The organism is Burkholderia sp. SRS-25 (assembly GCF_004343765.1).
GTDB lineage: Bacteria > Pseudomonadota > Gammaproteobacteria > Burkholderiales > Burkholderiaceae > Burkholderia > Burkholderia contaminans.
Genome location: NZ_PTXM01000018.1, coordinates 1 through 56,386, shown reverse-complemented (window position 1 = coordinate 56,386; position 56,386 = coordinate 1). Strand labels below are relative to the sequence as shown.

Below are 56,386 nucleotides of genomic sequence, written 5' to 3'. Positions count from 1 at the left end.
GCGCCGGAAATCGCCGGCCACATCGAGATCATCGGCGAGATGGCCGCGCGCGGCGTGCGCGTGCAGCTCGGCCATTCGCTCGCGACCTACGACGATGCGGTGGCCGCGCTCAAGCACGGCGCGTGCGGTTTCACCCACCTGTTCAACGCGATGTCGCCGCTGCACCACCGCAACCCGGGCCTGGTAGGTGCGGCGCTTGCCCACGCCGAATACGCGGAAATCATCCCCGACCTGCTGCACGTCCACCCGGGCGCGATTCGTGCTGCGCTGCGCGCGATCCCGCGCCTGTACGTCGTGACCGACAGCACGTCCGCAACCGGCATGCCCGACGGCGAATACCGGCTCGGCAGCCAGCACGTGACGAAGTGCCTCGGAGGCGTGCGCCTCGCCGACGGCACGCTCGCCGGCAGCACGCTGACGATGGACCAGGCGCTGCGCAACCTCGTGTCGCTCGGCCTGCCGATCGCCGACGTGTCGAACCGGATGTCGCGCTACGCGGCCGACTACCTCGGCGTCGCCGATCGCGGCCGCCTCGAGCGCGGCGCATGGGCCGACCTCGCGGTGTTCGACCGCGACCTGAACCTCACCGCGACCTACGTCGAAGGAGAATCGATTGTCGAATATGCTTAAGGAAGCGCGCGAGTCCGCCCAGGTCGTCGCTGCGCAGCTCGCCGACACCACGCGCGTCGAAGCGCTCGCCGGCCAATTGCTCGACCACCCGCCGGCCGTCGCGCTGACGGTCGCACGCGGCAGCTCGGATCACGCCGCGAGCTATTTCGCGAGCCTGACGATGAGCCGCCTCGGCGTGCCGGTCGCATCGCTGCCGATGTCGGTCGCGACGCTGCAGCAGGCGCCGCTGAAGGTGCAGGACCAGCTCGCGATCGCCTTCTCCCAGTCGGGCAAGAGCCCCGATCTCGTCAATACGATGGCCGCGCTGCGCGAAGCCGGCGCGCGCACCGTCGCCGCGGTGAACGTGCTGCCGTCGCCGCTCGCCGACGCGTGCGAGCACCAGTTGCCGCTGCTCGCCGGCCCCGAACTGTCGGTCGCCGCGACGAAGAGCTATATCGCGATGCTGTCGCTGTCCGCGCAGATCGTCGCGTACTGGCAGCGCGACGCCGCGCTGATCACCGCACTGCGCGGCCTGCCCGACGTGCTCACCCAGGCCGGCCGGCTCGACTGGTCGCAGGCGGTGGCCGCGCTCGCGGGTGTCGAACGGATGATCGTGATCGGCCGCGGCCTGGGCCTCGCGATCGCGCAGGAAGCCGCGCTGAAGCTGAAGGAAACGTCCGGCATCCAGGCCGAGGCGTTCTCGAGCGCCGAAGTCCGTCACGGCCCGATGGAGCTGATCGACCGCGACTATCCGCTGCTCGTGTTCGCTCCGCCGGGGCCCGAGCAGGCCGGCCTGCTGCAGCTTGCCGCAGACATGCGCGCCCGCGGCGCCGCCGTGCTGCTCGCGGCGCCCGCCGGCATACCCGGCGCGACGCTGCCGCTTGCGCAGTCCGCCCACTCGGCGCTCGACCCGATCGCCGCCATTCTTTCGTTCTACGTGATGGCGGCGGATCTCGCCGTTGCGCGCGGCCGCAATCCCGACACGCCGCGCCACCTGAACAAAGTCACCGAAACGCACTGATAGCCGAGACCGCCGATGAGACGCGCCGAGGAGTCCCAGTTGAAGAGCCCCACCCACGATCAGATCGTCCTGCTTTCCCCGTTGACGGGGCCGATCGTCGCGCTGGCCGACGTGCCCGATCCGGTGTTCTCCGGCGGGATGTTCGGCGACGGCATCGGTATCGACCCGCTCGCGGGCCAGCTCGTCGCACCGTGCGCGGGCGTCGTGTCGCATCTCGCGCGCACGGGCCACGCGGTGACGATCACGACGCCGCAGGGCGCGGAAGTGCTGCTGCACATCGGCATCGACACCGTCGAGCTGAACGGGCAGGGTTTCATCGCGCACGTCGAGGCGGGCGCGCGTGTCGAGGCGGGAACGCTGCTGATCGAGTTCGACCAGGACGCGGTGGCGCGCAGCGCGCATTCGCTCGTGTCGGTGATCGCGATCGCCAACTCGGATGCGTTCGAGGTCATCGATCGTGCCAGCGGCTTCGCGACGGCCGGCAAGACGCCGCTGCTCGTGCTGCGCGGCAAGGGCGAAGCGGCCGTGCAGGCGGCGCAAACCGGCGCCGCGGCGCACAACGAAGTGCGCCGTGAAATCGTGCTGGCGCAACCGGGCGGCCTGCATGCGCGGCCGGCCGCGCGGGCGCGCGAAGCCGTGCGCGGGTTCGACGCGACCGTCGATGTGCTGTTCGACGGCCGCAAGGCGTCGATCGCGAGCGTCGTCGGCTTGCTCGGCCTCGGCGCCGGCGAAGGCGCGACGGTCGAACTCGTTGGTCGCGGCGCGCATGCACAGCAGGCCGTCGATGCGGTCGAGCAAGAGCTGCTGCGCGAAGCGCACGGCGAAGTCGAGGAGCAACCGGCACGGCTGAAGTCGCCCGCGCCGCAGATGGTCGCACGCAACGCCGGTGCCGCGCGCGACGGTGCACCGCGCGATGGCGCGCCCATCGACCCGAACACGCTCGCAGGCGTGTGCGCGGCGCCCGGCATCGCGGTCGGCACGCTGGTGCGTCTCGACGATGCGGAAATCGTGCCGCCCGAGCAGGCCGCCGGCACGCCGGCCACGGAAAGCCGCCAGCTCGACCAGGCGCTGAAGGCGGTCGACGCCGAACTCGACGAAACCGTGCGCAACGCATCGGCGCGCGGCGCGGTCGGCGAAGCGGGCATCTTCGCGGTGCACCGTGTGCTGCTCGAGGACCCGACATTGATCGACGCGGCGCGCGACCTGATCAGCCTCGGCAAGAGCGCAGGCTTCGCATGGCGCACGACGATCCGCACGCAGATCGATACGCTGTCGAAGCTCGACGATGCACTGCTCGCCGAACGCGCGGCCGACCTGCGCGACATCGGGAAGCGCGTGCTGCGTGCGCTCGGCCATACGAGCGGCGCCGCGCGTGTGCTGCCCGACGAAGCGGTGCTCGCGGCCGAGGAATTCACGCCGTCCGACCTGTCGTCGCTCGATCGCCAGCGCGTGACCGCGCTCGTGATGGCGCGCGGCGGTGCGACATCGCACGCGGCGATCATCGCGCGGCAGCTCGGCATCCCGGCGCTGGTTGCGGTCGGCGATGCGCTGTACGCGATTCCGGACGGCACGCAGGTCGTCGTCGATGCGAGCGCGGGCCGGCTCGAACACGCACCGACCGCGCTCGACGTCGAGCGCGCGCGGCACGAACGCCAGCGTCTGGACGGCGTGCGCGAGGCGAACCGGCAACTGGCCGGTGCTGCAGCAGAGACGGTCGACGGCCGCGCGATCGAGGTCGCCGCGAATATCGCGACGCTCGACGACGCGAACACCGCGGTCGACAACGGCGCCGATGCAGTCGGCCTGCTGCGTACCGAACTGATGTTCATCCATCGCCAGGCCGCACCGACGGTCGTCGAACACCAGCAGAGCTACCAGTCGATCGTCGACGCGCTGCAGGGCCGCACGGCGATCATCCGCACGCTCGACGTCGGCGCCGACAAGGAAGTCGACTACCTGACGCTGCCGCCCGAACCGAACCCGGCGCTCGGCCTGCGCGGCATCCGTCTCGCGCAGGTGCGCCCCGATCTGCTCGACGATCAGTTGCAGGGCCTGCTCGCGGTGAAGCCGCTCGGCGCGGTGCGCATCCTGCTGCCGATGGTGACCGACGCGGGCGAGATCGTGCGGCTGCGCAAGCGCATCGACGAATTCGCGCGCGCGCAGGGCCGCACCGAGCCGATCGAGGTCGGCGTGATGATCGAGGTGCCGTCGGCCGCGCTGCTGGCCGACCAGCTCGCGCAGCACGCGGATTTCCTGTCGATCGGCACCAACGACCTGACGCAGTACACGCTCGCGATGGACCGCTGCCAGGCCGATCTCGCTTCGCAATCCGACGGCCTGCATCCGGCGGTGCTGCGCCTGATCGACATCGCGGTGCGCGGCGCCGCGAAGCACGGCAAGTGGGTGGGCGTGTGCGGCGCGCTCGGCGGCGATCCGCTCGCGGTGCCGATCCTGGTGGGCCTCGGCGTGACCGAACTGTCGGTCGACCCCGTATCGGTGCCGGGCATCAAGGCGCGTGTGCGCCGTCTCGATTACCAGTTGTGCCGTCAGCGCGCGCAGGATCTGCTCGCGCTCGATTCGGCACAGGCGGTAAGGGCAGCAAGCCGCGAGGTCTGGCCGCTCGACTGAGCGTCGACGGCAGGTTCGCGACCGGTTTCAAGACGAAAGCAATTAGGTCAACGACGATTAACGACGAGACAAGGATTGGAGGACTGAATGAACGGGAATCCGTTTCTGAAAATACAGGGCCTGGGCCGGGCGCTGATGCTGCCGATCGCGGTGCTGCCGGTTGCCGGCATCCTGCTGCGGCTCGGCCAGCCGGACGTGTTCAACATCAAGATGATCGCCGACGCCGGCGGTGCGATCTTCGACAACCTGCCGCTGCTGTTCGCGATCGGCGTGGCGGTCGGTTTCGCGAAGGACAACAACGGCGTGGCGGCGCTCGCGGGCGCGATCGGTTACCTGATCGAAACCGCGATCATGAAGGACATCGATCCCAAGCTGAACATGGGCGTGCTGTCCGGGATCATCGCGGGTGTGGTCGCGGGCCTGCTGTACAACCGCTACAAGGACATCAAGCTGCCGGACTACCTTGCGTTCTTCGGCGGCAAACGGTTCGTGCCGATCATCACGGGGCTGGTCTGCGTGATACTCGGCATCGCGTTCGGGTACGTCTGGCAGCCGATCCAGCATGCGATCGACGCGGCCGGCCAGTGGCTGACGACGGCGGGCGCGATCGGTGCGTTCGTGTTCGGCTTCCTGAACCGCCTGCTGCTCGTCACCGGCCTGCACCACATCATTAACTCGCTCGCGTGGTTCGTGTTCGGCAACTTCACGCCGCCCGCCGGCGGCGAGATCGTGCACGGCGACCTGCACCGCTTCTTCGCGGGCGATCCGACCGCGGGCACTTTCATGGCCGGCTTCTTCCCGATCATGATGTTCGGCCTGCCGGCCGCGTGTCTCGCGATGCTGCACGAAGCGCCGAAGGAACGCCGCGCGATGGTGGGCGGCCTGCTGTTCTCGATGGCGCTCACGTCGTTCCTGACCGGCGTGACCGAGCCGATCGAATTCAGTTTCATGTTCCTCGCACCGGTGCTGTACGTGATCCACGCGGTGCTGACGGGGCTGTCGCTCGCGATCTGCCAGATCCTCGGCGTGAAGCTCGGCTTCACGTTCTCGGCCGGCGCGATCGACTACGTGCTGAACTACGGGTTGTCGACGAAGGGCTGGATCGCGATTCCGCTCGGCATCGCGTACGGCGCCGCGTACTACGGGCTGTTCCGTTTCTTCATCCGCAAGTTCAACATGGCCACGCCGGGCCGTGAGCCGGCATCGGCCGATGCGGCCGAGCAATCGTACGCATCGGGCGGCTTCGTCGCGCCGGCGGCAGGTGCCGCGGCCACGGCTGCCGCGCCGCGTGCGCAACGCTACATCGCCGCGCTCGGCGGGGCAGGCAACCTGTCTGTCGTCGACGCGTGCACGACGCGCCTGCGCCTGACCGTCGTCGATCCGGAGAAGGTGTCGGAGCCGGAGCTGAAGTCGATCGGCGCGCGCGGCGTGCTCAAGCGCGGCGGCAACAGTGTGCAGGTGATCATCGGGCCCGAGGCCGACATCATTGCCGACGAGATGCGTGCCGCCATCGGCAGCGGCGCGGCAGGCGCAGCATCGACGGCGACGGCCGCCGCCGCACAGCCCGTCACGGGCGCGGCCGCCGGCCCGCTCGATCCGGAGCCGATGCGCTGGCTCGCGGTGTTCGGCGGCGCGACCAACGTCGTATCGCTCGATGCGGTAGCCACCACGCGCCTGCGTGTGGTCGTGCGCGATCCGTCGGCGGTCGATCGCGAGCGTCTCGGTGCGCTCGACGTCGCGTGGGTGTCGCTCGACACGTTCCACATCGTCTGCGGCAACGCGGCCGCACGCTATGCCGAACAGCTCGGTGCGCGCCTGCCGCCGTCGGGCAGCGGGGCGGCTGCTCAACCGGCCTGATGCTGATGCGATGAAGCCGGCCTGATCCGCGCTGCGGGTTCGGACCGGCCGGCAAAACGAAAACGGCTTGCGATGCGTCGCAAGCCGTTTTTCCTTGGTGCGGGCGACGGCGCGATGCGTTCGCCTGCGTCGCGCCGTCGCGCAGCCATGCAACCGCTCAGCCGGTCACGGATTCGTCAGCGTGAAGGTCGGCTTCCGGTAGCCGACGCCGGCCCGGTCGAGCTTCGGCAATTCGCGTTGCGTGAGCAGCGTCGCGAAACCTGCCCAGTCGCGCTGCAGCGCGGCGACGTCGACGTGATGCGTGTCGCCGCGCTTGAAGCGCACGCCGGCCGCATACGGCAGTTCCCAGTCGGCCCGGTGCCATGCGCGCTCGGCGAGCGCGAGCAGCCGAGGATAGGCCATGTATTCGAGGAAGGTGTCGTTGCGCATCACCTCGCCCCACGCCTGCCCCTGCATGCCTTCGATGCGCGGCGCGGGGCCCGTGCCCGTCACCTCGAACGTGTTGCCGTCGCGGTCGCCCATCACTTCGGCGTTCTGCGGCAGGTTCTCCGGTGCGAGCGAGAACACCTTGTACTCGTCCGTCGCGTGCGAGCCCCAGTAGTAGCCGCGCTCGCGCGGGTTGAGCGTGTACGGGAAGTCGAAGTACAGGTAGTCGGGCAGCGCGAGCACCGTCAGGTAGCCCTTGCCGCTCAGGTCGCGTGCGCTGTCCGATGCGCCCCAGAAGATCGTGTCCCACAGCGACACCATCACGTGGCGCGTGCTGAAGTCCTGCGGCCCGTTCGCATGCTTGATGCCGTCCTGCCACGCGGCCATCGTGTCGATCCCGTTCGCGTTGACCGCCGCGCTCACCTGTTGCGCGAAACGCGTCGGCAGCTCGTCGATCGACTTGATCTCGCCGCGCTGGAGCAGCGCCGTGCATGCGGGCGAACGCGCCCACGGCTTGTCCTGCGCGGCGAGGTCGATGCGCCCCTTGTTCGGGTCGGTGCCGTTCAGTGGCTGGAAGCCCCCGCCGAGGAAGATGTTCTTCGCCTCGTCGCCGCCGTAGTGCCAGGTGTGAAGGGGCGCCTGCGCGTCCGCATGCATCGCCGCGATCTCGCGGATCACCTTCGACGCGAAATTGAGCGCGCCCGGCACGCACGGGTTCAGGTCGCTGCGCCGGTCGTAGAACTGCACCGTCGTCAAGTTCGACGTGTCCTGCGGATCGAGCAGCCGGTATGCGTTCGCTTCCTGCTCGCGGCCGGCCGCATGCAGCCGCTTGTAACGCGCCTCCATCGTCACGACGGCCGCGCGCGCATGCGCGGGCATGTCGATCTCCGGGATGATCTCGACGAAATGCGCGGCCGCGTAGCGCACCAGCGACACGTAGTCGTCGCGCGTCAGGTAGCCGCCGCCGGAGCGGTTGTCCGGGCCGGAGCCGAGCTGCGGCAGCAGGCAGCGCGTCTCGCTCGGGTCGTGGCAGCGGCGTCCCCCGATCTCGGTGAGTTCGGGCAGGCCGGGAATCTCGATGCGCCAGCCCTCGTCGTCGGACAGATGCAGGTGCAGGCGATTGAGCTTGTACGCGCTCATCTGGTCGATCAGGCGGCGCAGCGTCGCCGGATGCTTGAAGTTGCGCGCGAGATCGACGTGCATCCCGCGATGCGTGAAGCGCGGTGCATCCTCGACGAGCATCGCCGGGATCGGGCCGCCGCCAACGGGTGCGAGCGAGTAGAGCGTCTGCACGCCGTAGTAGAGGCCGGCGCGATCGTACGCTTCGATGAACGCACCGCGCGGCCCGATCGCGAGCCGGTAACCGCCCGGCGTCGCGATGTCGGCCGGCAGTCGGCGCGGCGCGACCACCCCCCATACCGGCACGCGTGCGCCGTCGAGCCCGAGTGTGCTTGCGCGTTCGCGCAGTGCCGCGACCTGTGCGTCGGGCAGGTTCGGCAGCGTGAGCTCGACGCCGCGCAGGTCGAGTGTGCCTGGCAGCGGCTGCTCGCGCTTCACGCTCGGCAGCGCGCGGCTCGCGTCGGGCCGCGCGGCGACGGGCGGCGCATTGCCGGTCGAGTTGTTCTGCGCGTCGGCCGGCAGCGATTCGACGTAGCGCAGCTCGTCGTCGGTGTCGTTATAGCGGAGCACGGCGGGCGGCGCTCCATCGACGACCACGTACGGGCGCGGGATCACGTCGCTGTACCGCAGCAGCCAGTATTCGGCGACGAACGGCAGCTCGATGCGCTCGCCGGGTGCCAGCCGCACCGAGCCCGGTTGCGGCGTCAGTTCGTACAGGTCGCCGGTGAGCCGCCGCAGCGCGAAGCCGGGGCGGTCGATCCGCAGCAGGCGGCGGATGCTGTGCAGGTAGAGCTTCCAGCCGCCGTCGGCGATCGCCTGGTGGCCGCGGTTCTGCAGGATCAGGCGGCCGGTCGCGCAGGCCGCGCCGTCGGCGCCGAGATCGGCGCACGGCACGCCGGCCGCGGCCGCGTGATTGTTGTCGACGGCGACTCGCAGCGCGAGGCCGTTCGACAGCAGCGCCGCGAGATCGGCCGGCGGCACGGGTGGACGGACGGTGCCGGCCGTCGCGATCGCCGCGCTCGACGCTGGCAGCGCGCCGAGCGCGACCGGCGACAGTGCCGCGATCAGCAGGCCGGCAAACAGGGTGGACAAGGTTCGGTTCATGCGGACTCCTGAGACAAAAGGGGGCGTAGTGGCGTCACGGGGATGACGTCGCTGCGAGCGGGTCTTTCAACGGAGCTGCGGGGACAACAGGGTGCGGGGGCGATGCGGCTGCCCCGCGCGAAGTCGGCACGCGGGCGCGTGCGTTACGGAACGGGGGGCGGGCAGGCGTGCCGGTCGGATCGGCACGGGCGGGTGCGCGTCTTCATCGGCGGCGCACGGCAGCGGCTGCTGCTGATGTTGATGCTGTGACGACGTGCCCATGGGCCAAGGCGCGTGCGCGACCTGCACGGTCGAAGACGGTCGCGCTCGCCGACGGCGCACAACCGGCCGCCGCGTGCCGACGACGAGACGGCGCGCAAGCGCGCGCCCCATACGGGATTCGCATGTCTCCCCCACCGGAAGGATTCGGCCTGTCAGCGACCGTGTCCAAAGATCTTATGAAACCTTTTATTGGTATTCAAGTGGTATCAATCTGGCGCTAAATTGGCATCGGTGTGACGGGCCTGTCCGGCCGGCCCGGGGCGAAAAAAAACCTCGCGCGAGGCGAGGTTCCTTCGGGACGGCGGCGGCGCGATCGGCCGCGCGCGTCAGTCGTGGCGAACGCGTGCTTCCTGCGTCTTCTGCCGCGCTTCGAGCCACATTGCATTGACGATGCCGAACGACAGCGCGACGCCGATACCGAGAATCCAGCTGAAATACCACATGATCCGACTCCTTGCGAAACGGTGGGCGAGGGCACGTGCGCGCCCCGGCCCGGTTCAAAGCATCAATACATCGAATGCTTGTTCTCTTCGAGCACCTCGCGCGTGACCTTGCCGCGCATCACGCGATACACCCAGCTCGTGTAGAGCAGGACGATCGGCAGGAACACGATCACCGCGAACAGCATCACCTGCAGCGTCATGTGGCTCGACGTCGAATCCCATACGGTCAGGCTGCTGCGCGGGTCGAGCGACGACGGCATGATGAACGGGAACATCGAGAAGCCTGCGGTCAGGATCACGCCGGTGATCATCAGGCCCGTGCAGAAGAACGCCGTCTTTTCCTGCTTCGAGCCGGCGAGCAGCAGCGCGAGCAGGCCGCCCGCGATCGCGACGACGGGTGCCGCGATCATCCACGGATACTCGCCGTAGTTCGCGAGCCACAGGCCCGAGCCCGCGGCGACGTCCTTGAGCAGCGGGTTCGCGACCGTGTCGGTCGGTGCGGCGTGCGTGATGTGGAAGCCGCCGATATACGACGCGATCAGCACGCCGGCCAGCACGAACAGCACGACCGCGAGGAACGACGCCACGCGCAGCGCGACCGACGCGCGGCGCGCGATCACGCCTTCCGTCTTCATCTTGATGAAGGCCGCGCCGTGCGCGACGAGCATCGTGAGGCTGACGAGCCCGCAGAGCAGCGCGAACGGGTTCAGCAGCGCCCAGAAGCCGCCGTAATAGGTCACGCGCAGGTCGCTGTCGAACTTGAACGGGACGCCCTGCAGCAAGTTGCCGAACGCGACGCCGAACACCAGCGCCGGCACGAAGCCGCCGACGAACAGGCCCCAGTCCCAGCCCGCGCGCCAGCGAGGGTCCGGCCGCTTGCTGCGGTAGTCGAAGCCCACCGGCCGGAAGAACAGCGCGAACAGCACGAGCAGCATCGCGAAGTAGAAGCCGGAGAACGACGCGGCGTAGACGAGCGGCCAGGCCGCGAACATCGCGCCGCCGGCCGTGATCAGCCACACCTGGTTGCCTTCCCACGTCGCGCCGACCGTGTTGACGATGATGCGGCGCTCGTCGTCGGTCTTGCCGAGGAACGGCAGCAGCGCGGTCGCGCCCATGTCGAAGCCGTCGGTGACGGCGAAGCCGATCAGCAGTACGCCGACGAGCAGCCACCAGATCAGCTTGAGAGTTGCATAGTCCATAGCGATTCCTTGTTCGGTTGCGACAGCGTGCTCAAACCGCGGCCCGCTCGCCGGCGGCGGCGAGTTCGTGGTGATAGCGGCCGGTATGCAGCGACGACGGGCCGAGGCGTGCGTACTTGAACATCAGCTTGATCTCGATGACGAACAGCGCAGTATAGAACAGGATGAAGCCCGCGAGACTCAGGTAAAGGTCGCTCGGCTGCAGGCTCGACGCGGACAGGTGCGTCGGCAGTACGCCGGCGATCGTCCACGGCTGGCGGCCGAGCTCGGCGACGATCCAGCCGAATTCGATCGCGATCCACGGCAGCGGGATCGCCCACACCGCGTAGCGGAGGAACCAGCGGCGGTTGTCCTGCAGCAGTTCGCGGCGCGCGCAGAACCAGAATGCAGCGATGAACGTCGCGACGAACAGGAAGCCGAGGGCCACCATGATCCGGAACGAGAAGAACACGGGTGCGACCGGCGGGATCGTCTTCTTCGCGGCGGCCTTGATCTGCTCGGGCGTCGCATCGACCACGTTCGGCGTGAACTGCTTGAGCATCAGCCCGTAGCCGAGATACTGCTTGTGCTGGTCGAACAGCGCGCGGGTCGCGTCGCTCGTATCGCCCTGCTTGATCTTCTGCAGCGCGCCGTACGCGACCATCCCGCTCTGGATGTGCTCTTCGCTGTGCTTCGCGAGCTCGCGCAGGCCGATCACCGGTTCGTCGATCGAGCGTGTCGCGATCAGGCCGAGCGCGTACGGGATCTTGATCGCGTAGTCGGTGCGCTGTTCTTCCTGGTTCGGAATGCCGATCAGCGTGAACGACGCGGGTGCCGGCTGCGTTTCCCATTCGGATTCGATCGCGGCGAGCTTCATCTTCTGCACTTCGCCGGTCGTATAGCCCGACTCGTCGCCGAGCACGATCACGCAGAGCGTTGCCGCGAGGCCGAAGCCGGCCGCGACCGCGAACGAGCGGAGTGCGAAGTCGATGTCGCGTTTCTTCAGCAGGTACCACGACGACACGCCGAGTACGAACATCGCCGCCGACACGTAGCCGGCCGATACCGTGTGCACGAACTTCACCTGCGCGACCGGGTTGAACAGCACGTCGAACAGGCTCGTCATCTCCATGCGCATCGTCTGGTAGTTGAACTCGGCGCCGACCGGATTGTTCATCCAGCCGTTCGCGACGAGGATCCACAGCGCGGACAGGTTCGAGCCCAGCGCGACGAGGAACGTGACCATCAGGTGCTTGACCTTCGACAGGCGGTTCCAGCCGAAGAAGAACAGGCCGACGAAGGTCGATTCGAGGAAGAACGCCATCAGGCCTTCGACCGCGAGCGGCACGCCGAAGATGTCGCCGACATAGTGCGAGTAGTACGACCAGTTCGTGCCGAACTGGAATTCGAGCGTGATGCCGGTCGTCACGCCCATCGCAAAGTTGATCCCGAACAGCTTGCCCCAGAACTGGGTCATGTCCTTGTAGACCTGCTTGCCGGTCATCACGTAAACAGCTTCCATGATGACGAGCAGCCAGGACAGGCCGAGCGTCAGCGGCACGAACAGGAAGTGGTAGAGCGCCGTGATGCCGAACTGCAGACGCGACAGATCGACGACTTCGCTACTTATCATGGTGGTCTCCCTCGGTGGATGCAGGCGCCGGTACCGAGAGCAGCTTCTCGGCGACGGCGGCAGGCGGCAACGACATGTGCTCGGCCTGCGGATGATTGAAGAATGCGTATTTGAGCGACATCAGGAGGATCAGCTTGACGATCAGCACCAGGGTGATGTCGCGGGCGAGGGTCGGGCCGCGTGCCCACGCGGCAATGCGCGCGCGCCAGCCGATCGTTCCGGCCGGCCGCGGCGGAGGCGGCGCAGGCTCTTTATTGATCGAGATCAAGGTGATTATCCTGAATCGATTTAGGTGCGATTTGGGGCGACTTTACGTCGGATTTGTGACGGCCGTGAAGCTGTTTTAATCCTTTTGCGCCTGACATGCCAATTTTAAAATGACGGCTTTCCGATGCGGAGTGCTGCGCTGCGGCAGACCGTCGCGAAACACGGGCCGAAACTTGAGGCAGATCAAGGTTATGCGGAAGGGGCCCGCAAACGGCCTATTACCTGACGAATCAGGTCAATTAATCCGCACTGAAACGCGCCGAAAAACGAACGAAAAAGCGAATGACAAGTAGCGGAAAAGCCGGGCGAAAAAAAACCGCTGCCGGTCGGGCAGCGGTTTTTGATGAAGCGTTCTAAGTCGCAGCGATTTACGCGTATTCGGCGAGGGCAGTGCGCATCTTTTTCATCGCGCTCGCTTCGATCTGGCGGATGCGTTCCGCCGACACACCGAACTCGGCGGCGAGATCGTGCAGCGTCGAGCCGCCCGAGCCGTCGTCGTCGACGTGCAGCCAGCGCGCCTCGATGATGCGGCGGCTGCGCGCGTCGAGTGCGCCGAGTGCTTGCGCGATGCCGTCCGTCTGCAGCGTGTCGCGCTGACGCGCGGCCAGCACGGCGGTCGGTTCGTTGTGCGAGTCGGCCAGGTAGGCGATCGGCGCGTACGATTCCTCGCCGTCCTCGACCTGCCCTTCGAGCGCGATGTCGCCGCCCGACAGGCGCGTTTCCATTTCGGTAACGTCTTCGCGCTTGACGTTGAGTTCCTTCGCGAGGCCGTCGATTTCCTCGGGCGTCATCGCCTGCAGGCCCTTCTTGTGGCTGCGCAGGTTGAAGAACAGCTTGCGCTGCGCCTTGGTCGTCGCGACCTTCACCGTGCGCCAGTTGCGCAGGATGTACTCGTGGATCTCGGCCTTGATCCAGTGAATCGCGTACGACACCAGGCGCACGTTTTGCGCCGGGTCGAAGCGCTTCACCGCCTTCATCAGGCCGATGTTGCCTTCCTGGATCAGGTCGCCGTGCGGGAGGCCGTAGCCGAGATAGTTGCGCGAGATCGACACGACGAGCCGCAGGTGCGACAGCACCAGGCGGCGTGCCGAGTCGAGGTTGTTGCCTTCGCGGAATTCGGTCGCGTACTGGCGTTCCTCTTCGACCGTCAGCAGCGGAATGCGATTGACGGCCTGGATATACGCGTCGATGTTGCCAAGCTGGCCCGGCAACATCGATTGGGCTGCGAGCGCCAGCGAGCCTGCCGATGCGGCCTTGGCCGGCGTCGGGCTCAGGGTGTTCGGGAGGGTCAGGGCGTTGCTCACTAAAAACTCCTTTGGAATCAGGGACAAACCCCCGGTCTCGGATGAGATTCCGGGAGCCATCTTAGCACTCCCGGAAACCGAGTGCTAATTCCTTAGAGCAAGCGTGGGCATCGGAGTTCCCGTTTTTTCTATCGGGCAAGTCGAGTCGATAGTCTATTCTGCGACAGAGGATACGCAGAGAAGTTCCGTAAGCCGTTGTTTCTGATGACAATCGGTAGGCGATTTCAATTTTTGTCGTTTTGGAAGCAAGCCATTTCGCTTTGTGATGCCGATCCGAAAAGTCCTTTACCATACCATTCAGTTCGCTCGAGCCGGCCGAAGCGGCGGGCTCCATTCAACCCACAAAGTTGGAGTGACAGATGAACAATAAGAAGAATCGCCGGCCCCGCAGCCGGCTTGCGCTGCACGCGATGCTGGCGGCGTCCCTTCTGGGCGGATCGGGCGCGGCATGCGCGGATCGATGGGGGATTCAGGCTGGCGGCGGTTTTTCGGATCGCCATGGGGTCGACAAGGCCGATCTCGGCGTGGTGTGGGATCCGGGCTGGAACTGGTGGGAAATCGGCGGCTGGCACTTCGCGTTCGTCGTGGAAGGGCACGCCGGTTACTGGCACACGGGCGGCAACGTCCACGGCAACATCGGCGAATTCGGCGTGACGCCGATGTTCCGCTTCATCAAGAGCGCCGGGGAGATCCGCCCGTTCATCGAGGCCGGCGGCGGCGTCAGGCTCCTGACGCACCCGACGATCTCGGATCGCTTCTCGATGGGCACGGCATTCCAGTTCGCGCCGACGGCGGGGGTGGGCGTGCAGTTCGGCCAACGGCAACAGTATCAGGTCGGCTACCGTTTTGAACATGTGTCTAACGCGGGTATCAAAGAGCCGAATCCTGGTATAAATTTCCACCAGTTCTACTTGCAGTACAACTTCTGATCCGCACGCCCGCGCACGGCGTGCGCGTTGCCGAGGAGTCAGGCGATGGCGAAGGTGGTCGATGCGATCCGCGCGCTCGAGCGCGATCGGTTCCGGGCGATGGTGGACGGGGACGGCGAGGCGCTCGACACGCTTTTGTCGGACAAGGTGTTCTTCGTGCACACCAACGGCAAACGCGAAACCAAGCAGCAGTTCATCGACGCCATCGTCGCCGGCCGCCGCCGCTATCGCCAGATCGAAATCCAGTCGCAGGACGTACTGCCCGTCGGCGATGAAACCTGCGTCGTCACCGGGCGGGCGTTGATCGAGATGGAAACGAACAACGGCGGCCTGGTCTTCCCGATTGCCTATACCTCGGTCCACACGCACGAGCAGGGTCGCTGGAGCCTGTTCGCGTGGCAGGCGACGCGGTGCGCGACCGACACATGAGCGCGCGTGGCGCTCCTTTTCATGTCCCGACCGAAGCGGCCTTCTGGGCCGCTTTTTACTGCCTCATGCGGCGCGGATCGCGCGGCGCACGGGCGGTCACGCCCCGCTCGCTGACGTTTGAATCGTGAAACGGAACCGCGCGCTCAGGCCGCCGCGCGGCGATCCGCGCAGTGCCAGGCCGAGCGGTTGATCGCGCTGACGACCGCATCGAGCGCGGCGCTCGACGCATCGGCATGCAGGCCGACGCCGTGCCGCAGCGGCGCATCGCCGACCCGGCAGCCGACCGATACCGCGATCCGTCCGTCCGTCGTGCGGGTGTGTTCGCACGACGCGACGTTGATCGCCGTGCCGGCGGCCGCTGCGAATCCCGCGGCCAAACGTCGCACGGCCTCGTCGGGCGTGGTATCTGCCGCAGGCGCTGCCGCGATCTCGCGGTTCTCCCAGCGCGCGCCGTTGCCGTGTCGCGCGGCCGGCCCGTCGGTGTCGAAGAATTCGCGTTCGAACAGCGCGCAGATCGCATCGCCCGTCACTTCCTCGCCGGACGCGTCGGCGAGCGTCTGCACCGCGCCGCTGAATTCGATCTGCACGCGGCGCGTCGGCGTGAAGCCCATCCCGCGTTCGAGCAGGAACGTCGCGCCGCCCTTGCCGGACTGGCTGTTCACGCGGATCACCGCGTCATAGCTGCGGCCGAGGTCGGCCGGATCGATCGGCAGGTACGGCACTTCCCAGGCCGCGTCGGGGCGCTGCTGCGCGAAGCCCTTGCGGATCGCGTCCTGGTGCGAGCCCGAGAACGCGGTGAACACGAGGTCGCCCGCGTACGGGTGGCGGGGATGCACCGGAATCTGGTTGCAGCGTTCGACGACGCGGCGCACCGCGTCGATGTCGGAGAAATCGAGGCCCGGATCGATGCCCTGCGTGTAGAGATTCAGCGCGAGCGTGACGAGATCGACGTTGCCGGTGCGTTCGCCGTTGCCGAACAGGCAGCCCTCGATGCGGTCGGCGCCCGCGAGCAACGCGAGTTCGGCCGCCGCGACCGCGGTGCCGCGATCATTGTGCGGATGCACGGACAGCACGATGCTGTCGCGGTACGCGAGGTTGCGGTCCATCCACTCGATCTGGTCGGCGAACACGTTCGGGCCCGCGGCTTCGACGGTGGCCGGCAGGTTGACGATCATCTTGTGATCGCGGGTCGGCCGCCAGGTTTGAGCGACCGCGTCGCAGATTTCGCGCGCGAACGTCAGCTCGGTCATGCTGAAGGTTTCCGGCGAGTACTGGAAGGTCCACTGCGTGTCGGGGCGCGCGGCGGCGTGTTCCTTGATGATGCGCGTGCCATCGATCGCGAGCGCCTTCACGTCGGCCTTCGACATCCCGAACACGATGCGGCGGAACGACGGGCACACCGCGTTGTACAGGTGCACGATCGCGCGCGGCACACCTTCGAGCGCATCGAACGTGCGGGCGATCAGGTCCTCGCGCGCTTGCACGAGCACTTCGATCGTCACGTCGTCGGGAATCCGCTTGTCGTCGATCAGCTTGCGGACGAAATCGAAGTCGGTTTGCGACGCCGACGGAAAACCGACTTCGATCTCCTTGAACCCGATCGCGACCAGCATCTCGAAGAACTCGAGCTTCTGCTCGATGCTCATCGGCTCGATCAGCGACTGGTTACCGTCGCGCAGGTCGGTGCTCATCCAGACGGGCGCGCGCTCGATGGTGCGCGACGGCCATTTGCGGCCATTGAGGCGGACGGGCTCGAACGAACGGTACTTGTCTTGCGGATTGCGCTGCATCTTCTGGACCTCGGGTCTCAAGTCGCGAGCGAAGACGGGCGGCATGGGCGACGGTTGGCGCTGCCTCGCTCCGCGGCACGTGAACGCGCTGCGGATGCGGATGATCTTCGCGAGTCGGCCGACGGATAGACGGACGAATGCTGACGACTTCGGGTTGTAAAAACTACGAGAGGGGTACTGCGAGGAACTGCTGGGAGGGACCGTGCAAACAGCACACGGCGCTACGACAGCCTTAGGCTAGTCGTAGCGATAGCGGCCGCGCTAGGCGGCCGGAGGTAATTCGGAGGGTGTTCGGAAAGGAACGCATGAGGGCAACTCTATGCCAGGATGCGCTCGCGTGTCAAATGCCTTGCGATCGGGGCCGGTTCGCGAGCGCGCCTTCAGCGTGCGATACGGGCGATCTGCACGATCGTCGCGACCTGCCGGGCGACCGTGTCGGGCACCGGCACTTCGCCGCGCAATGCGGCGTCGGTCCACGCGGCCGTCGTCGCCGCATCGCGCGATTCGGGCAGCGCGACAGAGGGCGCATCGGTCGACGAGCGTTCGGCCTCGATCAGCGTGTCGCACACGCCGTCGTGAAGCCAGTCGACCTGCACCTGGCGCCGCGTGTCGGCAACGGCTTCGCCCTCGGTGCCGCGTGCCAGCAGCGCGCCGCCGAGCGCGGCGTCCGGATGGTCGCGGAACAATTGCGCCAGGCTGTCGCGGTACGGCGGATGCGTGTAGTTGACGAGCCGCAGGCCGGCCGGCGCGAACGGCTGCAGGATCTTCACGAGCGTGTGCGTCGAGTTGCGCACGCCGAGCACCCTGCGCATCGATAGCAGGTGGGCAATGCGCGGCGCCAGCACCTCGATCGACGCGAACGCGACGCGGCGCTCGGCGAGCATGTCCTCGATTGCATCGTGCGACGTCGACGGCGCGATCGACAACGCCGAGAAGATCTCCGCGCTCGTCACGCGGCCCGGATCCCGCTCGACGCCATGCACGAGCACCGGCACGCCTTCGCGCGCGAGCAGCAGCGCGAGCAGCGGCACGAGGTTAGGTTGCTTGCGCGCGCCGTTGTAGCTCGGGATAGACACGGGGCGGAACGCGGCATCCTGCACGTGCACCGGCTCGAACGACGCCTGCGCGGCGGCGAGCATCGCGGCCAGTTCGTCGGCGGATTCGCCCTTCAGCCGATAGGCGATCAGGATCGCGCCCAGTTCGACGTCCGACACGCGTGCGTCGAGCATGGCGCGATAGAGCTCGAACGTGTCCTCGGCGGACAGCGCGCGTGCGCCATGCGGGCCGCGGCCGATTTCCTTGATGAAGCGGGCGCACGGGAACGGAACGGCGGCGGGATCGTGGGAGGCGGTCATCGGGGCGTGGGCGGGCGGCCGGCATCGGGCCGCGCTGTGAGCGGTGAGGAATGCCCCGAGTATCGCACGGGTGCGGCTGTCGCCAGGCGAGGCCGTGCGGCGCGGCGCGCTACACTCTGATTCCCGGCGGTGCGCGCCGGCTGCGCCGCGCCCGTGCCGTCGCCGGCCGAATACGACTACGAGAGACATCCCATGAAGCTTTACAGCTATTTCCGCAGTTCCGCGTCGTACCGCGTGCGGATCACCCTGAACCTGAAGCAGCTGCCGTTCGACTATGTCCCCGTGCACATGCTGCGAGACGGCGGCGAGCAACTGAAGGACGCGTATCGCGCGCTGAATCCGGATGCGGTCGTGCCGACGCTGACCGACGGCGATGCGACGCTGCAGCAGTCGCTGGCGATCATCGAATATCTCGAGGAAACCCATCCGGAGCCGGCGCTGCTGCCGAAGCAGCCGGTCGATCGCGCGTATGTGCGCGCGGTCGCGCTGCAGATCGCGTGCGAAATCCATCCGCTCAACAACCTGCGCGTGCTGAAGTACCTGAAGCACACGCTGCAGGTGCCCGAAGAAGCGAAGAACGCGTGGTACCGACACTGGATCGAGGCGGGCTTCGACACGCTCGAGACGCGCCTCGCGAGCGATCCACGCACCGGCAAGCTGTGCTTCGGCGACACGCCGACGCTCGCCGACGTGTGCCTCGTGCCGCAGGTGTTCAACGCGAACCGCTTCTCGATCGATACGACGCGCTATCCGACGATCCAGCGGATCGTCGACCATGCGTCGACGCTCGATGCGTTCAAGGCCGCCGAGCCCGGCGTGCAGCCCGACGCCGAATGAGCGTGGCGCGCCCGGGCCACGCATGGCCGGGCGCGCATGAAAAAGGGCGCCCGAAGGCGCCCTGTGCGATGCGTGCAGGCGATGTTCAGCCGAGCAGCGCGTCCGCGAATTCGACCGCGCTGAACGGCTGCAGATCCTCGACCTTTTCGCCGACGCCGATGAAGTAGACCGGCACCGGACGCTGACGCGCGATCGCAGCGAGAATCCCGCCCTTCGCGGTGCCGTCGAGCTTCGTGACGATGAGGCCGGTGAGGCCGAGCGCGTCGTCGAATGCCTTGACCTGCGTGAGCGCGTTCTGGCCGGTGTTAGCGTCGATCACCAGCAGCACTTCGTGCGGCGCGCCGTCGTGCGCCTTCGAGATCACGCGCTTCACCTTCTTCAGCTCTTCCATCAGGTGGAGCTGCGTCGGCAGGCGGCCGGCCGTGTCGGCCATCATCACGTCGATCTTGCGCGCGCGCGCTGCGCTGACCGCGTCGAAGATCACCGCGGCCGGATCGCCGCTTTCCTGCTGCACGACCGTCACGTTGTTGCGCTCGCCCCAGACCGCCAGCTGTTCGCGCGCGGCCGCGCGGAACGTGTCGCCCGCGGCCAGCAGCACCGACTGGTCGAAGCTCTGCAGATGCTTCGCGAGCTTGCCGATGCTGGTCGTCTTGCCGGCGCCGTTCACGCCGGTGATCATCATCACGAGCGGCTGCGCGCGGCCGAGCATCAGCGATTTCTCGAGCGGCGTCAGCAGCTCGACGAGCAGGTCGTGCAGCGCGGCCTTCACCTGCTGCGGGTCGGTCAGGCGGCCAGTGCGCACCTTTTCGCGCAGCGCGCCGAGCAGGTACTCGGTCGCGTCTACACCCGCGTCGGACATCAGCAGCGCGGTTTCGAGCTCCTCGTACAGATCCTCGTCGATCTTCGTGTTGACGAACACGCCGGTGATGCTGGAACCCGTCTTCGCGAGCCCCGTTTTCAGGCGCGCAAGCCACGATTTCTTCGCGGTGGCGTCCTGCAGCGGCGGCGGGACGATCTCGACCGTCTCGACGACTTCGTCGCGGCCGTCGTTGGTCGGCGTGACCGTCATTACGACGGCCGGCGCGGCCGGTTGTGCGGGCGCTTGCGGCACGTCGGCCACAGGCGGAGCCTCGACCGCGGGCGCGTCGGACGGCTCGTCCGTTTGCTGCGCGTCGGCCGATTGCGATTCCGCCGGATCGGGCTCCTGCGTTTTCTTGAATCGTTTGAAGAAGCTGAACATGGTCTGACGTCGGGAAGAGGGCGGGCCGCCGTGAGGGGCGGGCACCGGACGGGCCGTTCTGCGTTCGCGCGGGCGCGGCGCACGGCGGCCGAAACCGTGCATTTTATCAGTGCGGCGTGGCGCTCGCGCCAGTGTGCATCGCCGCTGTGGTAACGTGCGCCTGTTTGGCGGTGCGCCCCCCGCGCGCCCGGTCCCTCCGTCGTCGATATTCCGTATGTCCCGTTCCTCTCCCGGCCGCCCGGCGGCCCCTTCCGGCCGCGGCAAGCCGCACACGATCCGCATCATCGGCGGTGACTGGAAACGCACGCCGCTCGCGGTGCTCGATCTGGACGGCCTGCGGCCGACACCCGATCGTGTGCGCGAGACGCTGTTCAACTGGCTCGGCCAGGATCTCGAAGGCCGGCGCTGCCTCGACCTGTTCGCGGGTACCGGCGCACTGGGTTTCGAGGCTGCGTCGCGCGGCGCGGCGAGCGTCGTGATGGTCGAGCGCCATCCGCGCGCGGCGCAGCAGCTGCGTGCGATCAAGGACAAGCTCGGCGCGCGTGCGGTCGAGGTCGCGGAGGCGGACGCGCTGCGGCTCGCGGCCGGGCTCACACCGGGCGCGTTCGACGTCGTGTTTCTCGATCCCCCGTTCGACGATCAGGCCGTCCTCGAGCGCGCCATTGCGCTGGCGGCGCCGCTCGTCGCGGCGGGCGGCGCGCTGTACGTCGAGACGGGGGCGGAGCTCGATCCGGCCGCGCACGAGGCGCTCGCAGGCTGGCAGGTCGTGAAGCACGGCAAGGCCGGTGCGGTTCACTATCATTTGCTGCGGCGCGAAAATGATGAATAATGCGCGTTCCATACGAGGCGGCGCGCCGCAAAGGCGACGCATGCCCATCTCGGCAGCGGCGCGTGCATCGCACGGCTGCCATCCCGTTTGCGTGATGACAGGAGGAGCGACATGGTAGTCGCCGTGTATCCCGGTACGTTCGATCCGCTGACGCGCGGGCACGAAGACCTCGTGCGGCGTGCGTCGAGCATTTTTGATACGCTGGTGGTCGGTGTTGCCGACAGCCGCGCGAAAAAGCCGTTCTTCTCGCTGGAAGAACGTCTGACGATTGCGAACGAGGTGCTCGGCCATTATCCGAACGTGAAGGTGATGAGTTTCACCGGCCTCCTGAAGGATTTCGTCCGCACCAACAATGCGCGCGTGATCGTGCGCGGCCTGCGCGCCGTGTCCGATTTCGAATATGAGTTCCAGATGGCGGGGATGAACCGCTACCTGCTGCCCGACGTCGAGACGATGTTCATGACGCCGTCCGATCAGTACCAGTTCATCTCGGGGACGATCGTGCGCGAAATCGCGCAGTTGGGCGGCGATGTCAGCAAGTTCGTGTTTCCGTCCGTCGAGAAGTGGCTGACCGAGAAAGTCGCTGCGATCGGAGGCCCTGCGGCGTAATGCGGTGCCGGCCGGTTTCGTTGCGAAGCCGGCCGCCGGCCTGAAGAAGTGAGATCAGTATGGCTTTGATGATTACCGACGAGTGCATCAATTGCGACGTGTGCGAGCCCGAGTGCCCGAACGGTGCGATTTCGATGGGCCCGGACATCTACGTGATCGACCCGAACAAGTGCACCGAGTGCGTCGGCCATTTCGACGAACCGCAGTGCCAGCAGGTGTGTCCGGTCGAATGCATTCCGCGCGATCCGCAGCATGACGAATCGCACGCGCAATTGATGGAGAAGTATCACGCGTTGATCGCCGACAAGGGCGACGACGGGTCGTGACCCCGTAGCGGCGCGCGCGCTCGAGTCCTTCGGCACGCCCGTCACGCATTAGGATCGGCGCCGCCCGGCGCCGGTTCTCTCGTTCAGGCCAGCAGTTCGCGTAACGCCGCGACGAGCGTGTCGCATTCGGCATCGGTGCCGACGGTGATGCGCAGGTGCTGGTCGATCCGCGGCAGCCGGAAGTGCCGCACGAAAATTTCCCGTTCCTTCAGTTTCGCCGCGATCGCGCCCGCGTCGTGCGCGGGATGGCGCGCGAACACGAAGTTCGCGGCCGACGGCACGATGTCGAAGCCGAGCGCGTCCAGCGCATGCGTCAGACGCGTCCGGCTGTCGATCACGCGCCCGCAGGTTGCGTTGAAATAATCGGTGTCTTCATAGGCGGCCTGCGCGGCAACTTGCGCGAGCCGGTCGAGCGGGTACGAGTTGAAGCTGTCCTTCACGCGGTTCAGCGCGTCGATCAGCGCTGCGTCACCGAATGCGAAACCGACGCGCATGCCCGCGAGCGAGCGCGCCTTCGACGTCGTGTGGACGACGAGCAGGTTCGGGTAGCGGTCGATCAGCGTAATGGCGGACTGCGCGCCGAAGTCGACATACGCTTCGTCGATCACGACGACCGACGACGGATTCGCGGCTGCGATCCGTTCGACGTCGGCAAGCGGCAGTGCGCGGCCGGTCGGTGCGTTCGGGTTCGGAAACAGCACGCCGCCGGCGTCGTCGAGATAGTCGTCGACGCGGATCGAGAAGTCGTCCGCGAGCGGCACGATCGACGTCTGGACGCCGTACAGGCGCGCATAGGTCGGATAGAAGCTGTACGTGATGTCGGGGAAGCGCAGCGGCCGGTCGTGCTTGAGCAGCGCCTGGAACGTGTGCGCGAGCACCTCGTCGGAGCCGTTGCCGACGAACACCTGCTCGGGCTCGATGCGGTGATGGGCCGCGACCGTTTCGCGCAGCGCGCGCGCAACCGGGTCGGGATAGCGGCGCAGCGTGTCGCCGGTCTCGCCGAGTTCGCGTGCGATCGCCGCGACGACGCGCGGCGACGGCGGATAGGGATTCTCGTTGGTGTTCAGCTTGACGGGGTGTGCGAGCGCAGGCTGCTCGCCCGGCACGTAAGGCACGAGTTGCTGAACGATGTTGCTCCAGTAACGGCTCACCGCTTGGCTCCTGTCGGGCAAAGCGACCAGATTACCGCATGTGCGCGCAGGGTGGGGCGGGCGGGGCCGTCCGGCGAAACCGGACGGCTCGATGCACCGGAGCGGTGCGATGCGATCAGTTGCGATGCAGCTGCATCGTCGCACGGTCGAGTTCGCCCTTGACGACCATCGGCATCACGGCGAGTGCGCGTTCGATCGACGCGTCGATCACGTCCTGCTCCTCGCGACGCGGCGGCTTCAGCACGAAGTTCGCGACGTCGGGCTTCGCGCCGGCGCGCGCGCTTTCCGGAATCAGGTCGCGCGGATGGCCGATGCCGATCCGCAGCCGCCAGTACTGCTGCGACGACAGGTGCGCGGTGATGTCCTTCAGGCCGTTGTGGCCGCCGCTGCCGCCGCCGAGCTTCAGCTTCACGGTGCCGGGCGGCAGGTCGAGCTCGTCGTGCGCGACGAGGATCTGGTCAGGCAGGATCTTGAAGAATTGCGCGAGCGCGACGACCGACTGGCCGGAGCGGTTCATGTAGGTTTGCGGCTCGAGCAGGTGGACTTCTTCGCCGTGCAGGCGCGCTTTCGCGTAGAAACCATGGAAGCGGCGCTCGTCGCGCAGCGTCGTGCCGGCTTCGCGGGCGAGCTGGTCGATCAGCCAGAAGCCGGCGTTGTGGCGCGTCGCGGTGTATTCCGCCCCGGGATTGCCGAGGCCGACGATCAGTTTGATCATGACGTTTCGAAGGCGGCAACGGCCGCCTGGGCGCAGAAAAAGAAAAACCCGCCGGGCAAGCCGCGGCGGGTTGCGTCGACCGTTTCGTGAAACGGATCGATGGGGCGCGTTGGCAGCCCGCTCAGGCAGCCGGCGTTTCGCCTTCTGCTGCGTCCGACACGGCACCAGCCGGGACCGTCGCCGATGCGACAACCGGGTTTTCCGCGTCGACGTGCGCGACCAGCGCGACGCCCTTCGGCAGCGTGATGTCCTTCGCGTGCAGCGATTGACCGGCTTCGATCTTCGACAGGTCGACTTCGAGGAACTCCGGCAGGTCAGCCGGCAGGCACTCGATTTCGATTTCCGTCGCGACGTGCGAAACGATCGCGCTCGACAGCTTCACGGCCGGGCTGATTTCAGCGTTCAGGAAGTGCAGCGGAGCCTTCGTGTGCAGCTTCTTCTTCGCGTCAACGCGTTGGAAGTCCACGTGCAGCACCAGTTGCTTGAACGGGTGGTATTGCACGTCGCGCAGCAGAACCTGTTGCGACTGGCCAGCCACTTCGAGGTCGAGGATCGACGAGTGGAAAGCTTCCTTCTTCAGGGCGTGCCACAGGGCGTTGTGATCGAGTTCGATCTTTTGCGGGGCTGCTTCGCCACCGTAAACGATACCCGTGGTCTTACCAGCGTTGCGCAGGCGGCGGCTCGCACCCGTACCTTGCTCTTGGCGCTCGAAAGCGACGACTTTCATGTGATTCTCCAATAGCTGCCCGCGACCAGGCAGTAAAACGGGGCCGTCAAACTGCGGCCCCCGATGAAACGAACGGGGTTTCGTCTATCCCGCCCGATTGTGCAAAAAGCGAAGCGTTGCCGCTTCGCTTTCTGCGCATGCTTTGTTCAGTCGATTCGCGATCAGGATTCCGCGAACAGCGACATCACGGAGTCGCCGCGGCGGATCCGCGAGAACGTTTCGGCCAGCAGGCTCGCGCTCGTCAGCGCACGGATCTTCGAGCAGCCGAGCGATTCGGCGGACAGCGGGATCGTGTCGGTAACGACGAGTTCGTCGAGTGCCGATGCAGCGATGCGATCACCTGCGCCACCCGACAGCACCGGGTGCGTCGCGTAGGCGAAGACCTGCTTCGCGCCGCGCTCTTTCAGCACTTGCGCGGCCTTGCAGAGCGTGCCGGCGGTATCGACCATGTCGTCCATGATCACGCAGGTGCGGCCTTCGACTTCGCCGATGATGTTCATCACTTCGGAGACGTTCGCCTTCGGGCGACGCTTGTCGATGATCGCGAGATCGCAGTTGAGCTGCTTCGCGAGTGCCCGGGCACGCACCACGCCGCCGACGTCCGGCGACACGACGAGCAGATCCGGGTAGTTCTGCTTGCGCAGGTCACCCAGCAGGATCGGCGTTGCGTAGATGTTGTCGACCGGGATGTCGAAGAAGCCTTGAATCTGGTCGGCGTGCAGATCCATCGTGATGATCCGCTCGACGCCGGCGATTTCCAGCATGTTCGCGACGACCTTCGCCGAGATCGCGACGCGCGCCGAACGCGGGCGGCGATCCTGACGGGCGTAGCCGAAGTAGGGGATGGCTGCAGTGATCCGGCCGGCGGATGCGCGCTTGAGCGCATCGACCATGATCATCAGTTCCATCAGGTTGTCGTTCGTCGGTGCGCACGTGGATTGCAGGACGAAGACGTCCTTGCCGCGCACGTTTTCCTGGATCTCGACCTGGATCTCGCCGTCGGAGAAACGGCTGACCATTGCTTTGCCGAGGGGGATTCCAAGGATATTGACGACTTCCTGGGCGAGCGCGGGATTCGCGTTGCCAGTAAAGACCATCAGGCCATCATGGCTGTGGCTGCTCATCGTGCACCTGCTTCAGGCTTGGGCGGGAAATGCGGGAAAATTTTTGGCAGGGGAGGAAGGACTCGAACCCTCGCATGCCGGAATCAAAATCCGGTGCCTTGACCAACTTGGCGACTCCCCTACACTTAACTGATAACTTCACCGAACTCGTGTAGGCCGTTCGGCAAAGCAAAACTTCATGACGCGAAAGCGAAGAGCGGATGCTCATTCAGGCTCTCGGCAACTGCACCATTCCAACTGGCGGGCAGCTTGGCTTTCGCCGCTTCTGCCTCGTGCTTGCTGCGAAACGCTGCAAACACGCTTGCTCCGGAGCCGGTCATCCTCGCGGGGGTCACATCATACAACCATTTGACCACCTGCGCAACTTCCGCGTACTTACTTGTCACAACTTGCTGCATATCGTTCCGACCGAAACTATCTGGCCATCCCGCGTCGCTGCTTTGCTGTGCAAGAAAGTCCGTAATTGTGACGCGCTTCGAATCTCTTGTCAACAACTCATCTGAAAATATTTCAGCGGTTGGGACATGAACGCGGGGCGTTACAACCAAGAACCAGCGAGTCGGCAATTGTACCTCAGCTAATTCTTCTCCGATACCCTCTGCGAACGCATTTTTTCCAAAAATAAAAAACGGGACGTCAGCACCGAGTTTTACCGCGAGCGATTGAAGCTCGGTGCGCGGCAGGTCGAGTTGCCACAGGCGGTTCAGCGCGAGCAGCGTCGTCGCCGCGTCGGAGCTGCCGCCGCCGAGGCCGGCCCCCATGGGCAGACACTTGTCGATCTCGATGTCGACACCGTGCGCGGTGCCCGTATGCGCTTTCAGCAGGTTGGCCGCGCGCACGACCAGATCGCTTTCCTCGGGCACGCCGGGCACGTCGGTGACGCGCGCGACGCGACCGTCGTCGCGCAGCGTGAAGTGCAGCGTGTCGCCCCAGTTCAGCAACTGGAACACGCTCTGCAGATCGTGATAGCCGTTCGGACGGCGGCCGGTGATGTGCAGGAACAGGTTGAGTTTCGCGGGCGCAAGGCAGTTGCGCAGCGAGCGGGTCGAATTGGTCATGCGTATATCTGGGCTGGGCGGGTGCTCACTGATCGAGCACGAGCTTGATGTCGAGCGGCGGTGTCGCGCGCACGAGGTTGACGCGTTTGACGCCCGTGGCCGGGGCATCCGCGTAGGCAAGGTAGTCGATCGTCCAGCCGTCCTGGCGGATCTGCTTGACGTGTGTACCGTCGGCCGGATCGCGCACCGTCTCCGCGGGCGTGGCGGGCGCGGCTGTCGGCAGCAGCCAGTAGCGCAGGCCCGCGAGCGGCAGTTCGAAGCCGAGCGTTTTCTGCATCAGGTCGCCGACGTCCGGCGCATATTGCGTCGGACGGTTCGGCAACTCGAGCGATGCCGCCTGCGGCGTCGACTTCACGACCGCAAGCGTTTGGCCGAGCGGGCTGCGCAGCTCGAGCGACACGTCGTCGCCGTGCTCCTGCCAGTCGAAGTTGCCGTACACGTTCTGCTGCTTGCCGAGACGGTCGTCGTACTGCACCGCAAAGCGGCCATGGTAAGCGTGCGTTGCGGCGGTCTGCAGCGCCGCGCCGGTCGGCGCGCTGGCCGACGGCGGCGTGCTCGCGCAGCCGGCGAGCGCGAGCGCGGCACCGGCAGCGGCAGCGGCCAGCGTGCGCTGCGCGCGGAAGGACAGGGAAAACGTCGGGAACATCCGCATCAGAGACCGTTGATCTGCAGGCGTTTCAGCGTCTGCACGAGCGTTTCGTTGTCCGGCTCGAGCTTCTGCGCGTCACGCCATGCGGAACGCGCATCGTCCTGTGCGCCGCTCTTCCACAGCACTTCGCCGAGATGCGCGCCGATCTCGGCGTTCGGCTGCAGTTCGTACGCGCGCCGCAGCACCTTCGCCGCGCCGGCCGTATCACCCATCCGGTACTTCACCCAGCCGAGGCTGTCCATGATGTACGCGTCGTTCGGCGCGAGCGTCATCGCCTTGTCGATCAGCTTGCTGGCTTCGGGCAGCCGCTGGTTGCGGTCGGCGAGCGAATAGCCGAGTGCGTTGTACGCCTGCGGATTGTCGGGCTGCGTGCGGATCAGCTCGCGCAGCTGCTTTTCCATCGTCGTGTAGTGGCCGGTCTTTTCGGCCGCCATCGCGTAGTCGTAGCGCAGGTCGGGATCGTCGGGGAAGTCCTGGACCGCCTGCCCGAGCCGTGCCTCGGCTTCCGGGTAGCGCTTCGCCGTGAACAGGATCGACGCGTCGGTGCGTGCGACCACGGCCGCATCGCGCGGATCCGTGATCGGCAGGTTGTCGAGCACCTTGCGCGCTTCGTCGGTCTTGCCCTGTTTCTGCAGCAGCTGCGCGCGCGTGATCTGCGCGGGCAGGTAGTGCTGGCTCGTCTGGTCGACCTTGTCGAGCCATTGCGACGCCTGCGCATCGTTGTTCTGGTCGATCGCGATCTGCGCGAGGTAGATGTAGCCCTGGCCGACGTCGAGGTTCGGCTGCTTGTCGCCGAGCTGTACGTACTGCTTCAGGTAGCCGGTCGCTTCGTCGAGCTTCTTCTGCTGGATCTTGATCAGCGCAAGCGCCATCAGCGGCGTCGGATCCTTCGAGTCGAGCTTGCGCATCGTCTCGAACTGCTTCTGCGCATCGTCGAGGCGATCGTCGGCGAGATAGAGCTGCGACAGCGCGAGCCGCGCATCGCGCGACTTCGGATTCTGCTGAACATACTTCTCGAACGACGCGATGCCCGCCGCGCGTTCCGCCGGCCCCATCTGCGACAGCATCAGGGCCGCCGGCAGGTAGTCGGGGCGGAGCTGCAGCGCCTGCTTCAGCGACTGCGCGGCGCCGTCCTTGTCGTCGACCGCGAGCTGCTGGCGCGCGATCGCGAGCTGGGCTTCGGGCCGGTTCAGGTCGTTCTTCAGCATGTCCTTCAGCACCGCGAGGCCGCCGACGCGGTCGGAGCCGCGCACGAGCAGCGCCTGCAGCGCGAGGATGGCCGGCCCGCGCGTCTCGCCGGTCGCCCGGGCCAGTTCGCGCGCGAGCATCGGCTGCGCGTCGGCCGGCTTGCCGGCGAGCACCAGCAGCGCGGCGTCGACCTGCGATGCGCGGTTCGAATCCGGTGCGTACTGGCGCCACAGGTTCGCGGCGGACAGCGCGTCGGCCGGGCTCTGCGCGCCGAGCGCGATCTCGGTCGCACGCTGCGCCATGCGCGGATCGCGCGTGTCGCGGGCGAGCGCGAGGTAGGTCTGGTAGGCCGGCGCGGGCTGGTTACGCTGCAGCGCGACCTCGGCGGCGAGCACCTGGTAGACGATCTGGCTCGTCAGCGGAACGCCGGGGAGATCCTTTTTTTCGTCCGGCATCACATGCTCGAACGCACCCTGCGACTCCGCGTCGTCCGATGCCGGATCCTGCGCGTGGGCCGGGAAGGCGGTGAGGGTCCAGGCGGCAAACAGCACGGCGCCGAGTGCACGGCGGACCGGGAAGGCGCGCGCGCCGCGCACTGCGGCGGGGCGCTTCTGAAGCAGCTTCGAGGGCAAGGTCATGGAAATCCGTTCGATGTTTCAACCGATTGTAACGCGCTCGCTACAATACACGCACGATCGTGAATCCAGTCTCAGACCCGCAAACAATGCCAGAGTTGCCAGAAGTCGAAGTCACGCGCCGGGGCATCGCGCCCTTTGTCGCGGGCCGCCGCGTCGAGCGTGTCGACGTCCGTACCGAGATGCTGCGCTGGCCCGTGCCGGCCGGGCTCGCCGAGCAGTTGCGCGCGCGCGAGGTGCTCGCCGTCGAGCGTCGCGGCAAGTACCTGCTGTTCGAGGTCGACGCGGGCTGGTTCATCGTCCACCTCGGCATGACGGGCACGCTGCGCGTGCTGCCCGCGGCTGGCGTGCCGGTCGCCGCGAAGCATGACCACATCGACTGGATCTTCGACGAATTCGTGCTGCGGTTCCGCGATCCGCGCCGCTTCGGCGCGGTGCTGTGGCACCCGCGCGAAGCGGGCGACGTGCATGCGCATCCGCTCCTCGCGAGCCTCGGGGTCGAGCCATTCTCGCCGGCGTTTACCGGCGCGCTGCTGCACGCGCGCACGCGCGGCCGGACCGTGTCGGTCAAGCAGGCGCTGCTCGCGGGCGACATGGTCGTCGGCGTCGGCAACATCTATGCGTCGGAGAGCCTGTTTCGCGCCGGCATCCGGCCGACGACGGCCGCCGGCAAGGTATCGCTGCCGCGCTACGAGCGGCTGGCCGACGCAGTGCGCGCCACGCTTGCCGACGCGATCGAGCGCGGCGGCAGCACATTGCGCGATTTCGTCGGCAGCAACGGCGAAAGCGGCTATTTCCAGCTCGACTGCTTCGTCTACGACCGCGCGGGCCAGCCGTGCCGCGTGTGCAACACGCCGATCCGCCAGATCGTGCAGGGTCAGCGGTCGACCTATTTCTGCCCGACCTGCCAGCGTTGAAACCTTTTCCCCGATCAGATAACTTGAAGCCGCCCCGCATCGCCCCCGCTCCGTTCCCCGTCACGCCGCTGCATCGCTCGTTCGCCACGCGCCTGGTCGCGTGGCAGCGCGAGCATGGCCGCCACGACCTGCCGTGGCAGAACACCCGTGATCCGTACCGGATCTGGCTGTCGGAAATCATGCTGCAGCAGACGCAGGTGTCGACCGTCATCCCGTATTACACGCGCTTTCTCGAACGCTACCCCGACGTCGCCGCGCTCGCGGCCGCGCCGACCGACGACGTGATGGCGCTGTGGGCAGGGCTCGGCTACTACTCGCGAGCGCGCAACCTGCACCGCTGCGCGCAGGTCGTCGTCGCCGAGCACGGCGGGGCATTTCCGGCAACGCCCGACGCGCTGGCCGAACTGCCGGGCATCGGCCGTTCGACGGCTGCGGCGATCGCGTCGTTCGCATACGGCGCGCGCGCGACGATTCTCGACGGCAACGTGAAGCGCGTGCTTGCGCGGGTGTTCGGCATCGAGGGCTTCCCGGGCGAGAAGCGTGTCGAGAACGACATGTGGGCGCTTGCCGAATCGCTGTTGCCCGACGCCGCGAACGCGGCCGAAGTGAGTGCGTATACGCAGGGCCTGATGGATCTCGGCGCGACGCTGTGCGTGCGCGGCAAGCCCGATTGCACGCGCTGCCCGTTCGCGGGCGACTGTGTCGCGCAATCGACGGGCCGCCAGCGCGAACTGCCGGCCGCGCGTCCGAAGAAGGCCGTGCCGACCCGCAAGACCTGGATGCTCGTGCTGCGTGACGGTGACGCCGTGCTGCTCGAGCGGCGGCCGCCGACCGGCATCTGGGGCGGGCTGTGGAGCCTGCCGCAAGCGGACGGTGACGCCGCGCTCGCGGAACTCGCACGCGGCTTCGGCGGCGGCGGCACGGTGCGGCTCGCGCCGCTCACGCACACGTTCACGCATTTCCGGCTCGAGATCGAGCCGCGGCTGAGCGACATGGCTGCCGGCGGCCTGCCCGCCGGCGCGCGGGACGCGGACACCGCCTGGGTGCCGCTGAGCCGGCTCGACGCGTATGGCGTGCCGGCGCCCGTGCGCAAGCTGCTCGATGCGCTGAGCGGACCGCTGCTGTAACGACGGGGGAGGGGCGCGGCGCATGCCGCGCTTTCAGGGAAACGTCGGACGCTCGTGGTTTTCCGCGCAGACGGAAGTCGCCTCCGGCGGGCTGGTGCGAAGTGGCTGTTTGGGGCGACTCGGAAAACGCCGGCCCGGCCTTTCGCCTGGAAGGAAGCCCTTCGTGGGACGCCATCTCCCGGATGGCTCGGGCAAAGCGACAGCTCCCGGGCGCGCTATAACCAGCCGTGCCGGTCCAGCACGTGGTGCACGGCATCGATGCGCGCGCCGACGTCCGGAAACTCCATCAGCTTCTGCCGCGCACGCAGGTCGAGCGGCAGCAGTTCCGCGAGCCGGTTCGACACCCAGCTCGGATCGTCGAGGCGGAACGGTTCGCCGAACGGCATTTTCTCCGGATCGGACTTCTTCAGCGCGTTGATGATGCGCTCGAGCACTTCGGCGCACGAGCCGAACTGTGCGAGCGTCTGCTCGCCTTCGAGCGGGATGTCGTCGGGCAGCGGTTCCGCGATGCCGACCAGCAGCCCGTTGCCTTCGACGCGATACGACAGCAGCTCGAAACGCTGCGTACCGACCGCCTGCAGGTACAGCATGCCGAATTCGCCGGTATCGCACTCGGTGATGCGCGCCATGCAGCCGATGGTCTCGGGCACCGACACCGCGCCGTCTTGCGCGACTTCCGGCCCGCTCTTCAGCAGGCACACGCCGAACGGTGCGTCGTCGCGCAGGCACGCGCGGGCCATGTCGAGATAGCGCGCCTCGAACACCTTGAGCGGGAGCAGGCCCCCCGGGAACAGCACCGTGTGCAGGGGAAACAGCGGCAGGTCGATCAGGGTGGTCGATAGGGAGGACATGGCGCGCGGGCGTTGGGGCGGGCGTCGCTAGGGTCGGTCGACCTCGGAGACGAGCCGCGACGACGCGTCGACATCCACTGGCGCGTCACGATGCCGCACGATCACGTTCGCGTCGTGCGCAAGGCGCGCGGCGAGCGTTTCCGCGATGAATACCGAGCGATGCTGCCCGCCCGTGCAGCCGATGGCGACGGTCAGGTAGCTGCGGTTGTCATCGCGGAAGTGCGGCAGCCATTTCATCAGGAACGCATGGATGTCGTCGATCATCTGGTGGACGATCGGCAGTGCGTCGAGAAAGGCGATGACCGGCTGGTCGAGCCCGGTGAGCGGGCGCAACTCGTGGTCGTAGTACGGATTCGGCAGCGCGCGTACGTCGAACATCAGGTCGGCGTCGAGCGGCACGCCGCGCTTGAAGCCGAACGATTCGAACATCACCATCAGGTCGTTGTTCTTCTGCTCGATGAAGCGCTTGACCCAAGTACGCAGCGCGTTCGCGCGCAGCGTGCTGGTGTCGATCTGGTGGCCGAATTCGGCGAGCGGCGCGACGAGCTCGCGTTCGCGCTCGATTGCCTCCTCGAGCGACGACAGCAGGCCGACGTCCGCATCGTGCGACAGCGAGCCGGACAGCGGATGGCGGCGGCGCGTTTCGGAGAAGCGCTGGATCAGCGCCTGGGTGCTCGCGTTGAGGAACAGCACGCGAACGTCGTGCTCGCGCGACAGCTCGCGGATCAGGCCGGGCATTTCGTCGAGAGACGCGCTCGAGCGCGCGTCGATCGCGACCGCGAGCCGGCGCTTGCCATCCTCGGCGAGGTAGCGGGCAAGTTCGGGGAGCACGTGCGGCGGCAGGTTGTCGACGCAGTAATAGCCTGCGTCTTCGAGCGCGTTCAGCGCGACGGACTTGCCTGAGCCGGAGATGCCGGTGATGAGGACGATGCGCATGGGAAGCAGAGAATCCTGACGTTTCATCATAGCACCGGCTCGACGCGTCGGCGTGGCGTGGCCGGCGCGTGCGGGTTACACCAGTTTGCCGGGAAACTGACTGTCGGGATCTTGCATCGCGAGTCGTTGCCGATCCATGAAATCTCGCAATGTGTCGATTCCGCGCAACTGCAGGATCGTGTTCCGGACGGCCGCCTCGACGAGCACCGCGAGGTTGCGGCCGGCCGCGACCTGGATCGTGACCTTGCTGATCGGCAGGCCGAGCACGTCGACGGTCTGGCTTTCGAGCGGCAGGCGCTGGAATTCGCCGTCGGGGCGCCGCACGAGCTGGACGATCAGCTTCAGCTTCATTTTCCGCCGCACGGCGGTTTCGCCGAAGATCGTCTTGATGTCGAGCAGGCCGAGGCCGCGTACTTCAAGGAGGTTCTGCAGCAGCGGCGGGCAGCGCCCTTCGACGAAATCGGGGCCAAGTCTGACGAAATCGACTGCATCGTCGGCGACGAGGCCGTGGCCGCGGCTGATCAGCTCGAGGCCGAGTTCGCTCTTGCCGAGGCCCGAATCGCCGGTCAGCAGCACGCCCATTCCGAGGATGTCGATGAACACGCCGTGCAGCGTCGCGCGCGGCGCGAGGATGCGCGACATGTAGAGCCGCAGGCTGTCGATTACCGCGGCGGCCGACATGGGCGTGGTGAACAACGGGGTCGACGAGCGCGTGCAGCGCAGCACGAGTTCGGGCGGCGCCGCGGCGCCGCCGGCGACGACGAGGAACGGCGGCTCGAGCGCGATCAGCTCGGCCATGTGGCGCGAGCGGTCTTCGTCGGTTTGTCGCTGGTAGTAGTCGATTTCGGCTTCGCCGAGCACCTGGATCCGGTTCGGGTGGATCAGGTTCAGGTGGCCGACGAGGTCGGCGCTCGAGGTTGCATTGCCGACGGTGTCGGCCGAAAAGCCGCGCTCCCAGCCTTCATGCCCCGTCAGCCAGCTCAATTTCAGCGTGGCCGCGTTGTCGTCGAAGATGCTCTGGGCGTTGATGCTGGACGTATCCATGACTCTCGTCACTCCAATGGGCCGGTGCGTACGCGCGGCGACGGACGTCGCCATGCCGGGCCGGCGCCGGGCAGCCCTGAACGGCGGCGTGTGCCGCCGAGTACGGGAAAATATTCCGCCCGGATCAACTCAAGGTTGCCACTGAGTGAGCAGGCGATGCAACTCGGCGATATCCGTTTCGTTGTGCAGACGCTCGCGTGCGTCGCGATCGGACAGCAGTTGCGCGATTTCCGACAGGATCTCGAGGTGCTGCTGGGTGGCTTGCTCGGGCACGAGCAGGAAGATCAGGAGGCCGACCGGTTGGCCGTCGGGGGCTTCGAACGGGATCGCATCGGCGAGCCGGACGAACGCGGCGAGCGGGTGCTTGAGACCCTTGATGCGCCCGTGCGGAATCGCGACGCCTTCGCCGAGCCCGGTCGAGCCGAGGCGCTCGCGCGCGAACAGGTTGTCCGTGACGGTGCTGCGGGCGATGCCGTTCTGATTCTCGAACATCAGCCCGGCTTGTTCGAACACGCGTTTCTTGCTGGTGACTGAGAGGTCGATGACGACGTTCTCTATGGGCAGGATTTTGGCTAGGCGATTCATGTTGGCAGGCGATTGGGCGGCCTGGGGTCTCCTTGCGGCGGCAGACTGATTATCCATGCTCGGCGATATCAAGGCGTTCGGCATCGGCAACCTGCAAGGCAGCTACCGCATCCAGCACCCCCCGGCGATAACCGGAACATTATAGAGCACAGCCGCGTGCGTGGCGCAGCACGGACGGACCGGTTGCACCACTGCGCGGAGTCGCAAAAAAAACGCCCGGCGAACCGGGCGACGTGTGTGTTGCGGTGAAGGTTACTGCGGCGGCAGTTCGATCTGGTCGATCGACGGTTGAAGCTTGATCGGGTCGTGCGCATGCGTTTGCAGGCGCTCCATGTGCTTGACGACCTGGCGGTCCAGCTTGTCGATCAGCAGGTCGATCGCGGCATACAGGTTACCGTTCGCGCTTTCGACGAAGATGTCCTTGCCCTTCAGGTGCAGGTTGATTTCCGCGCGCTGCTGCTTGTCCTTTTCCTTGTGGTTGTCGACCGAGAGGATCACAGTGCCATCGATCACCTGATCGCTATGCCGTAGCACCCGGTCCAGCTTGGTGATCACGTATTCGCGAATTGCAGGCGTGACTTCGAGATGATGTCCACTGATCTTCAGGTTCATAGTGCTTCTCCAAGCGAGTGACCACCCGGCCGCATCGAGGCGGCGCTCCGGTCGACTTGCCCGTACCGCACGAGGCGGCGTATCGCGGACAGGTCGCCCGGCCTGTTCCCCGTGTGCGCGGTGGCCGGAACACGCCTGCCGCCGGGCAGGCAGCAGGCTTAAAGAGACTTGCGCAGATTCACTGCCGGGATCTTGAGGGCTTCGCGATACTTCGCAACCGTGCGGCGCGCGACCACGAATCCTTGTTCTGCCAGCAGCTCGGCAATGCGGCTGTCCGAAAGTGGCGATTTAGGGTCTTCAGCTCCTATCAGTTGCTTGATGAGGGCTCGGATGGCTGTCGACGAAGCGGCGCCACCGGTGTCGGTCGAAACGTGAGATCCGAAGAAGTACTTAAATTCAAGCGTCCCGAACGGGGTCAGCATGTACTTCCCGGTTGTCACACGGCTGACAGTCGACTCGTGTAGGCCCAGCGTATCAGCTATTTCCCGCAAAACCAAGGGGCGCATGGCAATTTCACCGTGCGCAAAGAAGTTCTTTTGACGCTCGACAATCGCCTGCGCGACACGCAGGATCGTGTCGAAACGCTGCTGGATGTTCTTGATCAGCCAGCGTGCTTCCTGGAGCTGCTGCTTGAGCGAACCGGCCGACGGATCGCCGCGGCTGTTGCGCAGGATGTTCGCGTAAAGGTTGTTGATCCGCAGGCGCGGCACGACCTCCGGATTGAGCTCCGCGAGCCATCCCTGGCCGGCCTTCTTCACGATGATGTCGGGCACGACGTAGTCGGCCTCGGCCTTGCCGTATGCGGCGCCGGGGAACGGCTCCAGCGAACGGATCAGCGCGTGCGCGTCGCGCAGCGCGTCGTCGCTCGCCTTCAGGTGCTTGCGCAACCGCGTGAAGTCGCGGGCGGCGAGCAGTTCGAGATGCTGCGACACGATCTCGAGCGCGAGCGTGCGTGTCGGGGACGGATCGAGGCGCAGCAACTGCAGCTTCAGGCATTCGGATGCCGAACGGGCACCGACCCCGGCCGGATCGAAGCTGTGCAGCAGCGCGAGCGCCGCGTTCAGTTCGTCGCAGTCGATCTCCAGCTCGGGCGGCAGGTCGGCGAGCACTTCATCGAGCGTGGCGGTCAGGTAGCCGTCGTCGTCGAGCGATTCGATCAGGAACATCACGAGCGCGCGATCGCGCGGGCCGGCCTGCGTGACGCGCAACTGCGCGGACAGGTGGTCGCGCAGCGACGTCGCCGCTTCCTGCACCTGCAGCGGCGGGAGGTCGTCGTCGTCGGATGCGCCGCTTGAGCGGCCGAATTCGTCGAGGTTCCACTGCGGGCCGTCGTTGCCGTCGCCGGACCCGTAACCGTCGTATTCGTCCGCGCCGGCCGGCTCGTCACGCTCGGCACGATCGCTCGACGAGCTGCTACCGTTTGCCGCAGTGGGCTCGGTGTTCTGCGCGGGAGGCGTCTGCGCGATCAGCGATCCGTCCGCAGCGACACGCAGCGGGCTCGCGATCCATTCGTCGTCGTTCTCGAGCAGCGGGTTCTGCGCGACGGCCATCGCGACTTCCTGCTGCAATTCGAGCGTCGACAACTGCAGGAGCCGGATCGACTGCTGTAGCTGGGGCGTCAGCGCCAGATGTTGCGACAGGCGGAGTTGAAGGCTGGCTTTCATGGCAAGGAGGGAGTCATACCGGCAGTTTGCCACGACCCAGGCGCGTTGAGCCATCCGCGATTACGCGCGGCGCGCCGCCCGGCCGCGGGCATGGCCGCGAAGCGGGGCGCGGCCCCGCGCGGCGACGCCGGGCGGGGTGCAGCCAGCCACGAGGAGGAGTTACATCCGGAAGTGTTCGCCGAGGTACACGCGGCGTACGCTTTCGTTTTCGATGATTTCGCTCGGCGCACCGGCCGCGAGCACCGAGCCGTCGCTGATGATGTAAGCGTGGTCGCAGATGCCGAGCGTTTCGCGGACGTTGTGATCGGTAATCAGCACGCCGATGTTGCGCTGCTTCAGGAACTTGACGATCTTCTGGATCTCGAGCACCGCGATCGGGTCGACGCCGGCGAACGGTTCGTCAAGCAGGATGAAGTTCGGGTTGGTGGCCAGAGCGCGTGCGATTTCGACCCGGCGCCGTTCGCCGCCCGACAGCGACAGCGCGGGATTCTCGCGCAGGTGGGCGATCTGCAGTTCGTCGAGCAGTGCTTCGGCGCGCGACGAGATCGCGTCCTTCGACAGCCGCTTGCCGTCTTCGCCGTACTGCAGCTCGAGCACCGCGCGGATGTTTTCCTCGACGGTCAGCTTGCGGAACACGGACGCTTCCTGCGGCAGGTACGACAGGCCGAGCGATGCGCGCTTGTGGATCGGCAGCAGGCTGATCGAGCTGCCGTTCAGCGAGATCTCGCCCGCGTCGAGCGGCACCAGGCCGACGATCATGTAGAACGACGTGGTCTTGCCGGCGCCGTTCGGGCCGAGCAGGCCGACGACTTCGCCGCTTTTCACGTCGAGCGACACGTCCTTGACGACCGTGCGCGAGCCGTAGCGCTTCTTCAGGTTGCGGACGACGAGCGAACTCGTCGTGCCGGCCGGCTGGCGGTTCGGTAGCGCGTTCATTGGCCCGGCGCTCCCTGGATCGTGGTCGACGGCGACAGCTTTGCCGGCGCGCCGTTCAGCGGCGCGGGGCCGCCGTTCTTCGGCGACAGCATCGCGCGCACACGGCCGTTCGGGTTGCCCGGCGCGGCGACGTCCTTGCCGCCCTTCGCGGTGTAGAAGTCGCGCTGGCCGTCGTACGTGATCACGCTGCCGTGCACGGTATCGGCGATGGTCGACGTACCTTGCAGGCGGCGCACGGTCGCGGCGGTGGTCAGCGTGGTCAGGTCCTGCTTGCCGTCGTAGTCGATGCGCTCGGCGTCACCGTCGATGTATTCGTCGAGGCCTTCGCGCTTCTGGCGGAACGTCGCGTGCTTCTTGCCGCTGCCGAACGAAGTGGCGTACTGATAGCCTTCCGGGTCCTGGCGCACTTCGACGCGATCGCCCTTGATGATGATCGTGCCCTTCGTGATCACGACGTTGCCGGTCGCGACCGTGACCTGCTTCAGGTCGTCATAGGTCAGGTTGTCGGCCTCGACGTTGATCGGCTTGCTTTGGTCGGCCTTCTCGGCATGGGCGAGCGGTGCCAGCCCGACGAGCGGGAGTGCCACGAGCGTCGCGGCAAGCGCGGCGCGGACGGCGCGCGCAGCGCCGCCGGAAATCTGTCGAGGGAACGATTCGTTCATGCAGTCACGTGAGGGATGCGTCACTTGGGTTGACCTTTCGAGCCGCCGGACGTGTCCTGCGCGGCGATCGTGCCGCGCACGTTGCCGTAAAGCTCGATGACCCGGGTGACGTTGTTGTACTTCATGCCGTCGGTCGCGTTGACGAGCGACAGGCCGCGCTGAAGTTTAACCGGCTTTTCGGTCTGGATCACATCGTCATTGACGAAGATCCGGAAATGCTGGGAATCGGCCTGCATCTGCGGATCGCCGCCGCCGGCCGCGCGCAGGATGCGCGCGTCGTCGTACAAGTCGACGATCGACACGTCGCCGTTGACGGTGCCGCGCTTCGAGGTGGTCGTCACGACCGGCTTGCCGGGCTGGAACGCGCGCATGGCCGGATCGGTCAGGTCGCTGTCTTCGGTGTCTTCGTAATGGATCAGCTTCGCGGCCGTCAGCCGGTACTGGGTCGTGCCGGACTGGTCGAGCTCGGTGACCGAGAAGTTGTCCGCGAAATAGTCGGGCGTATGGCGCTTCGGTTGCACGGTGCCCTCGCCGGGCGGCGGCAGCGTGGCCTGCAGCAGCCACCAGGTAATGCCCGCGAGCGCGGCGACCGCGGCGAGGGGCAGCAGCTGGGTCCAGCGGAAATGCTTGTTCATCCGTCAGGCTCCGCAGGCGGCCGCGAGCAGCGCGTCGTAGCGGCGCTGCGCACGCAGGATCGCGTCGCAGACTTCGCGGACGGCGCCATGGCCGCCGCGGGCCTCGGCCACCCAGTGCGCGCGGGCGATCACGTCGGGGTGCGCGTTCGCGGGGGCAGTCGCGAAGCCGCAGCGCAGCATCACGGGCAGGTCGGGCCAGTCGTCGCCCATGTAGCCGCACTGGTTTGCGTTGAGGCCGAGCGAGGCGATCAGGTCGGTGAACACGGCGAGTTTGTTCTCGACGCCCTGGAACAGGTGCGCGATCTTCATTTCCTTCGCACGCGCCGCGACGATCTCCGAGCGGCGGCCCGTGATGATCGCGGTCGCGATGCCGGCTTCGCCGAGCAGCTTCACGCCGTGGCCGTCGAGCGAATTGAACGATTTCATCGTGTCGCCGGCCGCGGTAAACAGCAGGCCGCCGTCGGTCAGCACTCCGTCGACGTCGAAAATCATCAGCTTCACGCGGCTCGCGCGTTCGGCCGCAGTCAGCGCTGCGCTCATCAGATCACCTTCTTCGAAAACAGGTCGTGCATGTTCAGCGCGCCGATCAGCACGCCGTCGGCATCGACCACCAGCATCTGGTTGATCCGGTGGCGCTCCATCAGTTCCACGGCCTCGACCGCCAGGTGATCCGGTGCAACCGTGCGCGGGTCGCGCGTCATCACGTCGGTGATCGGCAGCGTGCGGAAGTCGCCGTCGCGTGCGAGCACGCGGCGCAGGTCGCCATCGGTGAAGATGCCCGCGACCTTGCCGCCGGCGTCGACCACGGCGGTCATGCCGAGGCGCTTCGCGGTGATCTGGAACAGGGCGTCCGACAGCGTCGCGTCGAGCCCGACGGACGGGACGTCGTCGCCCGAGCGCATCACGTCACGCACGTAGGTGAGCAGGCGCCGGCCGAGTGCGCCGCCCGGGTGCGAGCGCGCGAAATCTTCCGAGCCGAAACCGCGCGCGTCGAGCACCGCCACGGCGAGCGCGTCGCCGAGCGCGAGCGCGGCGGTCGTGCTCGCGGTGGGCGCGAGGTTCATCGGGCAGGCCTCTTTCGAGACCGCGGCGTTCAGGTTCACGTCGGCGAGCGTGCCGAGGCTCGATTCCGCGCGGCCCGTGATCGCGATCAGCTTCGCGCCGATCCGCTTCACGAGCGGCAGGATCGCCACGAGTTCTTCGGATTCGCCGGAATAGGAGATGCCGATGAAGACGTCGTCGGGGGTGACCATCCCGAGGTCGCCGTGGCTGGCCTCGGCAGGATGGACGAAGAAGGCCGGCGTGCCGGTGCTGGCCAGCGTGGCCGCGATCTTGCGGGCGATATGCCCCGATTTGCCGATGCCGGACACCACCACGCGCCCGCGGCAGCCGAGCAGCAGCGCAACGGCCTGGACGAAGCCGCCGTCGAGCTGGTCGCGCAGCGCGCGCACGGCGTCCGCCTCGATGTCGAGCACGTCGCGGGCGAGCGCGAGCGCCCGGTCATCATTGATTTTCGCTATCATGCGCGGAGTATAGCAAAGGCGTTTGTTCGCCGCGCCGGGCCTTCGGACTCGTCCGAAGTCGCCTGACCACCGCCACCACCCGCGCCCGCATTGCCGTGGCCCCGACGAACGAGGACGCTTCGCCCGTGATTTCCCCGCTCGAAATGACCCTGCTGCTGCTGCTGGCCTCAGTGGTGGGCGTCGTCGTATTCCGCTCGTTGAACCTGCCGCCGATGCTCGGCTACCTGACCGTCGGCATCCTGGTCGGCCCGCACGCGTTCGGCATCGCGGCGGATCTGGAGCGGGCCGAGCATCTCGCGGAATTCGGTGTGGTGTTCCTGATGTTTTCGATCGGCCTCGAGTTCTCGCTGGCGAAGCTGAGGGCGATGCAGCGGCTCGTGTTCGGGCTCGGGCTGCTGCAGGTCGTCGCGACGCTCGTGCTCGCGCTCGCGCTGGGCATGCTGTTCGAGCACTGGGTGCACATCACGTGGCAGGGCAGCATCGCGCTCGGCGGCGCGCTTGCGATGTCGTCGACGGCGATCGTGTCGAAGATGCTCGCCGAGCGGCTCGAGATCGAGACCGAGCACGGCCGCAACATCTTCGGCGTGCTGCTGTTCCAGGATCTCGCGGTGGTGCCGCTGCTGATCGTGATCGCCGCGTTCGGCGCCGAATCGTCGAAGGACCTCGCGATCACGCTCGGCTTCGCGGCCGTCAAGATCGTGATCGCGCTCACGCTGCTGCTGGTCATCGGCCAGCGCTTCATGACGCGCTGGCTCAACGTCGTCGCGCGGCGCCGCTCGCAGGAACTGTTCGTGCTGAACCTGCTGCTCGTCACGCTCGGCGCCGCGTTCATCACCGACCGCTTCGGCCTGTCGCTGGCGCTCGGCGCGTTCATCGCGGGGATGCTGATCTCCGAGACGCCGTTCCGCCATCAGGTGGAGGAGGACATCAAGCCGTTCCGCGACGTGCTGCTCGGCCTGTTCTTCGTGACGACCGGGATGCTGCTCGACCCGCGCGTGATCTGGGAGCACCCGTTCCTCGTGCTCGGTTTCTTCGTCGGGCAGATTCTGTTCAAGGGGACGATGATCGCCGGGCTCGCGCGCCTGTTCGGCGCGACACCGGGCGTCGCGATGCGCACCGGCATCGGGCTCGCGCAGGCCGGCGAATTCGGCTTCGTGCTGCTGAACCTGATCCTCGACCGGCATCTCGTCGATTCGACGCTGCTGCAGGCGATCCTCGCGTCCATGCTGCTGTCGATGCTCGCGGCGCCGTTCCTGATCCAGAACGCCGACCGGATCGTGATGCGGCTGTCGTCGACCGAATGGATGCAGCAGTCGCTGCAGATGACGCGGATCGCGACGCAAAGCCTCAAGCAGCGCGGCCACGTGATCATCTGCGGCTACGGCCGCGCGGGCCAGAACCTGGCGCGGATGCTCGAACAGGAAGGTATTTCGTACGTTGCGCTCGACCTCGACCCCGATCGCGTGAGTGCGGCCGCGGCGGCGGGCGAATCGGTCGTGTTCGGCGACGCGGCGCGGCGCGAGTCGCTGCTCGCGGCCGGTATCCACCGTGCGGCGGCTGTGGCGATCACCTACGCGAACACGCCGTCCGCGTTGCGGGTGCTGCATCACGTGCACGAACTCGAGCCGACGTTGCCCGCGATCGTGCGTACCGTCGACGATGCCGATCTCGAGAAACTGCTCGCAGCCGGGGCGACCGAAGTGATTCCGGAGATCGTCGAGGGCAGCCTGATGCTCGCGTCGCACACGCTGGTGCTGGTCGGCGTGCCGATGCGCAAGGTCGTGCGGCGCGTCGAGGAAATGCGCGACGAACGCTACAGCCTGCTGCGCGGCTATTTCCGCGGCGCGGACGACGCGGACGACGACGACCACGAGCAGGTGCGGCTACAATCGGTGCCGGTCGATGCGCGCGCGGACGCGGTCGGGCGTTCGCTGGAGGAACTGGGGCTGTATGCGCTCGGGCTCGAAGTCACGGCGATTCGCCGGCACGGTATCCGCGGCGTCGAACCCGATCCGCAAACCAAGCTGCGCGCGAGCGACATCGTCGTGCTGCGCGGGCTGCCCGAGGCACTCGCGCTCGCGGAGGAGCGGCTGTCGCGCCATCGGCGCGATCCGCCGGTCGCGGCCGCCTGACGCGCGCTTGGTTTGATAACCTGACCCGTATTTATTCGAAACGGTGCCCGTTCTTCGCGCACCGTTTTTTTCGGAGAGTTTCATGCCGCATTCGTCGTCGGGCGCACCGCTCGATCCGGTCGCCTTCATCCACAGCCAGATCCGCACGGTGCCCGACTGGCCGCAGCCGGGCGTGATGTTCCGCGACATTACGACGCTGCTGCAGAGCCCGAAGGCGCTGCGCATCCTCGTCGACCTGTTCGTCGAGCGCTATGTCGATGCGAAGCTCGACTACGTCGCGGGCCTCGATGCACGCGGCTTCATCATCGCGCCGATCGTCGCGTACGAGCTGAGCGTCGGCTTCGTGCCGATCCGCAAGGTCGGCAAGCTGCCGTACAAGACGTGCTCGGAGTCGTACGACCTCGAATACGGCAGCGCGACCGTCGAGATCCACGAAGACGCGTGCCGCCCCGGCGACCGCGTGATCATCATGGACGATCTGATCGCGACCGGCGGCACGATGATGGCGGGGCGCAACCTGCTGCAGCGGCTCGGCGCGGAAGTCGTCGAAGGCGCTGCGATCATCGACCTGCCCGATCTCGGCGGCTCGGCGCTGCTGCGCAATGCGGGACTGCCGGTTTATACCGTCACCGAATTCGCCGGCCACTGAACGCCGGCCTGCCTGAGCTTCCACGTTACGCAGCGAGGTCACGATGCCCAACTTCATGCTGTTTCTCGCCACGTCGATCGCGATCACGTTCGCGCCGGGTCCCGACAACCTGCAGGTGCTCGCACGCGGCATCTCGCAGGGCCGCGCGGCCGGCTTCGTCGCCGCGCTCGGCTTCACGGCCGGGATCCTGTTCCACACGACGCTCGCGGCGCTCGGCGTCGCGGCCGTGCTGCGTTCGTCGCCGGTCGCGTTCGAGATCCTGAAGCTCGCGGGTGCCGCGTACCTCGTGTGGATCGGCATCAAGGCGCTGCGCAGCCAGGGACTCTCGAATGCGCACGCGCGCCCGCCGCAGCCGCTCGGCACGATCTTCCGTCAGAGCGTGATCGGCAACCTGATGAACCCGAAGGTCACGCTGTTCTTCGTCGTGTTCCTGCCGCAATTCGTCGATCCGCACGGCGCGCAGAGCGTGACGCTGCAGATGTTCGAACTCGGCGCGCTGTTCATGCTGCAGACGGCCGCGATCTTTTCGCTGTTCGGCGTCGGCGCGGGCATGATCGGCGCATGGCTGAAGCGCCGTCCGAAGGCCGGCGTGTGGCTCGACCGGATCGCCGGCGCGACGTTCATCGCAATCGGCATCCGCGTCGCGCTGAAGGACTGATCACGATGACGTTTCCGTGCATTGAGGCCGCGCGCCGCTTCGATCCGGCCGCGCACCTGCGTTTCGAGATCGCCGGCCAGGCGGTCGGCTGGGTGCGCCGCCAGGACGTCGCGATGCTCGCCCGCTGGCCCGACGTGTTCGAGCTGACCGACGAGCGCGTCGTGCTGTCGGCGCGCTACGACTCGGTCGACGCACGCAGCATGGCGCTGGCGAGCGCGATCGGCGCGCTCGCGGCCGAAGGCGCGATTCCCGGCTGGCGCGACGAGATCTACGCGATCCGCAACCGCTTCGACGATCCGCCGCTCGCGTACATCGAGCGCGCCGCGTCGCGCTTCTTCGGTACGCAGACTTACGCGGTGCATCTGAACGGCATCGTAGAATATGCGGTTGCGCCGGGCGAGCCGTCCGCCGCGGCCGACCCGCAGATGTGGCTCGGCCGCCGCAGCGAGACCAAGGCAACCGATCCCGGCATGCTCGACAACGTCGTCGCGGGCGGGATCGGCTGGGGCCTGGGCGTTCACGAGACGCTCGCGAAGGAATGCTGGGAAGAAGCCGGCATTCCGGCCGAACTGGCCGCGCGCGCGATCGCGGGCCGCGCGGTGCAGGTGCTGTGCTCGCTGCCGGAAGGCACGCAGTCCGAATTGATCTTCGTGTACGACCTGCCGCTGCCGCGCGACTTCGCGCCGCGCAACCAGGACGGCGAAGTGGCCGAGCATCTGCTGGCCGGTGTGCCCGAGGTGATCGGCTGGCTGCGCGCCGGCCGCGCGACGATGGATGCGAGCCTCGCGACGCTCGATACGCTGCTGCGCCACCGCTGGATCCCGGCGGCCGACGCGGCGGGCATCGACGCCCTGTTCGCACCGGCCGCGTGACCCGTGCCGCGCACGCAGCCTGGCGGTGCGAACGGGCAATTTGACGAATACGGAAACGAAGGGAGTAGCGGTCATGCCGACCGATCACAGCTTTATCTTGAAACTGTCGTGCCCCGACCGGCACGGCATCGTCCATGCGGTCTCGGGCTTCCTGTTCGAGCGCAGCAACAACATCCTCGATTCGGCGCAGTTCGGCGACAGCCGCACCAGTGAATTCTTCATGCGTGTGCACTTCGAGCAGGACGGCGGCGGCGCGGATGCCGCGTCGGCGCTCGACACGCTTCGCAAGGAATTCGCGCCGCTCGCCGAACAGTTCTCGATGCGCTGGGAGATGCATGACGCGGCCGTGAAGCCGCGCGTCGTGATCATGGTGTCGAAGATCGGCCACTGCCTGAACGACCTGCTGTTCCGCTATCGCACCGGCCAGCTGCCGATCGAGATCCCGGCGATCGTGTCGAACCACAAGGAGTTCTACCAGCTCGCCGCGAGCTACAACATCCCGTTCCATCACTTCCCGCTGATCGGCGGCTCGTCCGATGCCGCGAAGGCCGCGCAGGAAGCGCGCGTGCTGGAGGTGATCGATGAGCACCAGGCCGATCTCGTGGTGCTCGCGCGCTACATGCAGATCCTGTCGCCGAACCTGTGCAAGCAGCTCGCCGGCCGCGCGATCAACATCCACCATTCGTTCCTGCCGAGCTTCAAGGGCGCGAAGCCTTACTACCAGGCGTTCGACCGTGGCGTGAAGCTGATCGGCGCGACCGCGCACTACGTGACGACCGATCTCGACGAAGGCCCGATCATCGAGCAGGAAGTCGAGCGCGTCGACCACAGCATGACGCCCGACCAGCTGACCGCGATCGGCCGCGACGTCGAATGCGTGACGCTTGCGCGCGCGGTGAAGTGGCACGTCGAGCACCGGATCGTGCTGAACGGGACGAAGACGGTCGTGTTCCGCTGATTCGGCGAGCGCCGGATGGCCGGCCCCCGGATGGCCGGCCCCCGGATCGCCAGCCGCCCCAAACAAAAACGCCGCGCCCTTCACGGGGCGCGGCGTTTTTTATCGCTGTTGGCGGCCGGGCTGCGTCAGATCAGCCGCAGCAGGTACAGCTCGCGCTTCAGGTACGCGTAGAAGATCGGCGCGGCGATCACGCCCGGCAGCCCGAACGCGGCCTCCATGATCAGCATCGCGAGCAGCAGCTCCCAGGCGCGCGACTCGATCTGGCCGCCGATGATCTTCGCGTTCAGGAAGTATTCGAGCTTGTGAATGATCACGAGGAACGCCAGCGACGCGATCGCGGTGCCCATGCTGACCGACAGCGACACGGCGACGATCAGCGTGTTCGAGATCAGGTTGCCGATCACGGGCAGCAGGCCGACGATGAACGTGACGAGCACGAGCGTTTTCGACAGCGGCAGCCGCTGGTGGAAGATCGGCAGCGCGACGAGCAGGTAGATGCCCGTGAACGTCGCGTTGATCGCCGAGATCTTGATCTGCGCGAACACGATCCGGCGGAATGCGTCGGCGAAGCGCGACACGCGCGTGACGAGCGCGGTGGACAGCGGACGGCGCACCTTGCCGTGCTCGACGCCGATCGCGATCATCGCGCCGATGATCATCCCGAACAGCACGTGGCCGAAGCCGCGCGCGACGCTCTTGCCGCTTTGCTGGAGCTGGTCCATGTGCGAGTGCATCAGCACGGCGGCCTTCGTCTTCATTTGCTCGACGTCGACGGGCAGCAGGTTCGCGATCCAGGCCGGCGTGCGGGCGCGGGTCTGCTCGACGATCTGCATCAGCTGGTCGAGCAGGCTTTGCAGGTTCGGCACCGTGCGCTCGAAGTGTTCGATGATGCCGATCGTCAGGCCCGTCAACGCGCCGACGATCGCGATCGACAGCAGCACGACGGCGACCCAGCGCGCGCGCATGCTCGTGGTGTGGCGCTCGATGACGGGGGCGATCGTGTGGATCAGCTGGTAGACCAGCAGGCCGGCCAGCAACCCGCCGAGCAGCTTGAGTTCGATCACGAGCCACATCGCGAGGATCGCGAACGCATAGCTGCCGATCTCGAGTGCCGACAGCTTCGGCAGGCTGAAGTCGCTCGTCAGCCGCACGCTGCGCAGGTGCGGTTCGCGATTCTGCGTATCGCGCGACGAGTCTGGTTGCTTCTCCATCGTGGATTCCTGTCGTTCGTGTGTCATGCCGCGGAATGCGCGGCAGAGCCGTGTTCGCCCGGCGCCGCACCGGATTGGTGCGTACGGCGAACCTTACGACCGTAAAGTATAGCCGCCATTATGGTCCGCAAAGGGGCCGTTTGGCGCATGGTGTAAACGCAGGAGGGAAAACGAGAATGGGGGGCCGGTTCGGCGGTGCGCAAGGGCGCGCGGCCGGCCGGCCGCGCGCGGGGAGGGGAGGCAGGCGGGACGCGTCAGCCGGCCGCGACCTTGCGGGTCGTGCGCTTGAGCAGCGGCGCGAGATATTTGCCGGTAAAGCTCGCTTTCGTCTTCGCGACCTGCTCGGGCGTGCCCTGCGCGATGATCTGGCCGCCGCCGGCGCCGCCTTCGGGGCCGAGGTCGATCACCCAGTCGGCCGTCTTGATCACGTCGAGGTTGTGCTCGATGATCACGACCGTGTTGCCCTGGTCGCGCAGCCGGTGGATCACTTCCAGCAGCAGTGCGATGTCGTGGAAGTGCAGGCCGGTGGTCGGCTCGTCGAGGATGTACAGCGTGCGGCCGGTGTCGCGCTTGGAGAGCTCGAGCGACAGCTTCACGCGCTGCGCCTCGCCGCCAGACAGCGTCGTGGCCGACTGGCCGAGGCGGATGTAGCCGAGGCCGACGTCGAGCAGCGTCTTCAGCTTGCGCGCGATGACCGGCACCGCGCTGAAGAACTCGTACGCATGCTCGACCGTCATGTCGAGCACTTCGCTGATGTTCTTGCCCTTGTACTGCACTTCGAGCGTTTCGCGGTTGTAGCGCTTGCCGTGGCACACGTCGCACGGCACGTAGACGTCCGGCAGGAAGTGCATTTCCACCTTCAGCACGCCGTCGCCCTGGCACGATTCGCAGCGGCCGCCCTTCACGTTGAACGAGAAGCGGCCCGGATCGTAGCCGCGCTCCTTCGAGGTCGGTACGCCCGAGAACAGCTCGCGGATCGGCGTGAACAGGCCCGTATACGTGGCCGGGTTCGAGCGCGGCGTGCGGCCGATCGGCGACTGGTCGACGTTGATCACCTTGTCGAAGTGCTCGAGGCCCTCGATCGCCTCGTGCGGCGCCGGCTCGGCCGACGAGCCGTACAGATGGCGCGCGACCGCGTGGTACAGCGTGTCGTTGATCAGCGTCGACTTGCCGGAGCCCGACACGCCGGTGATGCAGGTCAGCAGGCCGACCGGCAGCTCCAGGTCGACGTGCTTCAGGTTGTTGCCGTGCGCGTCGACGATGCGCAGCATCCGCTCGGGATCGGGGGCAAGCCGCTCGTCCGGGTACTCGATCGTGCGCTTGCCGACCAGGTACTGGCCGGTGAGCGACTGCGGGTTCGACTGCACCTGCTTCGGCGTGCCCTCGGCCACGATCACGCCGCCGTGCTCGCCGGCGCCCGGGCCCATGTCGACGACGTAGTCGGCCGTGCGGATCATGTCCTCGTCGTGCTCGACGACGATCACCGAGTTGCCGAGGTCGCGCAGGTGCTTGAGGGTCGCGATCAGGCGGTCGTTGTCGCGCTGGTGCAGGCCGATCGACGGCTCGTCGAGCACGTACATCACGCCCGTGAGGCCCGAGCCGATCTGCGACGCGAGCCGGATGCGCTGCGCCTCGCCGCCCGACAGGGTTTCCGCGCTGCGCTCGAGCGACAGGTAGTCGAGGCCGACGTTGTTCAGGAAGGTGAGGCGCGCGACGATTTCCTTGATGACCTTGTCGGCGATCTCGCGCTTCGCGCCGTCGAGCGACAGGCCGTCGAAATAGCCGAGCGCGTCGCGCAGCGGCCAGCCGCTGATTTCAAAGATGCCGCGCGCGTAGTCGCCCGTGCCGATCCGCACGTGGCGCGCTTCGCGGCGCAGGCGTGTACCGTCGCACGACGGGCACGGCTGGTTGTTCTGGTACTTCGACAGCTCTTCGCGCACCGCGACCGAATCGGTCTCGCGGTAGCGGCGCTCGAGGTTCGGGATGATCCCTTCGAACACGTGCTCGCGGATCGTCGTGCGGCCGCGCTCGTTGATGTACGAGAACGGGATCGTCTGCTTGCCCGAGCCGAACAGCAGCACCTTCCGGATCTTTTCCGGCAGATCCTCGAACGCGGCGTCGATGTCGAATTCGTAGAACGCCGCGAGACTCTGCAGCATCTGGAAGTAGAACTGGTTGCGGCGGTCCCAGCCTTTCACGGCGCCGGCGGCCAGCGACAGCGACGGGTGCGCGACGACCCGTTTCGGGTCGAAGAACGTGATCTGGCCGAGGCCGTCGCATTCCGGGCACGCGCCCATCGGGTTGTTGAACGAGAACAGGCGCGGCTCGAGCTCCTGCAGCGAGTACGAGCAGATCGGGCACGCGAACTTCGAGCTGAACAGGTACTCGCGGTCGGAGTCCATCTCGAGCGCGATCGCGCGGCCGTCGGCGAGGCGCAGCGCCGTCTCGAACGATTCGGCGAGCCGCTGCTTCATGTCCGGGCGCACCTTCAGACGATCGACGACGACGTCGATCGTGTGCTTGTCGTTCTTCTTCAGCTTCGGCAGCGACTCGACCTCGTAGATCTTCGCGACGCCTTCGTTCGCGGCGCCGCCGCCCGAGCGCACGCGAAAGCGCACGAAACCCTGCGCCTGCATGTCCTCGAACAGCTCGGCATGCTCGCCCTTGCGGTCCGCGACGACGGGCGCGAGGATCATGAGCTTGGTTTCTTCGGGCAGCGCGAGCGCCGCGTCGACCATCTGCGACACGCTCTGCGCTTCCAGCGGGATGTCGTGGTCCGGGCAGTACGGCGTGCCGACACGTGCGAACAAAAGTCGCAGGTAGTCGTGGATTTCCGTGACCGTGCCGACGGTCGAGCGCGGGTTGTGGGACGTCGCCTTCTGCTCGATCGAGATCGCCGGCGACAGGCCTTCGATCAGGTCGACGTCGGGTTTCTCCATCAGCTGCAGGAACTGGCGGGCATACGCGGACAGGCTTTCGACGTAGCGGCGCTGGCCTTCGGCATAAAGGGTATCGAATGCGAGCGACGACTTGCCCGACCCGGACAACCCGGTAATCACGATCAGCTTGTGGCGCGGCAGGTCGAGATTGACGTTTTTCAGGTTGTGGGTACGCGCCCCACGGATGCGGATCTGTTCCATGAGCCTGGCGAAAATGGAGGGAACCAAACCTGCTACTATAACGGCTTTTCGAGGCCGTCGTTTGGGGTCCCCAGCCTTAGCAGCAGGTGGCAGCAAGATGGCGCCTGCGCCGGGAAAGCGGCCGCGCCGCGCGGTTCCGGGCGGCCTGCGGGCTGCCTGAATCCTGCCCCGACGTGTTGCCGGCCAAGCCTCCCGGGCCACTGGTCCTGATCTTCCGCCGCCCGGTGTCGGGCGGACATTCCGATCATTCGAAATTCATTCCCGATGTCCAATCCGTCTGCCACGTCTTCCCGCATGACTGCGCCCGAATTGCGCGCGACCACGTCGCTCGCGGCGATCTTCGCGCTGCGCATGCTCGGCCTGTTCATGATCATGCCGGTGTTCTCGGTCTACGCGAAAACCATCCCGGGCGGCGACAACGTGCTGCTCGTCGGCATCGCGCTCGGGGCCTACGGCGTCACGCAGTCGCTGTTCTACATCTTCTACGGCTGGGCGTCCGACAAGTTCGGCCGCAAGCCGGTGATCGCCACGGGCCTCGTGATCTTCGCGATCGGCAGCTTCGTTGCCGCGTCCGCGCACGACATCACGTGGATCATCGTCGGCCGCGTGATCCAGGGGATGGGCGCGGTGTCGTCCGCGGTGCTCGCGTTCATCGCCGACCTGACCTCCGAGCAGAACCGCACGAAGGCGATGGCGATGGTCGGCGGCTCGATCGGCGTGTCGTTCGCGGTCGCGATCGTCGGTGCGCCGATCGTGTTCCACTGGGTCGGGATGAGCGGGCTGTTCGCGATCGTCGGCGTGCTGTCGATCCTCGCGATCGGCGTCGTGCTGTGGATCGTGCCCGATGCGGCCAAGCCCGTGCACGTGCCCGCGCCGTTCGGCGAGGTGCTGCACAACGTCGAGCTGCTGCGCCTGAACTTCGGCGTGCTGGTGCTGCACGCCACGCAGACGGCGCTGTTCCTCGTCGTGCCGCGCCTGCTCGTCGACGGCGGCCTGCCGGTCGCCTCGCACTGGAAGGTCTACCTGCCGGTGATGGGGCTCGCGTTCGTGATGATGGTCCCGGCGATCATCGCCGCGGAAAAACGGGGCAAGATGAAGCCGGTGCTGCTCGGCGGCATCCTGGCTATCCTGATCGGCCAATTGCTGCTGGGCAGCGCGCCGCATACCATCCTGATTGTGGCGGCGGTTCTTTTCGTCTACTTCCTCGGCTTCAACATCCTGGAAGCGTCGCAGCCGTCGCTCGTGTCGAAGCTTGCGCCCGGTTCGCGCAAGGGTGCGGCCACGGGTGTCTACAACACCACGCAGTCGATCGGGCTTGCGCTCGGCGGCATCGTGGGCGGCTGGCTGCTGAAGCACGGGGGCGCCAATACGGTGTTCTACACGTGCTCGGGGCTCGTTGCCGCGTGGCTTATAATCGCGGCCAGCATGAAAGCGCCGCCGCGCAAGGCCTGAACTTACTTCGGGCAGGCACCGGCGATTTTCGCCGGCTTGCCCGGCGGGCCGCACCGACAGCATGAGCGGGCGGCCCGGCATCGAATTTACTGGAGAAACACATGGCATCCGTCAACAAGGTCATCCTCGTCGGCAATCTCGGCGCCGATCCTGAAGTCCGTTACCTGCCGAGCGGCGACGCGGTTGCGAACATCCGTCTCGCGACGACCGACCGCTATAAGGACAAGGCAAGTGGCGATTTCAAGGAAATGACCGAGTGGCATCGCGTCGCGTTCTTCGGTCGCCTGGCGGAAATCGTCAGCGAGTACCTGAAGAAGGGTTCGTCGGTCTATATCGAAGGCCGCATCCGCACGCGCAAGTGGCAGGGTCAGGACGGCCAGGATCGTTACTCGACCGAAATCGTTGCTGACCAGATGCAGATGCTCGGCGGCCGCGGTGGTGCGGGTGGCGGCGGTGACGAAGGCGGTTACGGCGGCGGCTACGGTGGTGGTGGCGGCGGTCGTGGCGAGCAGATGGAGCGTGGCGGTGGCGGCGGTGGTCGTGCCGGGGGCGCGGCGCGTGGCGGTGCAGGCGGCGGCGCGCAAAGCCGTCCGAGCGCACCGGCAGGCGGCGGCTTCGACGAGATGGACGACGATATCCCGTTCTGATCGGCAATCCCGCATCCCGCATCACGATGGGCCCGAACGTCCGAGTCAAGCCAGTTGCTTGGCCCGGGCCTTCGGGCCTTGTTTCATTTACGTCGATGTTCCTTGCGCGCCAGGCAAAACGTGGCTGACGAACTTCCCGACCTCATCGCTCCGCATCTCGACGTGCTGTTTTGCGGGATCAACCCGGGCCTGACCGCGGCCGCGACCGGGCATCACTTCGCGGGGAGAAGCAACCGCTTCTGGCGCGTGATCCATCTCGCGGGCTTCACGCCGGCGGAAATCTCGCCGCAGGACGATCACGCGATTCTTCAATATGGCTGCGGCCTGACCGCGGTGGTGAAGCGGCCGACCGCGAGTGCCGATCAGCTTTCGCGCACGGAATTCATTGCCGCGGCTGCCGGGTTCGAACACAAGTTGGCGCGTTATGGGCCGCGCTTCGTCGCCTTTCTCGGCAAGGCGGCGTACTCGGCGCTTTCCCGCCAGCGAGAAGTCGAGTGGGGGCTGCAACCGGCCCGCATGCAGGGGGCAAGCGTCTGGGTACTGCCCAATCCCAGCGGCAGAAACCTCGCGTTCAGTCTCGATGACCTGGTCGACGCATACCGCCAGCTTCGTCTGCAGGCGAAGGCCGTTTCCGGTCTTCAACCGGAGCGGCAGGATGCGGCGCAGTGAAACCGCGCCTCGGTGGCCGGGCACCGTGCTGCCCCGCGCATTCTTCGACCGACTCGCCACCGACGTCGCACCGCAACTGCTGAACAAGATCCTTGCCACCACGGACGGCCGGGCCGGGCGGATCGTCGAAGTGGAGGCCTATGCCGGTGCGATCGACCCGGCCGCGCATACCTACCGCGGCAAGACGCCGCGGAATGCGACGATGTTCGGCCGCCGGGGCACCTGTATGTCTATTTCACCTATGGCATGCACTGGTGCTGCAACTGCGTGTGCGGCCCGAATGGCGCGGGAACGGGCGTGCTGATTCGCGCGCTCGAGCCGCTGCAAGGGCTCGAGCAGATGCGTGCGGCGCGGCCGCCGCAGACGCGTGATCGCGACCTGTGCCGGGGGCCGGCGCGGCTCACCCAGGCGATGGGGATCGCCGGCGCGCAGGATGGTGTCGACCTGAGCGATGCGCACGAAGGGTTCGCGATCGTCGACGACGGCGTCGCGCCGCCCGCCGATCTGGCAGGCGCGCCGCGCATCGGTATTCGTGTCGGCACGCATCTGCCGTGGCGCTGGAGCGTGCCGGGCAACCTCTACGTATCAGGGCCAGTGACGCGCCGCTGATACACCCCGTGCCAGGATGCGCACAATTCGACCTGCGTCACGCGACCGCCATTATTGACCGGCTAAGCTTGCCTTTTCGACGTTTCGATCGAGGAGACACAATGCGGCGGGTCGTATTCAACCAGAAGGGCGGCGTGGGCAAATCGACGATCGTCTGCAACCTGGCGGCGATCAGCGCGAGCGAAGGGCTGCGTACGCTCGTCATCGATCTCGATGCGCAGGCGAACTCCACGCGCTACCTGCTCGGCGACGCCGCAGCCGACGCGCAGCCAGGTGTCGCCGATTTCTTCGAAACCGCGCTGACCTTCAACTTCCGCCCGGTCGACGTCGCGTCGTTCATTCATCCGACCCCGTTCGAAGGGCTCGACGTGATGCCCGCGCATCCGGACCTCGACACGCTGCACGGCAAGCTCGAGTCGCGCTACAAGATCTACAAGCTGCGCGACGCGCTGAACGAGCTCGATACCTACGACGCCGTGTACATCGACACGCCGCCCGCGCTGAATTTCTATACGCGCTCGGCGCTGATCGCGGTCGAGCGCTGCCTGATCCCGTTCGACTGCGACGATTTTTCGCGCCGTGCGTTGTACACGCTGCTCGAGAACGTGAAGGAAATCCAGCAGGACCACAACGCGGCGCTCGAGGTGGAAGGGATCGTGATCAACCAGTTCCAGCCGCGGGCGAGCCTGCCGCAGCGGCTGGTCGACGAACTCGTCGAGGAAGGGCTGCCGGTGCTCGCGTCGAGGTTGTCGGCGTCGGTGAAGATCCGCGAGTCGCATCAGCAGGCCAAGCCGGTGATCCATCTGGAACCCGGGCACAAGCTTGCGCGGGAGTTTCTCGCGCTGCATCGCGAACTGGCCGGCTGATCTCGGGCCAGCCGGATGGAGACACGGCCGCATCACGCGGCCGTTTTTCATCACGACCAGCAATTCCTCCGATCATTGATTTTGAGATTAATAATCCCGAGAACGATTTCATAATAAATCCAGAAAAAACGATTACATAAGCGACCGCTCCATTTTCAATGTGCCCCGGTTTTCTAATAAACGGAATAATGAATTGGTAAATGTTGCGCGCCGTCATGATCCGTTATCCTGTAAAAAGGTAAAAATGTATTGCGGGACCGAGTGACGCGCGGCCTCGTCTGCGATGTCGGCTCATCACGGGTTCCAGCGGTCACCTCGAATTAAGATAAGGGTTTACCCCTATCATTAATTCCATTTAATTGACAATTAATCGATCTAGAATGGACTCCTTCAACTTCCCGCACTCAAATAAGTGACGGGTTGTCAATAAGGAAGTCTGCTGTCGATCCGGCTTCCAATTTTCTTTGCGTCGTCTCTCGCATTGCCAACAGGAGCGTGCCCGATGTCCGTATTTGCCCCCGAAAAACTCAACGCCGAATATCAATCCGGTATCGCCGCGTGGTTTGCGATCGCCCGTCCGGCGATCCAAGGTTTCGAGGCTGTCGTCGAACTCAACCTGCAAGCGGCCCGGACGGCGCTCGAGGAATACGAAGACAAGCTGAAGAACGCATTCAACAGCAGCAACCCGGCCGTGGGTTTCGCGCAGCAGGTCGCCGTACCGCAGGAAGCGGCCGGCAAGGCCGTGTCGTACGGCCGCCATCTGTTCGACATCGCCGTGTCGACGCAGTCCGAATGGGCGAAGGTCGCGCAAGCGCAATACGAACAGAACGACAAGCGGCTGAAGGACGTGCTCGGCGAGCTGTCGAAGCATGCGCCGGCCGGCTCGGCGCCGGTGGTGGCTGCGCTGAACTCGGCGCTGTCGGCGGCGACTGCCGCGGCCGACTCGGTTCGTGCCGCGACGGGCCAGGCGATCGAAGCCGCGCAGAGCGGTTTCGATGCGGTCAGCGAAACGGCCACGCGTGGCGCGAAGCAGACGGCTGCCGCCGCACGCAAGGACGCCGCAGCCGCACGCGAATCGGCTGCGTGATCGCGTAGCCACGCAAGCACGTGTCGCGCTTGGGCGCGACACGATTGATCGGCGCCGGATGGCGCTGGACGCCGCGTGTGCCGCGTGGCGTCCGGCGAACCTCCGGTTTGCCGCAAGACGCCGGTGAACCGGCGAGCCGTACCGGTGTGCCGCCCGTTCGACCGGGTGCCGCGCGCCGTACGGCGGCGTGCGGCCGCTATCGAGCCGAATGGCCCGGGATGCGTGATCGCCAGCCGAGGCCGGTACGCGCCGGCGTCAGAACGACCAACCGATTTCGAAGCAGGAACTGGACATGACGGACGTAGTGATCGTATCGGCCGCGCGGACCGCGGTCGGCAAATTCGGCGGTTCGCTTGCGAAGATTGCGGCGCCCGAACTGGGCGCGACGGTGATCCGCGCGGTGCTGGAGCGTGCGGGCGTGAAGCCCGAGCAGGTCAGCGAAGTGATCATGGGCCAGGTGCTGACGGCCGGTTCCGGGCAGAACCCGGCACGGCAGTCGCTGA

51 protein-coding genes, 1 tRNA gene and 2 pseudogenes (1 of these 54 cut by a window edge) are annotated in these 56,386 nt (G+C 66.6%); 24 read left to right on the top strand and 30 right to left on the bottom strand.

From position 1 onward, the window contains the following. The 4 genes from nagA to nagE form a co-directional block, all read left to right on the top strand. On the top strand, positions 1-630 hold the 3' portion of the coding sequence (gene nagA, locus C5O79_RS24595) for an N-acetylglucosamine-6-phosphate deacetylase (protein ID WP_047852242.1). It extends 474 nt beyond the left edge of the window; the window shows 630 of its 1,104 coding nt (coding positions 475-1,104); the start codon falls outside the window, past its left edge; its stop codon occupies positions 628-630. Next, positions 623-1,630, top strand: a complete 1,008-nt coding sequence (locus C5O79_RS24590) for an SIS domain-containing protein (protein ID WP_046544370.1) — start codon at positions 623-625, stop codon at positions 1,628-1,630. The genes nagA and C5O79_RS24590 overlap by 8 nt, the downstream gene beginning before the upstream one ends. A gap of 15 nt (positions 1,631-1,645) precedes the next feature. Further along, the gene (gene ptsP, locus C5O79_RS24585) at positions 1,646-4,258 is read left to right on the top strand and encodes a phosphoenolpyruvate--protein phosphotransferase (RefSeq protein ID WP_122474356.1); all 2,613 of its coding nucleotides are present in this window, start codon (positions 1,646-1,648) and stop codon (positions 4,256-4,258) included. An 87-nt stretch (positions 4,259-4,345) separates the two neighbouring features. Continuing rightward, entirely contained in the window at positions 4,346-6,115 is a 1,770-nt protein-coding gene (nagE, locus tag C5O79_RS24580) for an N-acetylglucosamine-specific PTS transporter subunit IIBC (RefSeq protein WP_122474355.1), read from the top strand. Positions 6,116-6,280: 165 nt separating this feature from the next. On the opposite strand, the gene C5O79_RS24575 is transcribed toward nagE, so the two are convergent. The 6 genes from C5O79_RS24575 to rpoH form a co-directional block, all read right to left on the bottom strand. After that, entirely contained in the window at positions 6,281-8,764 is a 2,484-nt protein-coding gene (locus C5O79_RS24575; protein WP_122474354.1) for a family 20 glycosylhydrolase, read from the bottom strand. Between the two features lie 587 nt (positions 8,765-9,351). Beyond that, entirely contained in the window at positions 9,352-9,468 is a 117-nt protein-coding gene (cydX, locus tag C5O79_RS24565) for a cytochrome bd-I oxidase subunit CydX (RefSeq protein ID WP_011353251.1), read from the bottom strand. 62 nt (positions 9,469-9,530) lie between these two features. Beyond that, on the bottom strand, positions 9,531-10,667 hold the full coding sequence (gene cydB, locus C5O79_RS24560; protein ID WP_122474353.1) for a cytochrome d ubiquinol oxidase subunit II: 1,137 nt from the start codon (positions 10,665-10,667) through the stop codon (positions 9,531-9,533). 31 nt (positions 10,668-10,698) lie between these two features. Beyond that, on the bottom strand, positions 10,699-12,279 hold the full coding sequence (locus C5O79_RS24555; RefSeq protein WP_046544375.1) for a cytochrome ubiquinol oxidase subunit I: 1,581 nt from the start codon (positions 12,277-12,279) through the stop codon (positions 10,699-10,701). Continuing rightward, positions 12,269-12,553, bottom strand: coding sequence for a cytochrome oxidase putative small subunit CydP (cydP, locus tag C5O79_RS24550; RefSeq protein WP_174242123.1), 285 nt, complete (start codon positions 12,551-12,553; stop codon positions 12,269-12,271). The genes C5O79_RS24555 and cydP overlap by 11 nt, the downstream gene beginning before the upstream one ends. Before the next feature lie 361 nt (positions 12,554-12,914). Next, the gene (gene rpoH, locus C5O79_RS24545; RefSeq protein WP_046544376.1) at positions 12,915-13,850 is read right to left on the bottom strand and encodes an RNA polymerase sigma factor RpoH; all 936 of its coding nucleotides are present in this window, start codon (positions 13,848-13,850) and stop codon (positions 12,915-12,917) included. A gap of 359 nt (positions 13,851-14,209) precedes the next feature. Here rpoH and C5O79_RS24540 point away from each other — a divergent pair, with 359 nt between their 5' ends. Together C5O79_RS24540 and C5O79_RS24535 are read left to right on the top strand one after the other, a co-directional pair. Further along, a complete protein-coding gene (locus C5O79_RS24540; protein WP_046544377.1) occupies positions 14,210-14,779 on the top strand; it encodes an acyloxyacyl hydrolase in 570 nt (189 codons plus the stop codon). Positions 14,780-14,824: 45 nt separating this feature from the next. After that, positions 14,825-15,208: a nuclear transport factor 2 family protein gene (locus C5O79_RS24535; RefSeq protein ID WP_046544378.1), complete on the top strand. Its 384-nt coding sequence runs from the start codon at positions 14,825-14,827 to the stop codon at positions 15,206-15,208. 143 nt (positions 15,209-15,351) lie between these two features. Here C5O79_RS24535 and leuA read toward each other — a convergent pair whose 3' ends face one another. Together leuA and ybiB are read right to left on the bottom strand one after the other, a co-directional pair. Next, positions 15,352-16,998, bottom strand: coding sequence for a 2-isopropylmalate synthase (leuA, locus tag C5O79_RS24530; protein ID WP_122474352.1), 1,647 nt, complete (start codon positions 16,996-16,998; stop codon positions 15,352-15,354). Between the two features lie 380 nt (positions 16,999-17,378). Further along, positions 17,379-18,353, bottom strand: a complete 975-nt coding sequence (ybiB, locus tag C5O79_RS24525; RefSeq protein ID WP_122474351.1) for a DNA-binding protein YbiB — start codon at positions 18,351-18,353, stop codon at positions 17,379-17,381. A gap of 192 nt (positions 18,354-18,545) precedes the next feature. On the opposite strand from ybiB, the gene maiA reads away from it, so the two are divergent. Then, the gene (gene maiA, locus C5O79_RS24520) at positions 18,546-19,190 is read left to right on the top strand and encodes a maleylacetoacetate isomerase (RefSeq protein WP_122474586.1); all 645 of its coding nucleotides are present in this window, start codon (positions 18,546-18,548) and stop codon (positions 19,188-19,190) included. Positions 19,191-19,275: 85 nt separating this feature from the next. On the opposite strand, the gene ftsY is transcribed toward maiA, so the two are convergent. Further along, a complete protein-coding gene (gene ftsY / locus C5O79_RS24515; RefSeq protein ID WP_039346088.1) occupies positions 19,276-20,430 on the bottom strand; it encodes a signal recognition particle-docking protein FtsY in 1,155 nt (384 codons plus the stop codon). 214 nt (positions 20,431-20,644) lie between these two features. On the opposite strand from ftsY, the gene rsmD reads away from it, so the two are divergent. The 3 genes from rsmD to C5O79_RS24500 all read left to right on the top strand — a co-directional run bounded on the left by rsmD (position 20,645) and on the right by C5O79_RS24500 (position 22,194). Next, positions 20,645-21,259, top strand: a complete 615-nt coding sequence (gene rsmD / locus C5O79_RS24510) for a 16S rRNA (guanine(966)-N(2))-methyltransferase RsmD (RefSeq protein WP_039346086.1) — start codon at positions 20,645-20,647, stop codon at positions 21,257-21,259. A 111-nt stretch (positions 21,260-21,370) separates the two neighbouring features. Further along, positions 21,371-21,868: a pantetheine-phosphate adenylyltransferase gene (coaD, locus tag C5O79_RS24505; RefSeq protein WP_039346084.1), complete on the top strand. Its 498-nt coding sequence runs from the start codon at positions 21,371-21,373 to the stop codon at positions 21,866-21,868. A 59-nt stretch (positions 21,869-21,927) separates the two neighbouring features. After that, positions 21,928-22,194, top strand: coding sequence for a YfhL family 4Fe-4S dicluster ferredoxin (locus tag C5O79_RS24500; RefSeq protein WP_046544381.1), 267 nt, complete (start codon positions 21,928-21,930; stop codon positions 22,192-22,194). Between the two features lie 83 nt (positions 22,195-22,277). Here C5O79_RS24500 and hisC read toward each other — a convergent pair whose 3' ends face one another. The 8 genes from hisC to C5O79_RS24460 form a co-directional block, all read right to left on the bottom strand. Further along, a complete protein-coding gene (gene hisC, locus C5O79_RS24495) occupies positions 22,278-23,345 on the bottom strand; it encodes a histidinol-phosphate transaminase (RefSeq protein WP_122474350.1) in 1,068 nt (355 codons plus the stop codon). 115 nt (positions 23,346-23,460) lie between these two features. Continuing rightward, entirely contained in the window at positions 23,461-24,060 is a 600-nt protein-coding gene (pth, locus tag C5O79_RS24490; protein WP_006477776.1) for an aminoacyl-tRNA hydrolase, read from the bottom strand. Between the two features lie 121 nt (positions 24,061-24,181). Further along, complete coding sequence (locus tag C5O79_RS24485; protein WP_039346059.1) at positions 24,182-24,787, bottom strand: 50S ribosomal protein L25/general stress protein Ctc; 606 nt, start codon at positions 24,785-24,787, stop codon at positions 24,182-24,184. Between the two features lie 161 nt (positions 24,788-24,948). After that, positions 24,949-25,911 (bottom strand): ribose-phosphate pyrophosphokinase, encoded by a 963-nt coding sequence (locus tag C5O79_RS24480; protein ID WP_027789096.1) that lies wholly within the window; start codon positions 25,909-25,911, stop codon positions 24,949-24,951. 44 nt (positions 25,912-25,955) lie between these two features. Next, positions 25,956-26,032 (bottom strand) — tRNA-Gln (locus C5O79_RS24475). 55 nt (positions 26,033-26,087) lie between these two features. Then, positions 26,088-26,969 carry a 4-(cytidine 5'-diphospho)-2-C-methyl-D-erythritol kinase gene (gene ispE / locus C5O79_RS24470; protein WP_122474349.1) on the bottom strand — a complete coding sequence of 294 codons (882 nt, stop codon included), beginning with the start codon at positions 26,967-26,969 and terminating at the stop codon, positions 26,088-26,090. A 25-nt stretch (positions 26,970-26,994) separates the two neighbouring features. Next, complete coding sequence (gene lolB, locus C5O79_RS24465; RefSeq protein ID WP_122474348.1) at positions 26,995-27,621, bottom strand: lipoprotein insertase outer membrane protein LolB; 627 nt, start codon at positions 27,619-27,621, stop codon at positions 26,995-26,997. Then, entirely contained in the window at positions 27,621-29,444 is a 1,824-nt protein-coding gene (locus tag C5O79_RS24460; protein ID WP_046544385.1) for a tetratricopeptide repeat protein, read from the bottom strand. The genes lolB and C5O79_RS24460 overlap by 1 nt, the downstream gene beginning before the upstream one ends. A gap of 86 nt (positions 29,445-29,530) precedes the next feature. On the opposite strand from C5O79_RS24460, the gene mutM reads away from it, so the two are divergent. Further along, complete coding sequence (mutM, locus tag C5O79_RS24455; protein ID WP_046544386.1) at positions 29,531-30,358, top strand: bifunctional DNA-formamidopyrimidine glycosylase/DNA-(apurinic or apyrimidinic site) lyase; 828 nt, start codon at positions 29,531-29,533, stop codon at positions 30,356-30,358. A gap of 23 nt (positions 30,359-30,381) precedes the next feature. Continuing rightward, complete coding sequence (mutY, locus tag C5O79_RS24450; RefSeq protein ID WP_046544387.1) at positions 30,382-31,485, top strand: A/G-specific adenine glycosylase; 1,104 nt, start codon at positions 30,382-30,384, stop codon at positions 31,483-31,485. A gap of 215 nt (positions 31,486-31,700) precedes the next feature. On the opposite strand, the gene C5O79_RS24445 is transcribed toward mutY, so the two are convergent. The 11 genes from C5O79_RS24445 to kdsD all read right to left on the bottom strand — a co-directional run bounded on the left by C5O79_RS24445 (position 31,701) and on the right by kdsD (position 40,933). Further along, positions 31,701-32,336, bottom strand: a complete 636-nt coding sequence (locus C5O79_RS24445; RefSeq protein ID WP_039346030.1) for an LON peptidase substrate-binding domain-containing protein — start codon at positions 32,334-32,336, stop codon at positions 31,701-31,703. A 27-nt stretch (positions 32,337-32,363) separates the two neighbouring features. Further along, positions 32,364-33,272 carry an RNase adapter RapZ gene (rapZ, locus tag C5O79_RS24440; RefSeq protein ID WP_046544388.1) on the bottom strand — a complete coding sequence of 303 codons (909 nt, stop codon included), beginning with the start codon at positions 33,270-33,272 and terminating at the stop codon, positions 32,364-32,366. A 75-nt stretch (positions 33,273-33,347) separates the two neighbouring features. Then, positions 33,348-34,316, bottom strand: coding sequence for an HPr(Ser) kinase/phosphatase (hprK, locus tag C5O79_RS24435; protein ID WP_011353227.1), 969 nt, complete (start codon positions 34,314-34,316; stop codon positions 33,348-33,350). A 129-nt stretch (positions 34,317-34,445) separates the two neighbouring features. Continuing rightward, positions 34,446-34,985 carry a PTS sugar transporter subunit IIA gene (locus tag C5O79_RS24430; RefSeq protein WP_046544389.1) on the bottom strand — a complete coding sequence of 180 codons (540 nt, stop codon included), beginning with the start codon at positions 34,983-34,985 and terminating at the stop codon, positions 34,446-34,448. Between the two features lie 168 nt (positions 34,986-35,153). Continuing rightward, positions 35,154-35,513, bottom strand: a complete 360-nt coding sequence (gene raiA / locus C5O79_RS24425) for a ribosome-associated translation inhibitor RaiA (RefSeq protein ID WP_006477786.1) — start codon at positions 35,511-35,513, stop codon at positions 35,154-35,156. Positions 35,514-35,671: 158 nt separating this feature from the next. Further along, complete coding sequence (locus C5O79_RS24420; protein ID WP_122474347.1) at positions 35,672-37,177, bottom strand: RNA polymerase factor sigma-54; 1,506 nt, start codon at positions 37,175-37,177, stop codon at positions 35,672-35,674. 159 nt (positions 37,178-37,336) lie between these two features. Continuing rightward, positions 37,337-38,113 carry an LPS export ABC transporter ATP-binding protein gene (gene lptB, locus C5O79_RS24415; RefSeq protein ID WP_046544391.1) on the bottom strand — a complete coding sequence of 259 codons (777 nt, stop codon included), beginning with the start codon at positions 38,111-38,113 and terminating at the stop codon, positions 37,337-37,339. Beyond that, on the bottom strand, positions 38,110-38,775 hold the full coding sequence (lptA, locus tag C5O79_RS24410) for a lipopolysaccharide transport periplasmic protein LptA (RefSeq protein ID WP_039346006.1): 666 nt from the start codon (positions 38,773-38,775) through the stop codon (positions 38,110-38,112). Before lptA ends, lptB begins: the two co-directional genes overlap by 4 nt. Positions 38,776-38,795: 20 nt before the next feature. Continuing rightward, complete coding sequence (gene lptC, locus C5O79_RS24405; RefSeq protein WP_046544392.1) at positions 38,796-39,410, bottom strand: LPS export ABC transporter periplasmic protein LptC; 615 nt, start codon at positions 39,408-39,410, stop codon at positions 38,796-38,798. A 3-nt stretch (positions 39,411-39,413) separates the two neighbouring features. Then, positions 39,414-39,950: an HAD family hydrolase gene (locus C5O79_RS24400; RefSeq protein WP_122474345.1), complete on the bottom strand. Its 537-nt coding sequence runs from the start codon at positions 39,948-39,950 to the stop codon at positions 39,414-39,416. Further along, complete coding sequence (gene kdsD, locus C5O79_RS24395; protein ID WP_122474344.1) at positions 39,950-40,933, bottom strand: arabinose 5-phosphate isomerase KdsD; 984 nt, start codon at positions 40,931-40,933, stop codon at positions 39,950-39,952. Before kdsD ends, C5O79_RS24400 begins: the two co-directional genes overlap by 1 nt. A gap of 125 nt (positions 40,934-41,058) precedes the next feature. On the opposite strand from kdsD, the gene C5O79_RS24390 reads away from it, so the two are divergent. From C5O79_RS24390 to purU, 5 genes are all read left to right on the top strand, one after another. Next, the gene (locus C5O79_RS24390) at positions 41,059-43,065 is read left to right on the top strand and encodes a monovalent cation:proton antiporter family protein (RefSeq protein ID WP_047852233.1); all 2,007 of its coding nucleotides are present in this window, start codon (positions 41,059-41,061) and stop codon (positions 43,063-43,065) included. A gap of 82 nt (positions 43,066-43,147) precedes the next feature. Next, positions 43,148-43,714 carry an adenine phosphoribosyltransferase gene (locus C5O79_RS24385; RefSeq protein WP_122474343.1) on the top strand — a complete coding sequence of 189 codons (567 nt, stop codon included), beginning with the start codon at positions 43,148-43,150 and terminating at the stop codon, positions 43,712-43,714. 43 nt (positions 43,715-43,757) lie between these two features. Then, positions 43,758-44,372 (top strand): LysE family translocator, encoded by a 615-nt coding sequence (locus C5O79_RS24380; RefSeq protein ID WP_046544396.1) that lies wholly within the window; start codon positions 43,758-43,760, stop codon positions 44,370-44,372. 5 nt (positions 44,373-44,377) lie between these two features. Continuing rightward, positions 44,378-45,244: a DUF4743 domain-containing protein gene (locus C5O79_RS24375; RefSeq protein WP_046544397.1), complete on the top strand. Its 867-nt coding sequence runs from the start codon at positions 44,378-44,380 to the stop codon at positions 45,242-45,244. Between the two features lie 73 nt (positions 45,245-45,317). Further along, positions 45,318-46,202: a formyltetrahydrofolate deformylase gene (purU, locus tag C5O79_RS24370; protein ID WP_046544398.1), complete on the top strand. Its 885-nt coding sequence runs from the start codon at positions 45,318-45,320 to the stop codon at positions 46,200-46,202. Between the two features lie 125 nt (positions 46,203-46,327). On the opposite strand, the gene C5O79_RS24365 is transcribed toward purU, so the two are convergent. Further along, on the bottom strand, positions 46,328-47,413 hold the full coding sequence (locus C5O79_RS24365) for an AI-2E family transporter (protein WP_046544399.1): 1,086 nt from the start codon (positions 47,411-47,413) through the stop codon (positions 46,328-46,330). 254 nt (positions 47,414-47,667) lie between these two features. Continuing rightward, a complete protein-coding gene (uvrA, locus tag C5O79_RS24360; RefSeq protein WP_046544400.1) occupies positions 47,668-50,553 on the bottom strand; it encodes an excinuclease ABC subunit UvrA in 2,886 nt (961 codons plus the stop codon). Positions 50,554-50,817: 264 nt separating this feature from the next. Here uvrA and C5O79_RS24350 point away from each other — a divergent pair, with 264 nt between their 5' ends. The 7 genes and pseudogenes from C5O79_RS24350 to C5O79_RS24315 form a co-directional block, all read left to right on the top strand. Further along, positions 50,818-52,005 carry an MFS transporter gene (locus tag C5O79_RS24350; protein WP_046544401.1) on the top strand — a complete coding sequence of 396 codons (1,188 nt, stop codon included), beginning with the start codon at positions 50,818-50,820 and terminating at the stop codon, positions 52,003-52,005. 101 nt (positions 52,006-52,106) lie between these two features. Beyond that, entirely contained in the window at positions 52,107-52,652 is a 546-nt protein-coding gene (locus C5O79_RS24345; RefSeq protein WP_122474342.1) for a single-stranded DNA-binding protein, read from the top strand. Between the two features lie 120 nt (positions 52,653-52,772). Next, the gene (gene mug, locus C5O79_RS24340) at positions 52,773-53,321 is read left to right on the top strand and encodes a G/U mismatch-specific DNA glycosylase (RefSeq protein ID WP_122474341.1); all 549 of its coding nucleotides are present in this window, start codon (positions 52,773-52,775) and stop codon (positions 53,319-53,321) included. Next, positions 53,308-53,930 (top strand): annotated as a pseudogene (locus C5O79_RS24335) (DNA-3-methyladenine glycosylase). The gene mug and the pseudogene C5O79_RS24335 overlap by 14 nt, the downstream one beginning before the upstream one ends. A gap of 101 nt (positions 53,931-54,031) precedes the next feature. After that, positions 54,032-54,796, top strand: coding sequence for a ParA family protein (locus C5O79_RS24330; protein WP_047852229.1), 765 nt, complete (start codon positions 54,032-54,034; stop codon positions 54,794-54,796). 502 nt (positions 54,797-55,298) lie between these two features. Continuing rightward, positions 55,299-55,883 carry a TIGR01841 family phasin gene (phaP, locus tag C5O79_RS24320; protein ID WP_046544406.1) on the top strand — a complete coding sequence of 195 codons (585 nt, stop codon included), beginning with the start codon at positions 55,299-55,301 and terminating at the stop codon, positions 55,881-55,883. Between the two features lie 292 nt (positions 55,884-56,175). Beyond that, positions 56,176-56,386 (top strand): annotated as a pseudogene (locus C5O79_RS24315) (acetyl-CoA C-acetyltransferase); the annotation flags it as partial.

Excerpts from the sequence above, each read along its gene's own strand:
- C5O79_RS24460 (WP_046544385.1), bottom strand. The coding sequence starts at position 29,444 with ATGACCTTGCCCTCGAAGCTGCTTCAGAAGCGCCCCGCCGCAGTGCGC.
- C5O79_RS24540 (WP_046544377.1), top strand. The coding sequence starts at position 14,210 with ATGAACAATAAGAAGAATCGCCGGCCCCGCAGCCGGCTTGCGCTGCAC.
- nagE (WP_122474355.1), top strand. The coding sequence starts at position 4,346 with ATGAACGGGAATCCGTTTCTGAAAATACAGGGCCTGGGCCGGGCGCTG.
- C5O79_RS24485 (WP_039346059.1), bottom strand. The coding sequence starts at position 24,787 with ATGAAAGTCGTCGCTTTCGAGCGCCAAGAGCAAGGTACGGGTGCGAGC.
- rapZ (WP_046544388.1), bottom strand. The coding sequence starts at position 33,272 with ATGCGCATCGTCCTCATCACCGGCATCTCCGGCTCAGGCAAGTCCGTC.
- kdsD (WP_122474344.1), bottom strand. The coding sequence starts at position 40,933 with ATGATAGCGAAAATCAATGATGACCGGGCGCTCGCGCTCGCCCGCGAC.
- C5O79_RS24480 (WP_027789096.1), bottom strand. The coding sequence starts at position 25,911 with ATGAGCAGCCACAGCCATGATGGCCTGATGGTCTTTACTGGCAACGCG.
- C5O79_RS24330 (WP_047852229.1), top strand. The coding sequence starts at position 54,032 with ATGCGGCGGGTCGTATTCAACCAGAAGGGCGGCGTGGGCAAATCGACG.
- C5O79_RS24575 (WP_122474354.1), bottom strand. The coding sequence starts at position 8,764 with ATGAACCGAACCTTGTCCACCCTGTTTGCCGGCCTGCTGATCGCGGCA.
- C5O79_RS24400 (WP_122474345.1), bottom strand. The coding sequence starts at position 39,950 with ATGAGCGCAGCGCTGACTGCGGCCGAACGCGCGAGCCGCGTGAAGCTG.
- C5O79_RS24535 (WP_046544378.1), top strand. The coding sequence starts at position 14,825 with ATGGCGAAGGTGGTCGATGCGATCCGCGCGCTCGAGCGCGATCGGTTC.
- ptsP (WP_122474356.1), top strand. The coding sequence starts at position 1,646 with ATGAGACGCGCCGAGGAGTCCCAGTTGAAGAGCCCCACCCACGATCAG.
- phaP (WP_046544406.1), top strand. The coding sequence starts at position 55,299 with ATGTCCGTATTTGCCCCCGAAAAACTCAACGCCGAATATCAATCCGGT.
- C5O79_RS24350 (WP_046544401.1), top strand. The coding sequence starts at position 50,818 with ATGTCCAATCCGTCTGCCACGTCTTCCCGCATGACTGCGCCCGAATTG.
- C5O79_RS24345 (WP_122474342.1), top strand. The coding sequence starts at position 52,107 with ATGGCATCCGTCAACAAGGTCATCCTCGTCGGCAATCTCGGCGCCGAT.
- cydB (WP_122474353.1), bottom strand. The coding sequence starts at position 10,667 with ATGGACTATGCAACTCTCAAGCTGATCTGGTGGCTGCTCGTCGGCGTA.
- rsmD (WP_039346086.1), top strand. The coding sequence starts at position 20,645 with ATGTCCCGTTCCTCTCCCGGCCGCCCGGCGGCCCCTTCCGGCCGCGGC.
- lptC (WP_046544392.1), bottom strand. The coding sequence starts at position 39,410 with ATGAACAAGCATTTCCGCTGGACCCAGCTGCTGCCCCTCGCCGCGGTC.
- coaD (WP_039346084.1), top strand. The coding sequence starts at position 21,371 with ATGGTAGTCGCCGTGTATCCCGGTACGTTCGATCCGCTGACGCGCGGG.
- C5O79_RS24445 (WP_039346030.1), bottom strand. The coding sequence starts at position 32,336 with ATGTCCTCCCTATCGACCACCCTGATCGACCTGCCGCTGTTTCCCCTG.
- lptA (WP_039346006.1), bottom strand. The coding sequence starts at position 38,775 with ATGAACGAATCGTTCCCTCGACAGATTTCCGGCGGCGCTGCGCGCGCC.
- ybiB (WP_122474351.1), bottom strand. The coding sequence starts at position 18,353 with ATGACCGCCTCCCACGATCCCGCCGCCGTTCCGTTCCCGTGCGCCCGC.
- maiA (WP_122474586.1), top strand. The coding sequence starts at position 18,546 with ATGAAGCTTTACAGCTATTTCCGCAGTTCCGCGTCGTACCGCGTGCGG.
- C5O79_RS24555 (WP_046544375.1), bottom strand. The coding sequence starts at position 12,279 with ATGATAAGTAGCGAAGTCGTCGATCTGTCGCGTCTGCAGTTCGGCATC.
- cydX (WP_011353251.1), bottom strand. The coding sequence starts at position 9,468 with ATGTGGTATTTCAGCTGGATTCTCGGTATCGGCGTCGCGCTGTCGTTC.
- pth (WP_006477776.1), bottom strand. The coding sequence starts at position 24,060 with ATGATCAAACTGATCGTCGGCCTCGGCAATCCCGGGGCGGAATACACC.
- C5O79_RS24500 (WP_046544381.1), top strand. The coding sequence starts at position 21,928 with ATGGCTTTGATGATTACCGACGAGTGCATCAATTGCGACGTGTGCGAG.
- hprK (WP_011353227.1), bottom strand. The coding sequence starts at position 34,316 with ATGGATACGTCCAGCATCAACGCCCAGAGCATCTTCGACGACAACGCG.
- C5O79_RS24430 (WP_046544389.1), bottom strand. The coding sequence starts at position 34,985 with ATGCCGAACGCCTTGATATCGCCGAGCATGGATAATCAGTCTGCCGCC.
- lptB (WP_046544391.1), bottom strand. The coding sequence starts at position 38,113 with ATGAACGCGCTACCGAACCGCCAGCCGGCCGGCACGACGAGTTCGCTC.
- C5O79_RS24380 (WP_046544396.1), top strand. The coding sequence starts at position 43,758 with ATGCCCAACTTCATGCTGTTTCTCGCCACGTCGATCGCGATCACGTTC.
- ispE (WP_122474349.1), bottom strand. The coding sequence starts at position 26,969 with ATGACCAATTCGACCCGCTCGCTGCGCAACTGCCTTGCGCCCGCGAAA.
- mutM (WP_046544386.1), top strand. The coding sequence starts at position 29,531 with ATGCCAGAGTTGCCAGAAGTCGAAGTCACGCGCCGGGGCATCGCGCCC.
- C5O79_RS24385 (WP_122474343.1), top strand. The coding sequence starts at position 43,148 with ATGCCGCATTCGTCGTCGGGCGCACCGCTCGATCCGGTCGCCTTCATC.
- lolB (WP_122474348.1), bottom strand. The coding sequence starts at position 27,621 with ATGCGGATGTTCCCGACGTTTTCCCTGTCCTTCCGCGCGCAGCGCACG.
- C5O79_RS24590 (WP_046544370.1), top strand. The coding sequence starts at position 623 with ATGCTTAAGGAAGCGCGCGAGTCCGCCCAGGTCGTCGCTGCGCAGCTC.
- uvrA (WP_046544400.1), bottom strand. The coding sequence starts at position 50,553 with ATGGAACAGATCCGCATCCGTGGGGCGCGTACCCACAACCTGAAAAAC.
- raiA (WP_006477786.1), bottom strand. The coding sequence starts at position 35,513 with ATGAACCTGAAGATCAGTGGACATCATCTCGAAGTCACGCCTGCAATT.
- C5O79_RS24365 (WP_046544399.1), bottom strand. The coding sequence starts at position 47,413 with ATGGAGAAGCAACCAGACTCGTCGCGCGATACGCAGAATCGCGAACCG.
- ftsY (WP_039346088.1), bottom strand. The coding sequence starts at position 20,430 with ATGTTCAGCTTCTTCAAACGATTCAAGAAAACGCAGGAGCCCGATCCG.
- C5O79_RS24375 (WP_046544397.1), top strand. The coding sequence starts at position 44,378 with ATGACGTTTCCGTGCATTGAGGCCGCGCGCCGCTTCGATCCGGCCGCG.
- leuA (WP_122474352.1), bottom strand. The coding sequence starts at position 16,998 with ATGCAGCGCAATCCGCAAGACAAGTACCGTTCGTTCGAGCCCGTCCGC.
- purU (WP_046544398.1), top strand. The coding sequence starts at position 45,318 with ATGCCGACCGATCACAGCTTTATCTTGAAACTGTCGTGCCCCGACCGG.
- C5O79_RS24420 (WP_122474347.1), bottom strand. The coding sequence starts at position 37,177 with ATGAAAGCCAGCCTTCAACTCCGCCTGTCGCAACATCTGGCGCTGACG.